General features: G+C 69.6%; 57 protein-coding genes, 1 other RNA gene and 1 pseudogene (1 of these 59 cut by a window edge). 26 read left to right on the top strand and 33 right to left on the bottom strand.

Going from position 1 to position 54,381, the window contains the following annotated elements; genetic code table 11:
* Window positions 1-145 carry the 5' end (the start) of a fatty acid desaturase gene (locus A2790_RS19100; RefSeq protein ID WP_293395028.1) on the bottom strand. The gene continues 893 nt to the left of window position 1, outside the view, so 145 of the gene's 1,038 nt are visible here — the first part of the coding sequence; the start codon lies at window positions 143-145; its stop codon lies beyond the left edge, outside the window.
* Between the two features lie 59 nt (window positions 146-204).
* Complete coding sequence (locus A2790_RS19095) at window positions 205-1,341, bottom strand: serine hydrolase domain-containing protein (RefSeq protein ID WP_293395026.1); 1,137 nt, start codon at window positions 1,339-1,341, stop codon at window positions 205-207.
* 69 nt (window positions 1,342-1,410) lie between these two features.
* Between A2790_RS19095 and ssrS the strand changes: the two genes are divergently transcribed.
* From ssrS to A2790_RS19080, 3 genes are all read left to right on the top strand, one after another.
* Window positions 1,411-1,572, top strand: a non-coding RNA gene (ssrS, locus tag A2790_RS19090) — 6S RNA.
* A 24-nt stretch (window positions 1,573-1,596) separates the two neighbouring features.
* A complete protein-coding gene (locus A2790_RS19085; protein ID WP_293395024.1) occupies window positions 1,597-2,172 on the top strand; it encodes a 5-formyltetrahydrofolate cyclo-ligase in 576 nt (191 codons plus the stop codon).
* Window positions 2,169-3,005, top strand: coding sequence for a TIGR00282 family metallophosphoesterase (locus tag A2790_RS19080; RefSeq protein WP_293395022.1), 837 nt, complete (start codon window positions 2,169-2,171; stop codon window positions 3,003-3,005). The genes A2790_RS19085 and A2790_RS19080 overlap by 4 nt, the downstream gene beginning before the upstream one ends.
* A gap of 122 nt (window positions 3,006-3,127) precedes the next feature.
* Here A2790_RS19080 and A2790_RS19075 read toward each other — a convergent pair whose 3' ends face one another.
* Entirely contained in the window at window positions 3,128-4,873 is a 1,746-nt protein-coding gene (locus tag A2790_RS19075; protein ID WP_293395020.1) for an ATP-binding protein, read from the bottom strand.
* A gap of 184 nt (window positions 4,874-5,057) precedes the next feature.
* On the opposite strand from A2790_RS19075, the gene A2790_RS19070 reads away from it, so the two are divergent.
* On the top strand, window positions 5,058-5,408 hold the full coding sequence (locus A2790_RS19070; protein ID WP_293395096.1) for a phage holin family protein: 351 nt from the start codon (window positions 5,058-5,060) through the stop codon (window positions 5,406-5,408).
* 67 nt (window positions 5,409-5,475) lie between these two features.
* Here A2790_RS19070 and groL read toward each other — a convergent pair whose 3' ends face one another.
* Entirely contained in the window at window positions 5,476-7,125 is a 1,650-nt protein-coding gene (gene groL / locus A2790_RS19065; RefSeq protein WP_293395018.1) for a chaperonin GroEL, read from the bottom strand.
* Between the two features lie 49 nt (window positions 7,126-7,174).
* Entirely contained in the window at window positions 7,175-7,462 is a 288-nt protein-coding gene (gene groES / locus A2790_RS19060; RefSeq protein WP_293361936.1) for a co-chaperone GroES, read from the bottom strand.
* 221 nt (window positions 7,463-7,683) lie between these two features.
* On the opposite strand from groES, the gene A2790_RS19055 reads away from it, so the two are divergent.
* From A2790_RS19055 to A2790_RS19030, 6 genes are all read left to right on the top strand, one after another.
* A complete protein-coding gene (locus tag A2790_RS19055) occupies window positions 7,684-8,898 on the top strand; it encodes a cyclopropane-fatty-acyl-phospholipid synthase family protein (RefSeq protein ID WP_293395016.1) in 1,215 nt (404 codons plus the stop codon).
* 76 nt (window positions 8,899-8,974) lie between these two features.
* On the top strand, window positions 8,975-9,385 hold the full coding sequence (locus A2790_RS19050; protein WP_293395014.1) for a hypothetical protein: 411 nt from the start codon (window positions 8,975-8,977) through the stop codon (window positions 9,383-9,385).
* 84 nt (window positions 9,386-9,469) lie between these two features.
* Window positions 9,470-9,871: a hypothetical protein gene (locus A2790_RS19045; RefSeq protein ID WP_293395012.1), complete on the top strand. Its 402-nt coding sequence runs from the start codon at window positions 9,470-9,472 to the stop codon at window positions 9,869-9,871.
* 136 nt (window positions 9,872-10,007) lie between these two features.
* Window positions 10,008-11,330, top strand: a complete 1,323-nt coding sequence (locus A2790_RS19040; protein ID WP_293395010.1) for an acyl-CoA dehydrogenase family protein — start codon at window positions 10,008-10,010, stop codon at window positions 11,328-11,330.
* Window positions 11,331-11,764: 434 nt separating this feature from the next.
* Complete coding sequence (locus tag A2790_RS19035) at window positions 11,765-12,517, top strand: sulfite exporter TauE/SafE family protein (protein ID WP_293395008.1); 753 nt, start codon at window positions 11,765-11,767, stop codon at window positions 12,515-12,517.
* A 247-nt stretch (window positions 12,518-12,764) separates the two neighbouring features.
* A complete protein-coding gene (locus tag A2790_RS19030; protein ID WP_293395006.1) occupies window positions 12,765-13,349 on the top strand; it encodes a GNAT family protein in 585 nt (194 codons plus the stop codon).
* 13 nt (window positions 13,350-13,362) lie between these two features.
* On the opposite strand, the gene A2790_RS19025 is transcribed toward A2790_RS19030, so the two are convergent.
* From A2790_RS19025 to tadA, 3 genes are all read right to left on the bottom strand, one after another.
* Entirely contained in the window at window positions 13,363-14,238 is an 876-nt protein-coding gene (locus A2790_RS19025; protein ID WP_293395004.1) for an SDR family NAD(P)-dependent oxidoreductase, read from the bottom strand.
* Window positions 14,239-14,575: 337 nt separating this feature from the next.
* On the bottom strand, window positions 14,576-15,034 hold the full coding sequence (locus A2790_RS19020) for a DUF6265 family protein (protein ID WP_293395001.1): 459 nt from the start codon (window positions 15,032-15,034) through the stop codon (window positions 14,576-14,578).
* A gap of 40 nt (window positions 15,035-15,074) precedes the next feature.
* A complete protein-coding gene (gene tadA, locus A2790_RS19015; RefSeq protein WP_293394998.1) occupies window positions 15,075-15,515 on the bottom strand; it encodes a tRNA adenosine(34) deaminase TadA in 441 nt (146 codons plus the stop codon).
* Window positions 15,516-15,527: 12 nt separating this feature from the next.
* On the opposite strand from tadA, the gene A2790_RS19010 reads away from it, so the two are divergent.
* A complete protein-coding gene (locus A2790_RS19010; RefSeq protein WP_293394995.1) occupies window positions 15,528-16,760 on the top strand; it encodes a pseudouridine synthase in 1,233 nt (410 codons plus the stop codon).
* Here the strand turns inward: A2790_RS19010 and A2790_RS19005 are convergent.
* Window positions 16,717-17,343: pseudogene (locus tag A2790_RS19005) on the bottom strand (enoyl-CoA hydratase/isomerase family protein); the annotation flags it as partial. The gene A2790_RS19010 and the pseudogene A2790_RS19005 sit on opposite strands and share 44 nt — an antisense overlap.
* A gap of 146 nt (window positions 17,344-17,489) precedes the next feature.
* On the opposite strand from A2790_RS19005, the gene rsmD reads away from it, so the two are divergent.
* Both rsmD and A2790_RS18995 read left to right on the top strand, forming a co-directional pair.
* Window positions 17,490-18,053 carry a 16S rRNA (guanine(966)-N(2))-methyltransferase RsmD gene (rsmD, locus tag A2790_RS19000; RefSeq protein WP_293395094.1) on the top strand — a complete coding sequence of 188 codons (564 nt, stop codon included), beginning with the start codon at window positions 17,490-17,492 and terminating at the stop codon, window positions 18,051-18,053.
* Between the two features lie 115 nt (window positions 18,054-18,168).
* On the top strand, window positions 18,169-19,749 hold the full coding sequence (locus tag A2790_RS18995; protein ID WP_293394992.1) for an ATP-binding protein: 1,581 nt from the start codon (window positions 18,169-18,171) through the stop codon (window positions 19,747-19,749).
* 4 nt (window positions 19,750-19,753) lie between these two features.
* Here A2790_RS18995 and A2790_RS18990 read toward each other — a convergent pair whose 3' ends face one another.
* Window positions 19,754-21,574, bottom strand: coding sequence for a PAS domain-containing protein (locus A2790_RS18990; RefSeq protein ID WP_293394990.1), 1,821 nt, complete (start codon window positions 21,572-21,574; stop codon window positions 19,754-19,756).
* A gap of 174 nt (window positions 21,575-21,748) precedes the next feature.
* On the opposite strand from A2790_RS18990, the gene A2790_RS18985 reads away from it, so the two are divergent.
* On the top strand, window positions 21,749-22,534 hold the full coding sequence (locus A2790_RS18985; protein ID WP_293395092.1) for a MerR family transcriptional regulator: 786 nt from the start codon (window positions 21,749-21,751) through the stop codon (window positions 22,532-22,534).
* On the opposite strand, the gene mutL is transcribed toward A2790_RS18985, so the two are convergent.
* On the bottom strand, window positions 22,531-24,381 hold the full coding sequence (gene mutL, locus A2790_RS18980) for a DNA mismatch repair endonuclease MutL (RefSeq protein ID WP_293394987.1): 1,851 nt from the start codon (window positions 24,379-24,381) through the stop codon (window positions 22,531-22,533). The two genes, A2790_RS18985 and mutL, sit on opposite strands and share 4 nt — an antisense overlap.
* Window positions 24,382-24,429: 48 nt before the next feature.
* On the opposite strand from mutL, the gene A2790_RS18975 reads away from it, so the two are divergent.
* Window positions 24,430-25,389 carry a TraB/GumN family protein gene (locus A2790_RS18975; RefSeq protein ID WP_293394984.1) on the top strand — a complete coding sequence of 320 codons (960 nt, stop codon included), beginning with the start codon at window positions 24,430-24,432 and terminating at the stop codon, window positions 25,387-25,389.
* A gap of 132 nt (window positions 25,390-25,521) precedes the next feature.
* Here the strand turns inward: A2790_RS18975 and A2790_RS18970 are convergent, their stop codons facing one another.
* The 3 genes from A2790_RS18970 to ileS form a co-directional block, all read right to left on the bottom strand.
* Window positions 25,522-26,079, bottom strand: a complete 558-nt coding sequence (locus A2790_RS18970) for a DUF3035 domain-containing protein (protein ID WP_293394981.1) — start codon at window positions 26,077-26,079, stop codon at window positions 25,522-25,524.
* A gap of 163 nt (window positions 26,080-26,242) precedes the next feature.
* Window positions 26,243-26,728 carry a signal peptidase II gene (gene lspA / locus A2790_RS18965; RefSeq protein ID WP_293394978.1) on the bottom strand — a complete coding sequence of 162 codons (486 nt, stop codon included), beginning with the start codon at window positions 26,726-26,728 and terminating at the stop codon, window positions 26,243-26,245.
* Window positions 26,725-29,649: an isoleucine--tRNA ligase gene (gene ileS / locus A2790_RS18960; protein WP_293394975.1), complete on the bottom strand. Its 2,925-nt coding sequence runs from the start codon at window positions 29,647-29,649 to the stop codon at window positions 26,725-26,727. Before ileS ends, lspA begins: the two co-directional genes overlap by 4 nt.
* 436 nt (window positions 29,650-30,085) lie before the next feature.
* On the opposite strand from ileS, the gene A2790_RS18955 reads away from it, so the two are divergent.
* Genes A2790_RS18955 through A2790_RS18935 form a run of 5 tightly spaced genes read left to right on the top strand, consistent with a single transcriptional unit; the run spans window position 30,086 to window position 31,368 of the window.
* Complete coding sequence (locus A2790_RS18955; RefSeq protein WP_068878482.1) at window positions 30,086-30,295, top strand: cold-shock protein; 210 nt, start codon at window positions 30,086-30,088, stop codon at window positions 30,293-30,295.
* A 58-nt stretch (window positions 30,296-30,353) separates the two neighbouring features.
* Window positions 30,354-30,554: a hypothetical protein gene (locus tag A2790_RS18950; RefSeq protein ID WP_068878483.1), complete on the top strand. Its 201-nt coding sequence runs from the start codon at window positions 30,354-30,356 to the stop codon at window positions 30,552-30,554.
* An 8-nt stretch (window positions 30,555-30,562) separates the two neighbouring features.
* Window positions 30,563-30,919 (top strand): DUF6481 family protein, encoded by a 357-nt coding sequence (locus A2790_RS18945; protein WP_293394970.1) that lies wholly within the window; start codon window positions 30,563-30,565, stop codon window positions 30,917-30,919.
* Between the two features lie 24 nt (window positions 30,920-30,943).
* Entirely contained in the window at window positions 30,944-31,102 is a 159-nt protein-coding gene (locus A2790_RS18940; RefSeq protein ID WP_293394967.1) for a hypothetical protein, read from the top strand.
* Between the two features lie 8 nt (window positions 31,103-31,110).
* Window positions 31,111-31,368: a hypothetical protein gene (locus A2790_RS18935; protein ID WP_068878485.1), complete on the top strand. Its 258-nt coding sequence runs from the start codon at window positions 31,111-31,113 to the stop codon at window positions 31,366-31,368.
* A 6-nt stretch (window positions 31,369-31,374) separates the two neighbouring features.
* On the opposite strand, the gene A2790_RS18930 is transcribed toward A2790_RS18935, so the two are convergent.
* The 10 genes from A2790_RS18930 to A2790_RS18885 form a co-directional block, all read right to left on the bottom strand.
* Window positions 31,375-32,316: a bifunctional riboflavin kinase/FAD synthetase gene (locus A2790_RS18930; RefSeq protein WP_293394962.1), complete on the bottom strand. Its 942-nt coding sequence runs from the start codon at window positions 32,314-32,316 to the stop codon at window positions 31,375-31,377.
* Window positions 32,317-32,329: 13 nt separating this feature from the next.
* Window positions 32,330-32,752 carry a MaoC family dehydratase gene (locus tag A2790_RS18925; RefSeq protein WP_293394959.1) on the bottom strand — a complete coding sequence of 141 codons (423 nt, stop codon included), beginning with the start codon at window positions 32,750-32,752 and terminating at the stop codon, window positions 32,330-32,332.
* 77 nt (window positions 32,753-32,829) lie between these two features.
* Complete coding sequence (locus tag A2790_RS18920; RefSeq protein ID WP_293394957.1) at window positions 32,830-33,693, bottom strand: TIGR01459 family HAD-type hydrolase; 864 nt, start codon at window positions 33,691-33,693, stop codon at window positions 32,830-32,832.
* A gap of 60 nt (window positions 33,694-33,753) precedes the next feature.
* On the bottom strand, window positions 33,754-35,001 hold the full coding sequence (locus tag A2790_RS18915) for an EAL domain-containing protein (protein ID WP_293394955.1): 1,248 nt from the start codon (window positions 34,999-35,001) through the stop codon (window positions 33,754-33,756).
* Window positions 35,002-35,158: 157 nt separating this feature from the next.
* A complete protein-coding gene (locus A2790_RS18910; protein ID WP_293394953.1) occupies window positions 35,159-35,581 on the bottom strand; it encodes a VOC family protein in 423 nt (140 codons plus the stop codon).
* Window positions 35,582-35,649: 68 nt separating this feature from the next.
* Entirely contained in the window at window positions 35,650-36,927 is a 1,278-nt protein-coding gene (locus tag A2790_RS18905; RefSeq protein ID WP_293394950.1) for an RNA polymerase sigma factor, read from the bottom strand.
* Entirely contained in the window at window positions 36,924-37,316 is a 393-nt protein-coding gene (locus A2790_RS18900; RefSeq protein WP_293394947.1) for a YciI family protein, read from the bottom strand. Before A2790_RS18900 ends, A2790_RS18905 begins: the two co-directional genes overlap by 4 nt.
* 70 nt (window positions 37,317-37,386) lie before the next feature.
* A complete protein-coding gene (locus A2790_RS18895) occupies window positions 37,387-38,265 on the bottom strand; it encodes a 3-hydroxybutyryl-CoA dehydrogenase (protein WP_293394944.1) in 879 nt (292 codons plus the stop codon).
* A gap of 343 nt (window positions 38,266-38,608) precedes the next feature.
* On the bottom strand, window positions 38,609-39,553 hold the full coding sequence (locus tag A2790_RS18890) for an electron transfer flavoprotein subunit alpha/FixB family protein (RefSeq protein ID WP_293394942.1): 945 nt from the start codon (window positions 39,551-39,553) through the stop codon (window positions 38,609-38,611).
* Window positions 39,553-40,299 (bottom strand): electron transfer flavoprotein subunit beta/FixA family protein, encoded by a 747-nt coding sequence (locus tag A2790_RS18885; RefSeq protein WP_293394939.1) that lies wholly within the window; start codon window positions 40,297-40,299, stop codon window positions 39,553-39,555. Before A2790_RS18885 ends, A2790_RS18890 begins: the two co-directional genes overlap by 1 nt.
* Window positions 40,300-40,447: 148 nt before the next feature.
* Here A2790_RS18885 and A2790_RS18880 point away from each other — a divergent pair, with 148 nt between their 5' ends.
* The gene (locus A2790_RS18880; protein ID WP_293394936.1) at window positions 40,448-40,750 is read left to right on the top strand and encodes a hypothetical protein; all 303 of its coding nucleotides are present in this window, start codon (window positions 40,448-40,450) and stop codon (window positions 40,748-40,750) included.
* On the opposite strand, the gene A2790_RS18875 is transcribed toward A2790_RS18880, so the two are convergent.
* Window positions 40,747-41,322: a cob(I)yrinic acid a,c-diamide adenosyltransferase gene (locus A2790_RS18875; protein ID WP_293394933.1), complete on the bottom strand. Its 576-nt coding sequence runs from the start codon at window positions 41,320-41,322 to the stop codon at window positions 40,747-40,749. The two genes, A2790_RS18880 and A2790_RS18875, sit on opposite strands and share 4 nt — an antisense overlap.
* Before the next feature lies 1 nt (window position 41,323).
* Complete coding sequence (locus A2790_RS18870; RefSeq protein WP_293394930.1) at window positions 41,324-41,524, bottom strand: twin transmembrane helix small protein; 201 nt, start codon at window positions 41,522-41,524, stop codon at window positions 41,324-41,326.
* Between the two features lie 330 nt (window positions 41,525-41,854).
* Here A2790_RS18870 and A2790_RS18865 point away from each other — a divergent pair, with 330 nt between their 5' ends.
* Together A2790_RS18865 and A2790_RS18860 are read left to right on the top strand one after the other, a co-directional pair.
* Window positions 41,855-42,505 (top strand): TetR/AcrR family transcriptional regulator, encoded by a 651-nt coding sequence (locus tag A2790_RS18865; RefSeq protein ID WP_293394927.1) that lies wholly within the window; start codon window positions 41,855-41,857, stop codon window positions 42,503-42,505.
* Between the two features lie 13 nt (window positions 42,506-42,518).
* A complete protein-coding gene (locus A2790_RS18860) occupies window positions 42,519-43,157 on the top strand; it encodes a TetR/AcrR family transcriptional regulator (RefSeq protein WP_293394924.1) in 639 nt (212 codons plus the stop codon).
* Window positions 43,158-43,175: 18 nt separating this feature from the next.
* On the opposite strand, the gene A2790_RS18855 is transcribed toward A2790_RS18860, so the two are convergent.
* Window positions 43,176-44,822, bottom strand: a complete 1,647-nt coding sequence (locus A2790_RS18855; RefSeq protein ID WP_293394921.1) for an acyl-CoA dehydrogenase family protein — start codon at window positions 44,820-44,822, stop codon at window positions 43,176-43,178.
* A 79-nt stretch (window positions 44,823-44,901) separates the two neighbouring features.
* On the opposite strand from A2790_RS18855, the gene A2790_RS18850 reads away from it, so the two are divergent.
* Window positions 44,902-45,528 carry a glutathione S-transferase gene (locus A2790_RS18850; protein ID WP_293394918.1) on the top strand — a complete coding sequence of 209 codons (627 nt, stop codon included), beginning with the start codon at window positions 44,902-44,904 and terminating at the stop codon, window positions 45,526-45,528.
* On the opposite strand, the gene A2790_RS18845 is transcribed toward A2790_RS18850, so the two are convergent.
* Window positions 45,529-46,323, bottom strand: coding sequence for an alpha/beta hydrolase (locus A2790_RS18845; RefSeq protein ID WP_293394916.1), 795 nt, complete (start codon window positions 46,321-46,323; stop codon window positions 45,529-45,531).
* A gap of 16 nt (window positions 46,324-46,339) precedes the next feature.
* On the bottom strand, window positions 46,340-47,263 hold the full coding sequence (locus A2790_RS18840) for a M15 family metallopeptidase (RefSeq protein ID WP_293394913.1): 924 nt from the start codon (window positions 47,261-47,263) through the stop codon (window positions 46,340-46,342).
* Window positions 47,264-47,307: 44 nt separating this feature from the next.
* Here A2790_RS18840 and A2790_RS18835 point away from each other — a divergent pair, with 44 nt between their 5' ends.
* The gene (locus tag A2790_RS18835) at window positions 47,308-48,396 is read left to right on the top strand and encodes a L,D-transpeptidase (RefSeq protein ID WP_293394910.1); all 1,089 of its coding nucleotides are present in this window, start codon (window positions 47,308-47,310) and stop codon (window positions 48,394-48,396) included.
* Between the two features lie 117 nt (window positions 48,397-48,513).
* The gene (locus A2790_RS18830; RefSeq protein WP_293394907.1) at window positions 48,514-49,491 is read left to right on the top strand and encodes a hypothetical protein; all 978 of its coding nucleotides are present in this window, start codon (window positions 48,514-48,516) and stop codon (window positions 49,489-49,491) included.
* Here A2790_RS18830 and A2790_RS18825 read toward each other — a convergent pair.
* From A2790_RS18825 to A2790_RS18810, 4 genes are all read right to left on the bottom strand, one after another.
* Entirely contained in the window at window positions 49,488-50,579 is a 1,092-nt protein-coding gene (locus A2790_RS18825; protein WP_293394904.1) for an aromatic ring-hydroxylating dioxygenase subunit alpha, read from the bottom strand. The two genes, A2790_RS18830 and A2790_RS18825, sit on opposite strands and share 4 nt — an antisense overlap.
* A 17-nt stretch (window positions 50,580-50,596) precedes the next feature.
* Window positions 50,597-52,219, bottom strand: coding sequence for an alpha-amylase family glycosyl hydrolase (locus A2790_RS18820; RefSeq protein ID WP_293394901.1), 1,623 nt, complete (start codon window positions 52,217-52,219; stop codon window positions 50,597-50,599).
* A 152-nt stretch (window positions 52,220-52,371) separates the two neighbouring features.
* Window positions 52,372-52,992, bottom strand: a complete 621-nt coding sequence (locus A2790_RS18815) for an ATP-dependent Clp protease proteolytic subunit (protein ID WP_293394898.1) — start codon at window positions 52,990-52,992, stop codon at window positions 52,372-52,374.
* A gap of 105 nt (window positions 52,993-53,097) precedes the next feature.
* Window positions 53,098-54,381: M20 family peptidase (locus A2790_RS18810; protein ID WP_293394895.1), on the bottom strand; the 1,284-nt coding region annotated here is incomplete at its 5' end.

The following is a 54,381-nucleotide window of genomic DNA, read 5'->3' as shown; positions in this document are numbered from 1 at the left end:
CGATCAGAAGGCTGAGCCAGGTGACGGCCGCGGTGACGGCGAGGTCCAGCCAATAGACCCGCGGGTTCGCGCGCGTCAGGTCGCGGGCGATATCGTTGGCCTGGCGCGCCAAGCTGGGTCCGGAGATGTCGGCGTGCGCGTTCAAGGGCCCCGATGTAAGGCCGCGCGGCCTTCCGCCCAAGTGCGAATGCGCGGGCTGTGCGGCTAGGACGCGTAGACGGCGCGCTCGAAGGCGTCGAACACCTCCAGGACGCGCGGATCGGCGAAGGGCAGCGACTGGGCGAACAAGGCGCCCGCCACGCCGCTGACGGGGTCGGCCCAGTAGTAGCAGTTTGGCAGGCCCGCCCAGCTGAGGCTTCCGGCCGCCCGGCCGCCGGGCAAGGCGTCGTGGTTCTGCAGGAAGCCGAAGGTGAACCCTTTTCGCACGCCGGGCATGGGCCGGTAGTCGGACGACACGTGCGGCATCACGCTCTGGATCTCGCCGACGCCCGCCGCGCCGGTCTGGCTGGTGGACAGGCCCGCCAAGGCGCCAGGCGATAGGACGCCGCCGCCGCCGTGGACCACGGCGCGCAGGAACTTCGCGTAGTCCTTAGGTGTGGAGCACAGGCCGCCGCCGCCCCGCAGATCGGCCGGCAGCGGCGGAATCGGGTCGATCGGCAGGAGCTGGCCGTCCGGCAGCCGCGCGTGCAGCCCGGCCCGCCGGGCGTTGTGCTCGGGCGTCGGGTCGAAGGTCGTGTCGTCCATGCCCAGGGGGCGGAAGACGATCTCGGACAGCGCCTCGCCCAGGGACCGGCCAGTCGCGGCCTCGATCAGCAGGCCGGCGACGTCGATCCCCACGCCATAGCACCAGCGCTCCCCCGGCTCGAAGACGAGGGGCAGGCCAAGGCCCCCGGCAGAGCCCAGGCTCTGTCCGCGATGCTCCAGGAAGCGGAGGGTCTCGGCGCTGTTGAAATCGTAGGCGAGGCCCGAGGTATGGCTCAGCAGCGTGCGCAGGGTCACCGGCTTGCGGGCGGCGCGCAGGACCGGCGCGCCCTCGGCGTCGAAGCCCTCGAGCAAAGACGGCTCGGCCAGCGCAGCGAGGCGCCGGCCCACCGGCTCGTCCAGGTCGAGCGCGCCGCGCGCCACCAGCTCCAGCGCCGCAGCGGTGGTGATCGCCTTGGTGCAGGAGGCGACCCAGAAGACCGTCTCCGGATCCATTGGCGCGGGATCGGCCGCGCCGCGCGCGCCGGCGGTGAACGTGTGGATCTGTCCGTCCGGGCGCACCACGGCCGCCGAGAGACCGGGCGCGACGCCCCGGGTCACGGCGTCGGCCAGCAGGGCCTGAATGGGCTGTTGCGTCATCGTTTCCCCCTCGTCGCCGCGGCGCCGCTTGAGACCGGGCCTGCGAAAGCCTACCTTAGCTCTCGGCGGGTCCTGCTGCGGCTCTCGTCGAAGGCGACATATTCCAGCGACCTTAATTCACTCATAGGGAGCTGTCCCTGCCCGCGACCGTGGTTTCGGGCACACGGCGCCCACCTGGTCTATCCAGGTCGAGGGAATGAAACAGTCCTTCACGGCTCTCGCGGCGCCGCCACTCGTCTTGCGCTATGGAGGCGCGTGACCGCCATTCCCGACAAACCGGCCCTGCGGGCGCAATTGCGCAGCCTTCGCCGCCGCCTGGCGGACGAGACGCCCGACGCCGCCGAGCGGGCCGCGGCGCTGTGGCCGGGGCACGGGCGGGCCGGAGTGAGGCTGTTCGCGCTCTACCACCCGGCCGGCTCGGAGCTGGATCCCACCCCGCTGCGGACCCGGCTTCCGGCGGACGGCGTGGCCTTGCCGGCGGCGCAGGCGCGCGACGGCGCCCTGGTGTTCCGCCGCTACCGGCCCGGCCAGACCCTGGTTCCGGACGCCCTGGGCATCCCCGCGCCGAGCGCCGAGGCCGAGGCGGTGCTGCCAGACGTGGTCTTCGCGCCGCTGCTCGCCTTCGACCGTCGGGGCGGCCGGCTGGGACAGGGCGGCGGCCACTACGACCGCACGCTGGAGGCCCTTCGGCGGGTGAAGCCGGTGTTCGTCATCGGCCTCGCCTATTCGGGGCAGGAGTTGCCGGAAATCCCCATGGAGCCGCATGACCAGCGGCTCGACGCGATCCTGACGGAGACGGGCTACCTGGAATTCGCTAAGGACCGCGGATGAGATTTGCCTTTTTCGGAGACGTGGTCGGCCGGTCGGGCCGCGAGGGCCTGGCCGAGCACCTGCCGCGCCTGCGCCGGGCCCTCGGCCTGGAGTTCGTCATCATCAACGCCGAGAACGCCGCCGCCGGCTTCGGCATCACCGAGGCCACGGCCAACGAGCTGTTCGAGGCGGGCGCGGACTGCCTGACCCTGGGCAACCACTCCTGGGACCAGAAGGAGGCGTTGACCTACATCGTCCGCGAGCCGCGGCTGATCCGGCCGCTGAACTATCCGCCCATGGCCGCCGCCCCGGGCCGAGGGTCGCAGCTCTTCGACACGCCGGACGGCAAGCGGATCCTGGTGGTGAACCTGCTGGGCCGGGTGTTCATGGACGCCCTCGACGACCCGTTCGCCGCCGTGGACAAGGAGCTGGAAGCCTGCCCCCTGGGCGCCGTGGCCGACGCCATCGTGGTCGACATCCACGCCGAGGCCACCTCGGAGAAGATGGCCATGGGCCATTTCTGCGACGGCCGCTCGACCCTGGTGGTCGGCACCCATAGCCACGTGCCCACCGCCGACGCCCAAGTCCTGCCCGGCGGCACCGCCTACCAGACCGACGCCGGGGCCTGCGCCGACTACGACAGCGTGATCGGCAACCAGAAGGACGAGCCCCTGCGCCGCTTCACCACCCGCATCTCCGGCGGCCGCTACCGTCCCGCCGAGGGACCGGCCACGGTGTGCGGCGTGTTCGTGGAGACGGACCCCGCGACCGGCCTTGCCCGCCGCATCGAGCCGATCCGCATCGGCGGGCGCCTGAGCCAGACCGTTCCGAGCCTGGAGACGGTTGCAGGCTAGCGCGGCCGCGCCGGATAGATTCAAACCGCAGAGAACGCAGAAGAACGCAGATGGCCGAGCGGCCGGGGCGCTCTGCGTCCTTATGCGTCTTCTGCAGCCTGAAACCGCGCCTGTGGCGCGCCTCAGGCGGCCGCTTCTGAGTTCGGTTTCGCCGCCGGTGCCGACGGCCGGGCGTTCAGCACGTCCGCGATAGCGCCGATCAGGGCCGCGGGTTGCACGGGCTTGTGCTGCAGGGCGTCGAAGCCCAGGGCCTTGAGCCGCGCCTCCTCGCCCGGCATGGCGTCCGCGGTGAGGGCGACCACGGGCGTGTCGGGCCGGCCCGCCTGGCCGTCGCGCAGCCGGCCCACCGCCTCGATGCCATCCATGATCGGCATGTGGACGTCCATCAGCACCACGTCGAAGGCTTCGACCCGCAGGCGCTCCAGGGCCTGGGCGCCGTCGGAGGCGCACTCCACGTCGGCGCCGGCCGCCTCCAGCACCGCCCGGGCCACCGCCTGGTTGATCGGATTGTCGTCGGCCACGAGAATCCGCAGCGTCGGCAGCGTTTCCGGCTCGGCCGTCTCCGCGGCCTGTGGTTCGGCCTCCGGCAGCGGCAGCCAGACCCGGAAGGACGAGCCGTCGCCCGGCTGGCTCTCCACCCCGATCTCGCCGCCCATCATCGAGCAGAGCTTGCGGCAGATAGCCAGGCCCAGGCCGGTGCCGCCGAACTTGCGCGCCGTCGAGGCGTCGGCCTGGGCGTAGGGGCGGAACAGGGCCTGCAGCTGGTCGGGGCTCATGCCGATGCCGGTGTCGGAAACCACGAGTTCGACCCCGCCGTCGCCGTCGGCGGCCGGCGCGGCCCGCATCCGCAGGGTCACGCCGCCGGTCTCGGTGAACTTCAGCGCATTGGAGATCAGGTTCAGCACGATCTGGCGCACCCGCGTCTCGTCGCCCAGCACCAGGGCTGGCAGGTCGGGGGCCGCGTCGCAGATCAGGTCCAGGCCCTTGGAGCGGGCGATCTCGGACCAAAGCTCGACCGCCTGGTCGCCGAGCACCTTCAGGTCGAAGGCGCCGACCTCAAGGTCCATCCGGCCGGCCTCGATCTTCGAGATGTCCAGCACGTCGTTGAGGATGGCCATCAGGCCGTCGCCCGAGCGCAGGATGGTGTCCACATAGCCCTGCTGGCGTGGGTCCAGCGGCGTCCGCTGCAACGCCCGGGCCATGCCCAGGACGCCGTTCATCGGCGTGCGCAGCTCATGGCTCATCATGGCGAGGAAGGCCGACTTGGCCTCGTTGGCCTCCTCGGCGGTGCGCTGCGCGTCGGCCAGGGCGGAGGCGGTGCGCATGTTGGCCCGGGCGCTGGCGGCCACGTAGCAGAGCAGCATGGCCAGGCCGAGGGTCAGGGTGACCAGCGGCGAGCCGCTGAAGCCGCCGAAGCCCACCGGCAGCACGAACCACATGATCGCCGGCGTCGATCCCAGCGCCGCGAGGGCCGCGGGCGATCGGAACGAGAACCCCTGGGCGTGGACCATCATGCCGGCCAGGATCGCCATGGCGGCAAGGCGGAACGGCTCCTGCCCCTCGAACCAGTAGAGGGCGGCCAGGCTCGCCCAAATGACGCTCGAGCCGAACATCGAGACCATGTAGGCCGCGCGCTGGCGGCGGCTCATGGCCTCGCCGCGCCCTACCGGCCAGGTCATGAACCGGGTCCAGGCCTCGGCCGCCGCGAAGGCCGCGAACCAGCCGCCGCCCCAAGCCGGGCCATAGACATAGGCGGTCAGCAGCGCCGCGCCGCAGCCCACGGCCATGCGGACGCCGAACACCTGGCGCGCCGTGGCGGCCACGGCGTCCAGACGATCATCCAGCAGGCTCCACGCCCTCGCGATCACGACGGAACATCCCCTATCCGAACAGGTCCGCCGCGCTCCCCAGTGCGGCAGGCTGTCGCAGCACTCTGCCCCGCAAACATGAACGGACCCTTGTTTCGGCGAAGCTTGTTACGTGAGACGCACGTTTTCGCACGGCCTCCCGCAAGCTAGGCTTTGGAATACGGACCGCGGAGGAGATCAGATGCTGGCCAAGTTCCTTGTGAGGGCCGTGTTCGCCGCCCTCGGCCTCTGGGCGGCCTCGGCCATTGTGCCCGGAGTCAATGTCTCGAACACCGGGACCCTGATCCTGGCGGCGATCCTGCTGGGGGTGGTCAACGCCCTGGTGCGGCCGGTGCTGGTGATCCTGACCCTACCGCTGACGATCCTGACGCTCGGCCTGTTCTTGCTGGTGGTGAACGCGGCGACCATCGGCCTCGTCGCCTGGCTGCTGCGCGGGTTCACGGTCGACGGCCTGATCCCCGGCGTGCTGGCGGCCATCGTCACGGGCGTCGCGAGCTGGATCGGCGGCATGGCGATCCGCGACGACCGCCGCTGAGCCGGGCAACGAAAAAGGGCGGGATCTTTCGATCCCGCCCTGGTCTTCGAAGCGTTGTGCGCCGGACTTAGAAGTCCATGTCGCCCATGCCGCCCATGCCGCCGCCCGGCATGCCGCCGGCGCCGCCGCCGCCCTTCTTGGGGGCTTCGACGATGGCCGCTTCCGTGGTGATCAGCAGGCCGGCCACCGAGGCGGCGTCCTGCAGGGCCGTGCGGACGACCTTCGCGGGGTCGATCACGCCGGCTTGCACCAGGTCGACGTACTGTTCGGTCTGGGCGTTGAAGCCGAAGGTGGCCGCGCTGTTCTCCAGCACCTTGCCGACCACGATCGAGCCTTCCACGCCGGCGTTCTCGGCGATCTGACGGATCGGGGCCTGCAGGGCGCGGCGGACGATGGCGACGCCGGCTTCCTGGTCGTCGTTGTCACCCTTGAAGCCGTCCAGCACGCGGCTGGCCTTCAGCAGGGCGACGCCGCCGCCGGGGACGATGCCTTCTTCCACCGCAGCGCGGGTGGCGTTCAGGGCGTCGTCGACGCGGTCCTTCTTTTCCTTCACTTCGACTTCGGTCGCCCCGCCGACGCGGATCACCGCGACGCCGCCGGCCAGCTTGGCCAGACGCTCTTGCAGCTTTTCCTTGTCGTAGTCCGAGGTGGTGTCCTCGACCTGCTTCTTGATCTGGGAGATGCGGCCTTCGATGTCGCCCTTGTCACCCGAGCCGTCCACGATCGTGGTGTCGTCCTTGGTGATGGTGACCTTCTTGGCCTTGCCCAGCATGTCGAGGGTGACGCTCTCGAGCTTGATGCCCAGGTCTTCGGAGATCAGCTGGCCGCCGGTCAGGATGGCGATGTCTTCCAGCATGGCCTTGCGGCGGTCGCCGAAGCCCGGAGCCTTGACGGCCGCGACGCGCAGGCCGCCGCGCAGCTTGTTGACCACCAGGGTGGCCAGCGCTTCGCCCTCGACGTCTTCCGCGATGATCAACAGCGGGCGGCCCGACTGGACCACCGCTTCCAGCACCGGCAGCAGGGGCTGCAGCGAGGAGAGCTTCTTTTCGAAGAGCAGGATGAGCGGCTCTTCGAGGTCGGCCTCCATCTTCTCCGCGTTGGTGATGAAGTAGGGCGACAGGTAGCCGCGGTCGAACTGCATGCCTTCGACGACGTCGAGCTCGGTCTCGGCGGTCTTGGCCTCTTCAACCGTGATGACGCCTTCGTTGCCGACCTTTTCCATCGCGCGGGCGATCATCTCGCCCACTTCGGTGTCGCCGTTGGCCGAAATGGTGCCGACCTGGGCGATCTCGGCGTTGGTAGTGACCTTCTTGGAGGAGTTCTTGATCTCTTCCACGACCTTGGCGACCGCCTTGTCGACGCCGCGCTTGAGATCCATCGGGTTCATGCCAGCGGCGACCGACTTCAGGCCCTCGACGACGATGGCCTGGGCCAGGACCGTGGCGGTCGTGGTGCCGTCACCGGCCTTGTCGTTGGTTTTGGAGGCGACTTCGCGGATCAGCTGGGCGCCCAGGTTCTCGAACTTGTCGGCCAGTTCGATTTCCTTGGCGACCGAGACGCCGTCCTTGGTGGAGCGCGGGGCGCCGAAGGACTTCTCGATGACCACGTTGCGGCCCTTGGGGCCCAGGGTGACCTTCACCGCGTTGGCGAGGGTGTTGACGCCGCGCAGCATGCGGTCGCGCGCGTCGGAGGCGAAATAGACGTCTTTGGCAGCCATGGCTGACTCTCTTTCCTAGAATTTCAGGGTGTGGGCGCGCGGGTCTCGGTTACGAGACGACGCCCAGGATGTCGCTTTCCTTCATGATCAGCAGGTCCTGGCCGTCGAGCTTGACCTCGGTGCCGGACCACTTGCCGAACAGGATGCGGTCGCCGGCCTTGACGTCCAGAGGCTGAACCTTGCCGGAATCGTCACGCGCGCCGGGGCCGGTGGCGATCACTTCGCCTTCCTGCGGCTTTTCCTTCGCGGTGTCGGGGATGATGATCCCGCCCTTGGTCTTTTCTTCTTCCTCGACGCGCTTGACGAGGACGCGATCTCCCAGGGGACGAAACGCCATGTGTTCTCTCTCTAATTTCCGTTCGAAACGGTGCAAATTGCGGCGACGGCGGCTGGGGCGACGCGGCTGTTAGCAGTCTCGGCCCCTGAGTGCCAACGTCGGTGCGGGAGTTAGGAACAGCGCCGCCGGGAGTCAAGCCGCACCTGCAAAATCCGAGGGCGCGCCTTGGCTTTCCCGCCGTCGCACCTAGTCTCTGATCTCGTTCAGTTGGGAGTTCGCCGATGGGTCTGCAAGCGATGCTGGAGCGCATCGTCCGGTCCGGGAACCTGACGCTGAAGCTGCCGGGCGGCCGGGAGCTGCGGCTAGGCGACGGGACCGGCCCGGAACTTGTGGCGCGGATCACCTCGGCGGCCTGGGCGGCGCGGATCGCCGCCAGGCCTGGGCTTGGAGTCGGCGAGGCCTACATGGACGGCGGCCTGGTGCTGGAGCAGGGGCAGATCGCCGAGTTCATCGACCTGATCGGCGCCAACGCCAAGAACAAGCCGCGAAACAAGCGCAACCGCCTGCAGCTGTGGTTGCGCGAGCGCAAGGTCGAGGCCAATGCCCGGCGGCAGGCGAGGGCCAACGTGGCCCACCACTACGACCTGTCGAACGACCTCTACCGGCGCTTCCTCGATGCGGACATGCAGTACAGCTGCGCCTACTTCGCACGGCCCGACATGACGCTGGAGGAGGCGCAGCTCGCCAAGAAGCGACACATCGCGGCCAAGCTGGCGATCGAGCCAGGCATGAAGGTTCTGGATATCGGCTGCGGCTGGGGCGGCATGGCTATCACCCTGGCCGAGGAGACCGGGGCCGAAGTGGATGGCGTGACGCTGTCGACGGAGCAGCTTTCCGTGGCCAAGGCGAGGGCCGAGGCCCGGGGGCTTTCGAGTCGCGCCAGGTTCTCGCTCACGGACTACCGGGACGTGACGGACACCTACGACCGCATCGTCTCCGTCGGTATGTTCGAGCATGTCGGGCGGCCGAACTATCAGGCGTATTTCGATGGCGTCGCGCGCCTCCTGAAGGACGACGGGGTGGCGCTGATCCACGCGATCGGGCGGCCCGAAACCGGGGTCACCAACGCCTGGGTGGCCAAGTACATCTTCCCCGGCGGCTACAGCCCGGCGCTCAGCGAGATCATGCCGGCGATCGAGCGGGCGGGGCTGATGGTCACCGACCTGGAGATCCTCCGGCTCCACTATGCCGAGACGCTGAAGCACTGGCGCGCCCGCTTCGCGGCCGTGCGGCCCGAGATCGCCGAGCTGTACGACGAGCGGTTCTGCCGGATGTGGGAGTTCTACCTGGGCATCGCCGAACAGAGCTTCCGCGCCCGGCGGCAGTTCGTCTGGCAGGTCCAGCTGGCCAAACGGGTCGACGCCGTGCCGATCACCCGCGACTACATCCACGAGACGGAGACGGCGCTTGCCCGCGGGGTGAAGCGGGTGGCGTGACCCCGGTGAAATCGCTGGAGGCCGTTCAAAACGGCGGCTAGGGTCGGCGACGAACACCTGTTTGGAGAGACTGCCCATGCGCCGCGCCATCGCGCTCGCCACCGCCCTGACGCTGGTCGCCGGGGGCGCCTGCGCCGAGACCTGGACCAAGTACGTAGACGGCGCCAACGGCACGGCCTGGTCCTACGACGGCGACTATTCCTATAAGGACAAGGCGACCGGCCGCCTGGTGGTCATGCAGGCCATCTCCAAGCCCTCGGCCAATCTGGGCCCGTCCGCGCCGGGCAAGCCTGACGGCGTGGGCAGCGTCGTCGCCATCGACTGCGCCAAGAAGAACCTGATCCAGCTGGGCGCGTACAAGCCGTCCGCCCCCCTCGCGATCAACGAGGACTGGCGCAAGGTGACGCCGAAGAAGGCCGAGGGCGCCGACAACGAGGCCTTGATGGCCGCGGTCTGCCCGCACATCGACCACGTGCCGGTGAAGTAGGGCTCCAGCCCTACCTCCCAGGTAATCGACCGGCCGCGGCGGACGCGGGAGCTTGCGGGCCTCAACACGCCCAAGGAGGCTCCCATGACCGAAATCCGCTCAAACTTCCTGCGCACCGTCATCGCCCTGGACGCCGCCGCGTGCGGGGTCATGGGCGCGGCCTTCGCCTTCGACGCCGGCTGGCTGGCCGAGCCCTTGGGCCTGTCGCCGGCGCTGATGCAGCCGGTGGGGCTGTTCCTGATGCCCTATGCCGCCGTCCTGGCCTGGCTGGCGAGCCGCCCGGCCCTGCCGCGGCCGGTGGTCTGGACCCTGGTGGGCTTCAACATCGTCTGGGCGGCCGAGAGCATCGGCCTCGTCGCCCTGGGCTGGGCCCAGCCGACGACCTTGGGCCTCGCTGTCGTAGTCGGCCAGGCCGTGGCGGCCCTGGTGGTCGCGGAGCTGCAGTACCTGGCCCTGAGGCGCGCGCGGCAGGCCGCGGTGGCCTGATGATGGCGCCGGTTCCCCTCGTCGCGCGGCGAGGGGAACGGCGTCCGCTGCATTGGCGATGATTGAAACGGTTGTTTGATTTTTCGTCAAAGTGGGCCAAAGGTGGTGTGAGACAATCGCCCAAGGGAGCGCCCACATGAACATCGCCGCCGATCGGCCCCAATCCAGCTTCGGCCTGAATCCGCAGGACGACCTGAACGACCTGCGCATGTCCGAAAAGGCGATGCCGCTGTTCAACAAGGTGAAGGACTTCATCCGCGACGTCGTCGAGCCGATGAGCGAGGAATTTCACCGCCTGGGCGAGGGCCGGCCGGACATCTGGCAATACGCGCCCGGCCAGCTGGAAGTGCTGGAAGCGGCCAAGGACAAGGCCAAGGCCGCGGGCCTCTGGAACTTCTTCCTGCCGAACGCCGAGACCGGCGAGGGCCTGTCGAACCTCGACTACGCCTACATCGCGGTGGAGCTGGGCAAGAACCGGCTGGCGTCCGAGACCATGAACTGCGCCGCGCCCGACACGGGCAACATGGAGGTGCTGGAGCGCGTCGGCACGCCGGAGCAGAAGAAGCAGTGGCTGGAGCCCCTGCTCGAAGGGAAGATCCGCTCGGCCTACTGCATGACCGAGCTGAACACCGCCAGCTCCGACGCCAAGAACATCGACACCCGCGCCGTCCGTGTCGGCGACGAATACGTGATCACCGGCGAGAAGCACTACATCTCGGGCGCCGGCGACCCGCGCTGCAAGGTCATGATCACCATGGTCAAGACCGGCGAGGAGAACGCCCCGCCGCACCTGCAGCAGTCGCAGATCCTGGTGCCGCTCGACACCCCCGGGGTGAAGGTCATCCAGGGCCAGCAGGTGTTCGGCGACCCCGACGCTCCGCACGGCCACATGCACATCATCTTCGACAACGCCCGCGTGCCGGCGTCGAACATGCTGCTGGGCGAGGGCCGCGGCTTCGAGATCAGCCAGCTGCGGCTCGGTCCCGGCCGTATCCACCACTGCATGCGCGCCATCGGCTCGGCCGAGAAGGCGCTGGACCTGATGGTGACCCGCGGCATGACCCGCGTGGCCTTTGGCAAGCCGATCATCCAGCTGGGCGGCAACATCGAGATCGTCAGCCGCGCGCGGATCGAGATCGAAGCCATGCGCCTGATGGTTCTGAAGGCCGCCAAGGCCATGGACGTGCTGGGCAACCGCGAAGCCCGCATCTGGATCCACATGGTCAAGGCCATGGTGCCCGAGCGGGTCTGCAAGATCATCGACCAGGCGATCCAGATGTACGGCGCCCTGGGCGTGTCGCAGCACACCCCGCTGGCCCGCATGTACGCCAACACCCGGACCCTGCGCATCGCGGACGGCCCGGACGAGGTGCACCACATGGTGGTCGGCCGCAACGAGCTGCAGCAGTACCGCGAGGCTCCGGCCGACCCGTCGATGGCGGCGGTCTTCCGGAACTAACTTCGGCTGTCATTCCGGTTTCGCCGTCAGGCGAATACCCGGACCCACAGACGCAAGCGGCGCCGTCCTTGGCTGGGCGGCGCCGTCTTCGTTTCGGCGCGTCGGCCGCCAGAATTCACCGCCAAGTCGCCAAGGACGCCAAGAGGTCCGGGCGGCTGAGCTCCTTGGCGAACTTGGGGTCTTGGCGGTTCACAACAGCGCCTGCGGCGCCAGGGCATCGCTTTGCGATCCCCAGAGCTTGGGTGTAAGCGAACGGTGATCCGTCATGGATACGCCATTCGAGATACCCCGCCCGGCCGAGGCCGTGGCCATCGGAGCGCTCGCCCCCGGGCTTGCAGCGCCCGCTCCGTCCCGCGCGCGACGCGCAGCTGACCTGCGACCGGAGGCGGCCTGTGTCCGCCTGCCGGGGTGGGTCGCAACTCCGGAGGACTTCCATGACCTATCTCGCAGCCGCCTTCGTGGTCTGCATGGCCTTCGTGACGGCCACGCTCTCGGGCGTCTTCGGCATGGCGGGCGGCCTGGTGCTGATGGGGGCGCTGGCCCTCGTGCTGCCGGTGCAGGCCGCCTTCGTCACCCACGGCCTGTTGCAGCTCGTCGCCAACGGCTGGCGGAGCATCCTGCACCGTAGGCACGTCCGCTGGGACATCGTCGGCTGGTACGCCCTGGCCTCGCTGCTCGCTGGCGTCACGGTGGCCCTGCTCAGCTTCACGCCGTCGAGGCCGCTGCTGTTCCTCCTGCTGGGGCTGGTGCCGGGCCTGACCTGGCTGCCGCAGCGGTTGATCAACCTCGACGCCTCCCGGCCGGCGCAGGCGTTTCTGTCCGGCCTGTCGGTGACGGGCCTGAACCTCACGGCGGGGGTGGCCGGCCCCCTGCTCGACATTTTCTTCGTCCGCACCGAACTCACGCGCCACGCCATCGTCGCCACCAAGGCCGCGACCCAGGTGTTCGCCCACCTGGCCAAGATCCTGGTCTACGGGGCGCCGCTGGTCGCCGGGGCTGGGGCGGGCATGCCGCCGCTCTGGGTGTTCGCCCTGGCCGTCCCGCTCTCCATGGCCGGCACGGCGGTGGGCGGCCTGATCCTGAACCGGATGAGCGACGTGAACTTCAAGCGCTGGACCCGCTGGATCGTGACGGCGGTCGGCGTCGCCTACCTGGTCCAGGCCGCGCAACTGTTCGCGGCCGGCTGAGGGCAAAAAAAAAGACCGGGCCCGAGGGCCCGGCTGGGAAGTCTTTAGGGAGGAAACGCCCAGGAATGGGCCTGACTGAGGTATGTCGCGCTCCCGTCCGTGCAAGGGGAGGGGCTGAATTTTTTTGACGGCCCAGCCTGAAACCTCGCCATGGCGGCGTAATGGTCTGGCTTGCCGGCGAGAATTGGCCGTTTTCGGCAGACCGATCTGGTCCTATGGCCGAGCCCTGCGTCGAGGAGGCCCGCGGATGAAGCTCGAACCGAAGGTGCTGGAGAACCGCTTCGTGCGCCTGGAGCCGTTGGTCGAACGACACAAGGATGCTCTGCGTATCGCGTGCGCGGCGGACCCGGCCCTGTGGCGGGATCTCTACATCATCTCGATGCTGGGCGAGGACTTCGACCGGCATTGGGCGCGGATGCAGGGTGAGGCGGCGGCGGGCCGGACGTTCCCCCACGCGGTTGTGGTGGACGGCGTCTGCCGCGGAATGAGCAACTACCTGGACGTCGACCAGCATCACAACACCGTCGAGATCGGATCGACCTACTACGACCCCACGATGCGGGGCCCCGAGGTGAACCCGTCGGCCAAGCGGCTGCTGCTGGCCCATGCGTTCGAGGCCGGCGCCCAGCGGGTGCAGTTCCGGGTCGACGCCATCAACGCCCGCAGCCGCGCCGCGGTGCTGAAGCTCGGGGCCGTGCAGGAGGGCATCCTGCGCCACGACAAGGTCACCTGGACGGGACGCATCCGCGACACCGTCCACTTCTCGATCCTGGCCGAGGAGTGGCCGGCGGTGCGCCACCGGCTGGACGCCCGGATCGCGGCGTTCGGATGACGGCCTTGGCCGCCTAAGCCAGCGTCACCGCCCGGCCTTCGCGTTCGGGAAAGAAGACGCTGGCCGCGTTCTCGGCCACTTCCTGGGCGGTGTAGGGCCGGCCCGGAGCGAAGCCGTCGGTCTCCAGCATCTTGATCTCGCGGACGCCGCGGGCCGAGACGCCGAGGATCTTGCCCGAATGGTCAGCGGCCAGGTCCGAGACCATGTAGAGCACGCCGGGCGCGACGTTCTCCGGCAGGCTCAGCGGGTCCGGCTCGCGGCCCTGGCGACCAGGCAGGTCGGAGGTCATGCGGGTGTAGGCGCCGGGCGCCAGGCCCATGACCCGGATGTTGTACTTCCGCCCCTCGATCGCCATCACCCGGACCATGCCGTAGATGCCGGCCTTGGCCGCCCCATAGTTGGTCTGGCCGAAGTTGCCGTAGAGGCCGGAGGTGGAGGAGGTCAGCACCATCGCGCCGCCGCCGTGGTCCTTCATATGCTTCCAGACCGGCAGCGCGCAGCAATAGGTCCCCTTGAGGTGGACCTTGATGACCTTGTCCCAATCCTCCTCGGTGGTGTTGGCGAAGGTCCGGTCGCGTAGGATGCCGGCGTTGCAGACCAGGATGTCCACCTGGCCGAAGGCGTCGAGCGCGGTCTGCAGGATGTTCTCGCCGCCCTGGATCGTGGAGACGTCGTCGCCGTTGGCCACCGCGCGGCCGCCCGCGGCGACGATCTCGTCGACGACCTTCTGGGCGGCAGAGACGGACCCGGCGCCGGACCCGTCGCGCGGGCCGCCCAGGTCGTTGACGACGACGGCCGCGCCCTCCCGGGCGAAAAGCTTTGCGTAGGCTTCGCCCAGGCCGTTGCCGGCGCCGGTGATGATGGCGACCTTGCCGTCGAGCAGTCCCATGGCCTTCCTCCCATACCGTTGTTTGGAAGGATCATCCGACCTTGGCGCGCGGGCGCCAAGGCCTCTGTCAGGTCCGGCCGTGCTTTGCGGCGCGCGTCTGTTCGGACCGGGAGAGGCGACGGAGCTGCATCCGCCACTGGCGCGCGGCGTCAGCCCAGTCCTTGCGGGCTTCGCCTTGCGCGACGCGTGCGAGCTTCTCGCACTCCCGCGCCTCTTCTCGGCAATAGGCTTCCCATGTCATGTGCGGAGATACGCAGGCGTTCCGCGCGCGGTTTCACATGTGGCGAAAATTGTTTGGAATTAACCACTTCGCCCTCGGCGCGGTTAACGAAAAAGATCAACGCAGCCGCTGGTAGCGCCAGGATTCCGAGGCCGGACGGCCTCGCAGGGTCCCCTCGACGCGGGCGCAGAGGTCCTCGCCACAACGGCGGTAAATCACGCGCTGGGGGAAGTCATGGGCCGGGTTCTCGAACACTGCCTCGCCATTGGCTCCGCCAGAGCGCAGCACGAACGGGGTGGGCGGCTGGCCAGGGACGAACGCCGTGAAGGTGGCGCCCGCCGGCTCGGCGGTGATCTTCATGTGCTCGATGCGCGCCGGCCGCCCGGCGGCGTTCGTCTGGCCGGCGCCGGCCATGGCCCCGCCCACCGGCGGCAGCCACGTCTCCCGGGTGATGACGCCGTCCTTCTCGACGATCCAGCTACCGGCCATCCAGGTCAGGGCCGCCACATCATCGGCCGGCGCGGCTTGTGCGGACGTGGCTAACGTCAGGGCGATCAGGGTGAAGGCGAGGCGCATGGCGTGGCTCTCCGGGGGCTCCGAGCTTAACCGTAGCGTCTCAGGTCTTGCGACGCGCGCGGAAGAAGCTTCGGAGCAGATCGCCGGCCTCCTGCGCCAGCACCCCGCCCTCGACCTGCGGACGCCAGTGGCAGGTGGGTTGCTCGAAGAACCGGGGCCCGTTGACCACGGCCCCGCCCTTGGGATCCTCGGCGCCGAACACCACTCGGCCGATGCGTGCATGGCTGATCGCCCCTGCGCACATGGCGCAGGGCTCGAGCGTCACATAGAGGGTGAGGCCGGTGAGGCGGTAATTGCCCAGCTTCGCCGCCGCCGCGCGGATCGCGACGATCTCGGCGTGGGCGGTGGGGTCGTGGCTGCCGATGGGCTGGTTCGCGCCGATCGCGATCGCTTCGCCGGAGGCCGGATCGACGATCACGGCGCCCACGGGCGTCTCGCCAGCCGCAGCGGCGGCTTGCGCGGCTTCGAGCGCGATGCGCATTGTCCGGCGATCATGGTCCACGATCCACTACGACCCCAGCCCGACGACCCAGGTCAAGCCCACGACGCCGACGCGGAAGCCCCCGACGCCGAGGGGGGAGAACGCGTCGCCAAGCTGCTGGCCCGCGCGGGCGTCGGCTCGCGCCGGGACGTCGAGCGGCTGATCGCGGAGAACCGCGTCGCCATCAACGGCCGCACGCTGGACACCCCGGCGGTGAAGGTGGAGCCCGGCGACATCGTCACCGTCGACGGCGAGGTGGTCGGCGAGCCCGAGCCGGCGCGCCTGTTCCGCTACCACAAGCCCGTGGGCCTGGTGACCACGCACAAGGACCCGAACGGGCGCCCGACGGTGTTCCAGGCCCTGCCGCCCGGCCTGCCGCGGCTGATCTCGGTAGGCCGCCTCGACATCAATTCCGAGGGCCTGCTGCTGCTGACCAACGACGGCGAGCTGGCCCGCGCGCTGGAGATGCCCTCGACCCAGATCGTCCGCCGCTATCGCGCCCGCGCCCATGGCCGGACGACCCAGGAGAAGCTGGACACGCTGCAGAAGGGCGTGACTGTCGACGGCGTGCGCTATGGGCCCATCGAGGCCAAGCTGGACAAGGCCAAGGAGGGACCCCAGGGTGCCAACCTCTGGCTCACCGTAACCTTGCACGAGGGCAAGAACCGGGAGGTCCGCAAGGTCCTGGAATCGATCGGCCTGAAGGTGAACCGCCTGATCCGCCTGGCGTACGGGCCCCTGGCGCTGGGAACACTGGGCGTCGGCGAGCTTGAAGAGGTGGGGCCGCGCGTGGTGCGCGAGCAGTTCGCCGAGCACATCGACCCGGCCAACCTGCCCACCGGCGAGCGACCGCAGTATCGTTCGCCGCGGAAGAGCGCCTCGCGCCGCGCCCAGGAGGCCGCCAAGGTCGAGGCCGATCTGGCCACGCCCGCCGCGGCCAAGGGGCCGAAGGAGAAGCCGGTCTACAAGGCCGGCTGGGCGAAGCCGAAGCCGAAGATCAATCCGCATCCCAAGCCCAAGGCGGGCGCCAAACCGCGGCCGGTCGCCAAGGCCAAGCCCGGCAAGCCCATCAAGGCGCCCACGCGGCCCGGCATCATCGACAAGGCTACAGCGACTGGATTGAAGCGGGCGGGCGGCCCCGGCGCAGGCCCTCGCGGGCCGAAGGGGTCCGCATCACCTCCGAGAAGCTCCGGCGCTCGTCGGCCAGGCCCTCCCAGATCGGGCGGTCGAGGGCCGCGCGGGTAAGCCGCTTGGCGTGGGCGATCCCGTCCGCGCCGCGGCCCTCCCATTCGGCGGCGATCTCCAGCGCGCGCGCCAGCGGATCGTCCGCCAGCTCGTGGACGAGGCCGATCCGGTGGGCCTCGGCGCCGTCGAAGGTCAGGCCGCGCAGGATGATCTCCAGGGCTTTCGCCTCCCCCACCACCCGGGGGAGGCGCTGGGTCCCGCCGCCCCCGGGGAAGATGCCGATGCGGGTTTCCGGCAGGCCGATGGCCGCCGCCTGGGGCGTGGCGATCCGCAGATCGCAGGCCAGCGACAGCTCGAACCCACCCCCCATGCAGAGGCCGTTGATGGCGGCGACCACGGGCTTGGGCGCCTCGAAGATCTCGTCCACCAGGGCGAGGAAGCCCTGGCGCGGGCGGACCCCCGGCTCGGCCGGCGGCAGGGGCCGATCCTGGCTGGCGTCGCTGGCCGCCGAGAGTTCGCCGACGTCGTAGTGGCGGACGAAGATGCCGGGCAGGCCGCCGGTGAGGATGACAGACCTTACGGCCGGATCGGCGGCCAGGGGCCGGAACGCTTCCAGCATCTCCTGCGACCCCGCGGCGGTCATCGTGCCGAACGGCGGGTTCGCATAGGTCATGACGGCGGCCGCGCCGCGCCGCTCTACCTGCACCAGGCCCATGAGGTTCTCTCCCTTGCTTTGTTGCGGCAAACCTTGGATCGGGAGCGCTGGATTAGGAAGTGGAGCGCCAGGTCTTGCGCATCGTCTCAGGGGAATTCCGTGGCAAAACGTTGATCGCGCCCAAGGGCGAGGCCACGCGCCCCACCTCGGACCGGGCCCGGCAGGCGATCTTCAACATCCTGGAGCACGCGCCCTGGTCCGAGGGACTGCGCGAGCGCCGGGTGATCGACCTGTTCGCCGGCTCGGGCGCCCTGGGGTTCGAGGCGCTGTCGCGGGGCGCGGCCTTCTGCCTGTTCGTGGAGACCGACGAGGCGGCGCGGGGCGCCATCCGCGAGAATGTGGATGCCCTCGGCCTGTTCGGCCGCACGCGCGTCCACCGCCGCAGCGCCATCGATCTGGGCGTCAGACCGGGCGCGGACGGGCCGGCCTTCGACCTGGCGTTCCTGGATCCGCCCTACGCCAAGAGCCTGGGCGAGCAGGCGCTGGAGCGGCTGGCGGCGGGCGGCTGGCTCGCCCCCGGAGCCCTGGTCGTGTTCGAGCGCGGTGTCGCGGAATCAACGCCCGATGCGCCGGGATATACATTACTCGACTCTCGGGACTACGGTGCAGCGCGCGTCCATTTCCTGAAACATCAATAACGGCGGTCTCTGTCACAATTTCTTCGCAAAAACTTGTTGAGCGAAGACTGCATTTCTAACCTCCCGTTAGGGCTGATCGACGATCTGTGGCGCCGGTTGTTTTCCGGAGCCCGGCATGACCCTGCTGCTCGATATCGCGCCGCACATTCCGCCTGCGTCTCCCAACACCCCCGGCGCGGAGCTCTACCAGCGCTTCCAGGACGAGCCCGACACCCTGGCCATCGCCGTGGTCGAGGATGACGGCCGGCCCGTCGGCCTGATCGAGCGCAACGCCTTCCTGGTGTTGATGGCCGCCCAGCACGGCTACGCCCTGTGGTCCAAGCGGCCCGCCTCGCACATGATGAAGCGCGACCCGGTCGTGGCCGACGGCGACGTCACGCTGGAGGAGTTCTTCGGCAGCGTCCTGGCCGAGCGGCCGTCGGAACTGCTGCATGGCTTCATCGTCACCTGCGGCGGCCGCTACGCTGGCGTAGGCGCCGCCCTGGCGTTGCTGCAGGCCTCCGCGGCGGCGGCGAGCAGCCACGCCGAGACCATGAGCCGCCTGGCCTGGGAGGCGCGGGAAGCCCTCGCCACCAAGGGCCGGTTCCTTGCGGTGATGAGCCACGAGATCCGCACGCCGCTGAACGGGGTGCTGGCGGTGGCCGAGATCCTGAAGCGCAAGTCCGAGCAGCCGGACCTGGCGCCGTTCATCGAGACGATCCTGGAGTCCGGCGGCGCCCTGCTGCGCCTGCTGAACGACGCCCTCGACCTCTCCCGCGCGGAGGCGGCCGAGCTCGGGCTAGACGAGGCCCCGCTGCAAGCCTCGCGGATCCTGGACGATGTGACCGGGCTGTGGAGCGCCCAGGCCGAGCTCAAGGGCCTGGACGTCCGCTGGGCCTACGACGGCCCGGCCGACCTGTGGGTGCTGGCGGACGCGGTCCGGCTCCGCCAGGTGCTGAACAACCTGGTCGGCAATGCGCTGAAGTTCACCCAGGCCGGCCATGTGGACGTCCGGCTCCGGGCCGCGGTCGAGGGCGACTACGTGCGCCTTTCAGGTGTGGTGAGCGACACCGGCCCCGGCATCCCCGCCGAACGGCTGGAGGCGGTGTTCGCGCCCTTCCAGCAAACGGAGGAGGGCGTGCGCCAGGGAGGTGCGGGGCTGGGCCTGGCCGTCTGCCGCCAGATCGTCGAACGGATGAACGGGACCATTGCCGCGCGGCCGCGGGACGGCGGCGCGGAACTGGCCTTCGAGATCCCGCTGCACCGGCTGCCGGCGCCCGAGGTCGCGGCGCAACCCGCGGAGACCGTCGAGGCGGGCGCCGCAGTCCACGTCCTGATCGTCGACGACAACGCCACCAACCGCATGGTCGCCCAGACCCTGTGCGAGATGTTCGGCTGCTCCAGCGAGGCCGTCGACAACGGCGAGGACGCCGTGCGCGCGGTCACCACGGGCCGGTTCGACCTGGTGCTCATGGACATCAAGATGCCCGGCATCGACGGGGTGGAGGCCACGCGGCGCATCCGCTCCGGCGGCGGCCCTGCATCGCAGGCCCCGATCCTAGCCCTGACCGCCAACGCAGACCCCTCGGACGCGGCCTTCTACCGGCTTTGCGGCATGAACGGCGTGGTGGAAAAGCCCATCAAGCCCGACCGCCTGCTGGCGGCGATGAATGCTGTGCTGTCCGTCGAGGCCGCCGACGAGGCCTGCGCGGCCTGAGGCCTCAGTCCTCGACGCGGACCACGCGAAGGCGGGGGCTCTGTGGCACACGGATGGTGCAGACGAGGCCGCTGCGAGCGAAGTCGAGGGTCACGCGGCCGCCCAGCTCGCGCGCGACGCCGCGCTCGAGGAGGCGGGAGCCGAAGCCCCGGCGGGTGGGCGGCAACACCGCGCCGCCGCCGGTCTCGCGCCAGGTGACGACGACCTCCCCGGACGCGGCCTCCGCAACCTCCACGTCGACGCGGCCGGCCCCGCGCCAGGCGCCATGCTTCAGGGCATTGGTGGCAAGCTCGTGCAGCGCCATGCCGAGGCTGACCACGAAGTTCGGGTCGAGCTGCAGGTCCGGGCCCGCCAGCGCATAGGGCCGCCCGTAGGGGCGCAGGGTGGCCTCGGCGAGCTCGGAAAGGGCGGCGCTGTCCCACGCGCGCCGGACGAGCAGGTTGTGCGTGGAGGACAGGGCCAGCAGCCGTTCGATGAACAGGTCCCGCGCCTGGGCCATGTCGCCCTCGTCGCGGAGCGTCTGCACGGCCACCGACTGCACCGCCGCCAGGGTGTTCTTCACCCGGTGGTTCAGCTCGTCCAGCAGCAGCTTCTGGCGCGTCTCATGCTCCTGCATGCTGGCCATGGCTTCCAAGGTCTGGAGCTCGCTGCGCTTGCGGGCGGTGATGTCCTTCAGGGCGCCGATCAGGCGCAGGGGCTCGCCTGCGTCGTCCAGGCTGGTCTCGGCGACGGCGAAGACCCAGATCTCGCGCCCATCCAGGCGGTTCACGCGAAACTCCGACCGGAAGGGGACGGCCGCGGCAAGAGCCGCATCCCACTCCGCGCTGACCCGCTCCCGGTCGCGGGGATCAACGATGTGCTCGAGCCCCGGCGACAGGTCTTCGAATTCGAGTTCGGTGTCGAAGAGCGGGTCGTCCGAGCCGTGATGGGTGAGGAGCCGCCGCGCGAAGTCCAGCTCGTACACGTGCATGCCGGCCATGTGCAGCGCCATGACCAGCCGCTGCTCGGCCCGCTTGATGGTCTCCTCGGCGGCCTTCTCGTCCGAGATGTCCATGGCCGCGCCCCGCAGGCCGGTCCGCACGCCGTCCTCGTAGACCGCCTCGCCGAACACCCGCAGCCACCCGCGCGAGCCGTCGCGCCGCGTGAAGGGCGCCTCGTAGTCGATGCGCTCCCCTGGCGGGCGGGCGCGCGACATCGCCGCGGCGATCCGCGGACGGTCCTCGGGGTCGTAGATCTCCAGCGCCTCCATCATCGTCTGGACCCGCGGCCCGCCGCCCATGATGCGGGCCGCCTCCTCGGAGAGTGTCAGCAGGCTGGTCTGGAAGTCGCCGTGCCAGCCGCCCAGGCGGGCCACCTGGTTGGCGGAACGCAGCACCGCCGCATTGAGCTCGGCCTCCCGCTCGCGCGCCTCGGCGGCGCGGCGGGCGGCTTCCAGCTCCGTGACGTCGCGCGAGGTGACCAGCAGGGCCACGGGCGCGCCGTCGTCGTCGCAGAGCGGGGCGATGACGTTGTCGAAGTAGCGCAGCTGGCCGCGGAAGGTGTGCGCCGGCCCGGTGATCCGCTGCGTCTCGCCGGCCGCGCCTCCGCGCAGGGCCGTGGCGACCATCGGCCGCTCCGGCTCGTCCCAGAGCTTCAGCCATTCCCGACCCAGCAGGCCGGCGCTGTCGTCCGCCTCCATGATGGCCACACCGTTGCGGTTGACGAACTGGATCCGGCCGTCGAGGTCCAGAATCTTGACGCAGTCCGGGCTGCTTTCCAGCGCGGTGCGGAAGAAGCCGTCGCTGGCGAACCGGCTCGATCCGAAATTGCTGCGGAGGGCGTTCATGGTCAGCCCGGAGATCCCTGTTGCGCGCGCGACAGTAAAGGTGGCCTGCGGGCCGGCAACGGTCGTTAACGTCGCATCCCGCGCGCAGGATCTCGCCAGCGGGAGCCGCCTCGCCAAAGGCGGTGTTGACCCTCACGCGACGTGAGGCCCGACCGATCGGCATCGGCAGAGGGAATCGACGAACGGTGCGAGGGCTATACGGTCAGCGAGGTGGCGAAGCTGTCGGGCGTGAGCGTCCGGGCGCTGCACCACTACGACCAGATCGGACTGCTCAAGCCGGTCGACGTCGGCGCCAACGGCTATCGCTACTACGGTCGGGACGAACTTCTGCGCCTGCAGCAGATCCTGTTCCACCGGGAACTCGGCTTCCCGCTGGACGAGATCGGCAAGGTGCTGGACGCCCCGGACTTCGACCGGATGGCGGCCCTGAAGGCGCACCGAGCGAAGCTGGAGGCCCAGGCGCGGCGTACGCGGCGGCTGGTCCGGACCATCGACGAGACCCTCGCCGCTTTGCAAGGAGCGACGACGATGGACGACAAGGCGATGTACCGGGGCTTCGACCCTGAAAAGCAGGCCGGGTACGAGGCCTGGCTGGTGGAGCGTTATGGCGGCGACATGCAGGCGCGCATCGACGCCTCCAAGGTCGCGATCAAGGACGCCACCCATGCCGACTTCGACCGAATGATGGCGCAGGCCGACGAGATCGAGGCGGCCCTGGCCAAGGCGATGGTCGACGGCTTGCCGGCGGCGTCCGAGGCCGTGCAGGCCATCGTCGCCCGCCATTGCGCGTGGGTCGGCGGAAGCTGGAGCGGGACGCCGACCAAGGAGGCGTACACCGGGCTGGCGGAGCTCTACCGGGAGCACCCCGACTTCCGCGCGCGCTACGACGGGCGGGCCGCGGGACTCACCGAATACCTGACCGAGGCGATGCGGATCTACGCCGCGCAGGCGCTCGCCTAGCGTCGTCCGAACAGCCGCTCTATGTCGGCGAGCTTGAGCTCGACGTAGGTTGGGCGGCCGTGATTGCACTGGCCGGAGTGGGGCGTGGCCTCCATCTGGCGGAGCAGGGCGTTCATCTCCGGCGCCGTCAGGCGGCGGCCGGCGCGGACCGAGCCGTGGCAGGCCATGGTGGAGCAGACGTCCTCGAGCCGCTCCTTCAGCGCCAGGGCCTGGCCGTTCTCGGCCAGGTCGTCGGCGATGTCGCGGATCAGGCCGGCGGCATCGGTCTCGCCGAGCAGCGCCGGGACCTCGCGGACCAGGATGGCGCCGGGGCCGAAGCTCTCGACGACCAGGCCCAGGGCGGCCAGTTCCTCGGCGCGCGCTGCGACCCGTTCGGCCTCGGCGGGGTCAAGCTCGACCACCTCGGGCAGCAGCAGGGCCTGGCGGGCGACGCCGCCTTCGCTGAGTTCGCCCTTCATGCGCTCGTAGACGAGGCGTTCGTGGGCGGCGTGCTGGTCGACGATGACCATGCCGTCGCGGGTCTGGGCGACGATGTAGGTCTCGTGCACCTGGGCGCGGGCGGCGCCCAGGGGGTAGTCGACAGGGTCGAACACCGGGGCCGCGGCGCCGGCTTCGGCGACGCCGTAGCCCTCGGGCGGCGCCTCGGCGCGCGCCGAGACCTCGGACAGGCCGGGGATCGACTGCACGGCCGCGGCCGCCGCCTGCCAGCCGCCGGCGCTCCAGGCGGAGAATCCGGCGCCCGAGGGCCGCGGCGGCGGGTAGCCGGGCGGAAGGCTCTGCGGGCGGAAGCCGCCCAACGCCGCGGCGGCCACGGTGGTGGAGGCGCGGTGCCCCGCGGCGGCCAGGGAATGGCGCAGGCCGCTGACGATCAGGCCCCGCACCAGCGCCGGGTCGCGGAACCTGACCTCGGCCTTGGCGGGATGGACGTTCACGTCCACGAGGCCGGGGTCCAGCTCGATATAGAGGGCGCAGGCCGGGTGGCGGTCGCGGGCGAGGAAGTCGGCGTAGGCGCCGCGCAGGGCGCCCTGCAACAGCCGGTCACGGACGGGGCGGCCGTTCACGAACAGGTACTGGTGGGCCGCATTGCCGCGGTTGTAGGTGGGCAGGCCGGCGTAGCCCGACAGGCGCACGCCCTCGCGCTCGTGGTCGATCAGCAGGGCGTTCTCGGAGAACTCGCGGCCCATCACCGCGCCCAGGCGGGCAAGTCGGCCGACATCGCCCGGCGCCTCGGCCGGCAGGCGCAGGGTGCGGCGGCCGTCGATGTCCAGCGCGAAGCCCACCGCCTCGTGGGCCATGGCCTGGCGCTTGAGCTCCTCGGTGATGGCCTGGGCTTCCGAGCGCTCGGATTTCATGAACTTCAGCCGGGCCGGCGTGGCATAGAACAGGTCGCGCACCTCGACCCGGGCGCCGTGCGGACCGGGGAAGCCGGCCGGGGCGACCGCCCCGACGGCGCCGCCCTCCACCAGGATCGCGTGAGCGTCCGCCAGCCCCTTGGCCCGGCTGGTGATCGACAGCCGCGCCACCGAGCCGATCGAGGGCAGGGCCTCGCCGCGGAAGCCCATGGTGGCGATGCGCAGCAGGTCGTACTCGCCGTCCTCGCCGGGGTTCAGCTTCGACGTCGCGTGGCGCTCCACCGCCAGGGGCAGCTGGTCGGCAGCCAGACCATTGCCATCGTCGGCCACCAGGATGCGGGAAAGGCCCCCGCCGTCGGCCTGGACCTGGATCTCGGCGGCTCCGGCGTCCAGGGCGTTCTCCACCAGTTCCTTGACCGCGCTGGCAGGGCGCTCCACCACCTCGCCGGCGGCGATGCGATTGATCAGTTCGGGGGGAAGGCGGCGGATCGGCATGGGAGCTAGACCTTCCTACATAGTACGATTCCAAGGAGTCTCCCGCCCGTGCTGAATCGCCTCGCCTCCCTCGCCGCCGTCCTGGTGCTGGCCGCCCTCCCGGCCTCGGCCCAGGTCCCGCTGACCCCGGCGCCCGTGGACGATCCGGATGCGACTCTGGTGGAGGAGCTTGTGGTGCGCGGCCGGCTGCCGGGTCCCGCCTGGTGGAGAGTGTCGGACGCCGACACCACCGTCTACGTGCTTGGCGTCCCGTCGCTCGCGCCCAAGCGGATGGAGTGGGACCGGGCCATCTTCGAGCGGCGGCTGGAAGGCGCCAACGTGGTCATCCTGCCGTTCGTGAACGTGCGGGCCAAGGTGAGCGGGTCGGTCGGGACGGCGTTCAACCTGATGCGCCTCCGGTCCGGCGGGCCGTTCGAAGAGCGGTTGGACCCTGGGACGCGCGCGCGCTTCGTGGCTGTCCGCACGCGTCTGGGCCAAGACGCGGGGCGCTACAACACCCGCAACCCGCTGGCGGCCGGCGTGCAGCTGGCGATCGACTACCGCGACCACGCCCAGCTCACCAACATGGACCCGGCCAAGCTGGTCCGGCTGCTGGCGCAGCGGAAGGGCGTGAAGGTCGTCGAGAAGAGCTATGACCTGGGCCCCCAGCTGGGCGGGATCATCCGCACGCCGGCGTCAACCGGCCGGCTCTGCTTCGACGAGGTGCTGGCTCAGGCCGAAGCCGGTCCCGGCGTGACCCTGGCGGCGGCGCGGGCCTGGGCCGTGGGGGACGTGGAAGGCGCCCTGCAGAACGAGCGGACCTACGAGCGCTGCCTGGCGGGGGTCAGCGGCGGGCGCACCTACGACGAACGCACCAAGGCCGACGAGGCGGCCGCGATCGCCAATGCGCTCAAGACGCCCGGACACGCCATCGCCCTGGTCCCGCTCCGGCCCCTGCTGGCCCAGAACGGCGTGCTGGAACGCCTGCGGGCCCAGGGCTTCACGGTGAAGACGCCGGGCGAGGAGTAAGCAGCTGGAAATTGCTCCCCCGTTGGGGGAGCTGTCGGCGAACGCCGACTAAGGAGGCTTCTCAACGGTCTGAGCGGAAACCCCCTCCGTCGCCTGCGGCGACACCTCCCCCAACGGGGGAGGAACTGTCGCCTACAGCCCCGGCAGCTTGATCTTGGACTTGCCTTCGCGCTGGATGGTGATCGGCTTGTCGCCGGTCAGCTTGGCCACGCGTTCCTTCTCGGCCGCGGGGTCGAGGGGGGCGTTCGAGCCGTCCAGGGCCGCGGTCTGCTGCGGGGCGGCCGCCTCGTCCTTCTTCCAGAACATCACCCGGTCGGCGAAGCTCTTTTCCTTGTGGGCCAGGTCGCCGAACTCGTCGTCGACCACGTAGCGAACCAGCGGGTCGGCCTTCTCGGCGCCGGCCTTGGCCACCAGCAGCTTCTCGCCGTCGGTGCGTTGTTCGGCCTCGCGCTGGCCCAGGAGGGCGTTGCGAGCGGCGCTCTCGGGCTGCAACTCCTGCGGGCGCGGCTCGCCGGGCGCCGGCGGGCGCAGGGCGTAGTCCGGCGGAACCACCAGCGGCGCCTTGGTGACGATGCGGAACTCGTCGGGGGTCACCTTGGACATGCCCAGGGCCTTCTGGGTCGACTGGCAGCCGGCGAGGCCCGCGGCCGCGACCAGGGCGGTCGCCACGATCACTCGATTGAAGCTCATGTACCTAGAAGACTCCTCCAGCGCTCCCAGGCGATGCGCCAGCATCGGCGATCAGGAAGCGCGCTTCTAACTTATCTTGCCGTTTTCCCGTGGCGGGAAAACGGCGGACGGCCCCCACGCCGGAAGGGCTAGGAAATACCCTAATCGCGTCCGCCAGCCAACGCTATGCGGCAGGGCGCTGCGGGCGAAGGCTGTCGAGCAGCAGCAGGATCACGCCGACGGTGATGCCGCTGTCGGCGATGTTGAAGATCCAGGGAAAGAACCCCAGCCGCTGGACGTCGATGAAATCGACCACCGCACCGAAGCGGGCCCGGTCGATGGCGTTGCCCACGGCCCCGCCGATCACCAGGCCAAGGCCCAGGGCCGGCAGCAGGCGCGGCTGGCTGCGCGCCCAGGCGGACAGCAGCGCCGCCACGCCCAGCGAGAACACCACTAGGCCCCAGCGGACCACGTCGTGCTGCGCCTGCAGGAGGCCGAAACTGACGCCCTCGTTCCAGATGCGGGTGAACTGCAGCGGCCAGAAGACCTCGTGGGAGGCCTGCTCCGGCAGCCGCAGGACGGCCAGGATCCAGTACTTCGAGAGCTGGTCGAGCGCGATCACGGCCAGCGCGACGGCATAGGCCGTCCAGCCGTTCCTGGTCACCCTCATGCGTGGGCCGCGTCCCAGGCCGCCACCGCCTCGGCGTCGCGCAGCGACAGGTCGGGGTAGCGGGGGTCGGTTCCCACCTCGGGCAGGATCCGCCACGAGCGGGCGCACTTGCGGCCCTCGGCCTTCAGCGGCTCGACCGAAACGCCCGGAACCTCCGGAAGCCGGAAGCCGGAGCCTTCGCCGGTAACCAGGCGCGCCTGGCTGGTGCGGAACACTTCGGCGGGGTCCAGGCCCTCGAAGGCCGCCAGCAGCTCAGGGTCGGCCACGTGGACGACCGGGGCCGCCTCGAGCGCTGCGCCCATCCGCTTCTCGCGCCGCTCGACCTCCAGGGCGCCGGTGACGACGGAGGTCACCTGCTGGACCTTGGCCCAGCGGGCGGCCTCGGCGTCGTTGCGCCACTCCGCCGGGGTCTGCGGGATCACCCGCATGCAGTTGGAGTGGGCGTCCGGATAGCGGGTCAGCCAAGCCTCTTCCATGGTGAAGGGGATCAGGGGCGATAGCCACGCCGTCAGCCGCTCGAACACCGCATCCATCACCGTGCGGGCGGCCCGGCGGGTGAGCGAGGACGGCTGGTCGCAGTAGAGACTGTCGCGGCGCACGTCGAAGAACAGCGACGACAGCTCGTTCTGGCAGAAGTCCAGAACCGGGCGGATCACGTCCTGGAACAGGTAGCCGTCGTAGGCCGTGCGCACCTCGGCGTCGAGCTCGTAGAGCCGGTGCAGGATGAACCGCTCCAGCGGCGGCATCTGGTCCAGCTCCACCGCCTCGTCGGGGGTGTAGTCGGCCAGGGCGCCCAGCATGTAGCGGACGGTGTTGCGCAGCTTGCGGTAGGCGTCCGACGTGGTCTGCAGGATCGTCTTCCCGATCCGGCTGTCGTCGGCGTAGTCGATCATCGCGGCCCACAGCCGGATGATCTCAGCCCCGCTTTCGCGGATCACCACCTCGGGATCGACGGTGTTGCCCTTGGACTTGGACATCTTCTCGCCGTTCTCATCCATGGTGAAGCCGTGGGTGAGGATGGCGTCGTAGGGCGCGCGGCCCCGGGTGCCCGAGCTTTCCAGCAGGGACGACTGGAACCAGCCGCGGTGCTGGTCCGAGCCTTCGAGATAGAGGTCGGCCGGCCACTTGGTGTGGGCGCGGTTCTCCAGCGTGAAGGCGTGGGTCGAGCCGCTGTCGAACCAGACGTCGAGGATGTCCTCGATCTTCTCGTAGCGGTCCGGGTCGTGGCTGCCCAGGAAGTCGGTGACCGGCCGGTTGAACCAGGCGTCGGCGCCCTCGGCGCGGATGGCATCGACGATGCGCTTGTCGACCTCGGGGTCGTGCAGCGGCTGGTTCGTTTCCTTGTCGACGAACATAGCCAGCGGCGCGCCCCAGGCCCGTTGCCGGCTGATCAGCCAGTCCGGGCGGCTTTCGACCATCGAGCGGATGCGGTTCTTGCCGGCCGCCGGATAGAAGGTGGTGGCCTCGATGGACTCCAGCGCCACCTCGCGCAGCGAGCGCCCGCCCAGCTCCGGGGTGTCCACCGGCTCGTCCATGCGGATGAACCACTGGGGCGTGTTGCGGAAGATCACCGGGGCCTTGGAGCGCCAGGAGTGCGGATAGCTGTGCTCCATCCGCCCGCGCGCCAGCAGGCGGCCGGCCTCGATCAGCTTGTCCATGACCGCGCTGTTGGCCGGGCCGAATTTGCCCGCCTTCTTGCCCTCGGTCTCCAGCACCTTGAGGCCGGCGAACAGGGGCACGTGCGGATAGTAGGCGCCGTCCGGATCGACCGTGTCGGGGATCTCGCGATGGCCGTGGGCCAGCCAGACCATGTAGTCGTCCGCGCCATGGCCCGGCGCGGTGTGGACGAAGCCCGTGCCGGCGTCGTCCGTGACGTGGTCGCCGCTGAGCAGCGGCACCTGGAAGGCGTAGTGGGTGTCCAGGGCCGCCAGCGGATGCTCGCAGACCATGCCTTGGCAATCGACCTTCTCGACCCGGCGGGCCTTGGCGATCTTGCCGGCCTTGAAGACGTCGTCGGCGAGTTTCTCGGCCACGATCAGCCGGTCGCCGGCCTTGGCCCAAGGCTCGAACTCCAGGCCCGCTTCCATGGCCTCGACCTGGTAGACCGCATAGTCGACGGCTTCGTTGTAGCTGATCGCCCGGTTGGCCGGGATGGTCCAGGGCGTGGTGGTCCAGATTACGACCGAGGCGCCGCGCGCCGCGTCGCTGCCCTCGACCACCGGGAACTTCACCCAGATCGTGGGGCTGACGTGGTCGTGGTACTCGACCTCGGCGTCGGCCAGGGCGGTGCGTTCCACCGGGCTCCACATCACCGGCTTGGAGCCGCGGTAGAGCTGTCCGGACGCTACGAACTTGTGGAACTCGGCCACGATGGCGGCTTCCGAGCCGTAGTCCATGGTGGCGTAGCGGTTCTCCCAGTCGCCCAGGACGCCCAGGCGCTTGAAGCCGTCGCGCTGAACGTCGATCCACTTGGAGGCGTATTCGCGGCAGCGGGTGCGGAACTCGGCCTTGGAGACCTCGTCCTTGCGGCGGCCTTGGGCGCGCAGCTCCTCCTCGATCTTCCACTCGATCGGCAGGCCGTGGCAGTCCCAGCCGGGGACGTAGTCGACGTCGTAGCCTAGCAGGAACTTCGAGCGGACGACGAAGTCCTTCAGGGTCTTCTGCAGCGCATGGCCGATGTGGATGGCGCCGTTCGCGTAGGGCGGCCCGTCGTGAAGCACGAACAGCGGCGCGCCCGCGCGCTGCCGCTCGGCGCGCATGGCGTTGTAGAGGTCGAACTCGCCCCACTTGGCCAGGGTCTGCGGCTCCTTCTGCGGCAGGCCTGCGCGCATGGGGAACGGGGTCTCGGGAAGGAAGACGGTCTCGCGGTAGTCGCGACCCTCTTTGATCTCAACGGGGGGCTTTTCGGCGTCGTCGGCCATGACTCTATCCAGGTGGTCCGGAATTCTGATGCGGGTGGAACCCGGCGCGCGCTGGATCGAACGTCCGGCGGCGTCACGCCGGGCGGGTAATTCGCAGGCTCGTCCGAACCGAAAACATCGCGGTGGCTCTAACAGACGGCGAGGGGGGCGTCATCCCCGTGAAGGGGCGATCCGGGCCCCGGCGCGCCCATCCCAACGGCTGGAATCAGCGAGGCGCGTCGCCCTGTCACGTCGCGATTGCGGGTGTCCGTCGCGATTACACTGGCCAAACGCCGAAAGTTCGCCTATATGGGAGCCATCGAATATCGATTTGGTTCGGTTGCTCTCCACGCTTCTTCTTCGGATCGAGCCCGGACTTCCAAACATCCATTCCGATAATTTGATGCGGAGCGCCGCTTGGCGCACGCCAACATTATACTCTGAAAGTGATCAAGACATGACGACTGGCACCGTGAAGTGGTTCAACCCGACCAAGGGCTTCGGCTTCATCCAACCCGACGACGGCGGCAACGACGTCTTCGTGCACATCTCGGCCGTCGAGCGCTCGGGCCTCGGCTCGCTGAACGAAGGCCAGAAGGTCTCGTTCGAGCTGGAGCGCGACCAGCGCAGCGGCAAGATGTCGGCCGGCCAGCTGCAAGCTGCCTAAGGACGATCAGTCGGGAGGCGAGGCGGGTTTCCGCCTCGCCGTCCGGCGCGACTGCACCATGACCACATCCACCATCGAACGCGCCTATCAGCTCGCCCGCGCCGGCCACGTCCCGAACGTCGCCACGCTGAAGCAGCGGCTTAAGGCGGACGGCTGCCGCGCCGTGGACGCCTTGCTCGCGCCGCGCAGCATTCGCGGCCATCTCGAGGCGATCTGCGCAGCGACCTATCAGGGTTCGGGCGCCGAGCCCCAAACCTGAAGGATTTCATGAGCGAATTTCAACGCACGGGCTTTTCGGAACGGCTGAAGACCGCCGCTGACGCCAAGAAGGCGCTGCTGGCCAACTTCCGGCCCAAGCCGACCATCACCGCCTCGGACTTCCAGCCCCGCGCCGTCGCGCGCGAGGCCGAGCTGGCGCAGGTGCGCGAAGCCCGGGCCGAGGCCAAGGCCGCCCGCATCCAGGCGGCTGCCGATGCGGCCGAAGCCGCCCGCCTCTCGGACGAGAGCCTCGCCGCCGCGGCGCTCGAAGCCAAGCGTGGCGAGCGCAAGGAGCGCAAGGCGCTGACGAAGGCCGAACAGAAGGCCAAGCGCGACGCCCGCTACGCCGCCCGCAAGGCGCGCTGACACCTTATCTAAGGAGCGCGACCCATGCCCAGGAAGCCCAACTACCAGTTCGAGCGCCTGGAACGGGAACGCCAGAAGGCCGCCAAGACGGCCGAAAAGGCCGCCGCCAAGCGCGAACAGCGCGACCGCGAGCGCGCCGAGACCGACGCCGCGACCCCCAGCGACACGACCGACGAGACCTGAGAAGACCGATGACCAGTGGCGTCAACTACAACCATGAGACCGTCGTGCTGGACGGCGAGACCTTCACGGACTGCGAGTTCCGCGACTGCCGCCTGGTCTATTCGGGCGGCCCGCCGCCGGTCTTCGAGCGCTGCCGCTTCCACGGCTGCGACTGGAAGCAGGACGAGGCGGCCGTCCGCACCCTGGCCTATCTGAAGGCCCTCTGGAACGTCGGCGAGAAGGCCACGGTGCAGGCCCTGATCAAGGACATCACCGTCGCCCGCTGAGGCGCCTCAGGCCTCCAGGATCTGCCGCGCCCGGGCCGCGTCCCGCATGACCTGCTCGGTCATGATCTCCAGCGTCTCGAATTTTTCCTCGGGACGGAGGAAGGCGATCAGGTCTGTCTCGATGACCCGGTCGTAGATGTCCTCGTCGAAGTCGAACAGCCACACCTCCAGCAGCGGCCGGGTCACACCCTGGACCGTCGGGTTGACGCCGATATTGGCCACACCCGAGAACTCGCGGCCGTCCGACAGGCGCGTGCGGGTGGCGTAGACGCCGAACCGCGGCGTCACATAGTCGGCGAGATCGACGTTGGCGGTCGGGAAGCCCAGCTTGCGGCCGAGCTGGCGGCCCCGCTGCACCGGCCCCTCGATGGCGAACGGCCGTCCGAGGATTTCCGCGGCGTCCTGCGGGCGCCCGTCGCGAAGCGCGGCGCGAACCGCCGTGGATGAGAACTTGTCGCCGTCCACGTCCCCCACCGGCTCGGCGACGCTGACCCCGAAACCCAGCTCCTGGCCATAGGCCCGCATGGTCTGCGGCGTCCCGGTGCGGCCCTTGCCAAAGGAATTGTCGAAGCCCACGGCCACGTGCCGCGCGCCCAGGCCCTGGTGCAGGACCCGTGTGGCGAACTCGCGGTCGGTCATGCCCGCCAGCTCGGCCTCGAGCGGCAGGACGTACAGCATGTCGACGTTCAGCTTTTCCAGCGCGCGGGCCTGCTGGTCGGTCTTCATCAGGCGGAAGGCCGGCTCGTCGGGTCGGAAATAGACCCTGGGATGCGGATCGAAGGTGATGACGCCCAGCGGCGCGCCCAGATCATGCGCCGCCCGCGCGGCCAGCTCGATCACCTGCTGGTGGCCTAGGTGAACCCCATCGAAACTGCCCATGGCGACCGCCGCCCCGCGATCGCTCTGCGGCAGATCCTTCCAACCCCGAATGACCCGGATGCGCTTCATGCGCCCGTTTAAGTCATGCGGGACGGCGCGGCGCAATCACTAGAGCTTCGCCTTCGACCACGGTCTTGCCGCTGACCTCGCAGGTGGTGTCGAGGGTCACATGCGCGCGGCTGGCGTTCAGCGTCTTCACCGTGACCCGCGCGACGACCACGTCGCCGATCTTCACCGGCCGCCGGAACCGCAGCGACTGCGAGAGGTAGATCACCCCCGGCCCCGGCAGCCGGGTGCCCAGCAGCGCCGAGATGTAGGCCGCCGACAGCATGCCGTGGGCGATCCGCTCTCCGAAGGTGGTGGTCTTGGCGTAGGCCTCGTCCAGGTGGACGGGGTTGAGGTCGCCCGAGACCTCGGCGAACGCCTCGATATCGGCCGCGCCGACGACGCGACTCATCTCCGCCGTCTGACCGACGGATAGATCGTCGAAATAGAAACCTTGCACGGCAGCTCCCCTGAAGCCGTTCATCTGCGTCTTCCGCCGCGCTGACCCGTGCTCGCCAGCGCCGCGATTCCCGCCCCTTACCAACCCATATCGGCTATGGCCCAGGTCGCCTGTAGGCCTTCTTGTCGCAGGAGGTCATTTATCACGGCCAGGTTGAGTCCGTCCTTACCTACGGTTTCGGCGCCGTGGATTCCGTTGGCCACGAAGAGGATGTCGAGCGCCCGGGCGTTGGCGCCGCGCACGTCCGTCGGCAGGCCGTCGCCCACGCAAAGCACCCGGCGGGGGTCGGCAGGGCGCCCCAATTCCGCCTCGGCCTGGGCCAGCGCCATCTCGTAGATCGGCGCGTAGGGCTTGCCGGCCATCACCGCCCGGCCGCCCAGGCTCTCGTAGAGCTGGGCCAGGGCGCCGCCGCAGTAGATCAGCTTGTCGCCGCGCTGGACCACGATGTCGGGGTTGGCGCAGATCAGGTCCAGGCCCCGGGCGGCGCAGGCGATGAAGCGGTCGCGGTAGTCGCCCGGCTCGTCGTTCTCGTCGTCGTAGGGTCCGGTCACCGAGATGAAGGCCGCATCGTCCGGGCCGCTGTCGGCCAGGTCCAGACCTTCGTAGAGCGGCGCGTCGCGGTCGGGGCCGATCTTCCAGACCGGGCCAGGCGCGCGCTCGGCCAGCAGGACGCGGGTGGCGTCGCCCGAGGTGACGATGCGGGTCCAGGCCGCCCGGGGCACGCCCAGGGCGTCGAGCTGATCGACGATGGGGCCGTGAGGCCGCGGGGCGTTGGAGATCAGGATCACCGGCCCCACCTCCGCCCGGAATCGCGCCAGCGCCGCGCACGCCTCGGAGAAGCTTTCCCGGCCATTGTGGATCACGCCCCAGACGTCGCAAAGCAGGACGTCATAGCGGCCGGCGAGCTCGGAGAGCCCCTGGATCGGTGTGGGGGAGGTCATGGCCGCGCGGGTAGCACAGTCCGACCCCGCCGCGCGAGCGGCGAGGGTCCTTTCGCGCGATCAGGCGGCGGCCCGGCCGCGCAGTCGCTCCACGTTCGAAGGCGGCGGGGCGCCGGCCTCGGCGAGGACGTCGTTCTTGATCGCGCGGGGCTCGCCGAACAGGTGACCCTGGCCCAGCTGGATGTCGAGGTCCAGGATATCCACCACCTGCCGCTCGCTCTCCACCTTCTCGGCGACGAGATCGACGCCGTAGCGGCGCAGCAGCAGGGCGAAGTCCTCGGCCGCCAGGTCGGGCATTGAGCGCAGGACCAGCCGGTCGTCGACCTCGGTCAGCTCGTCCAGCAGGGTCTGGGCGGCCACCTTCACGAACTTCACGTCCGAGCGCGTCAGGTCCTGCAGGTCGAGGTCGAGATTGGTCACCTTGTCGATCGAGAACCGGAAGCCGAGGTCGGCAAGCCGGGCCATGTTGCGCGCCTGGACCGCGTTGCGGCCTTCGAACGCCGCCTGCCCCACCTCGAACACCAGGGCCGGGGCCAGGTCGCGGTTGGCGCGCAGCAGGTCGAGGAACTGCGGGAAGAAATCGTCGTCGCCCAGGCTGGACATCGAGATGTTGCAGAAGATGCCGACGCGGCGGTCCTGGCGCGCCAGGCGCCGGACGATCTGCACGCAGCGGAACAGCAGCAGGTTGTCGATGGCGGTGACCAGTCCGGCGGGCTCGGCCACGGCCAGGTACTCGCCCGGCATGATCACCTGGCCCGAGGCGTCGCGCAGGCGGGAGAAGCTTTCGTAGAACACCGTCTTGCGCTGGGGCAGGCCCACCACCGGCTGGAGGTAGAGGTCGACCCGGTTCTCGGAGAGCGCCTCGCGGACGATCTCCATCATGCCGCGGGGCGGACGCAGGTCCTGGCCGCCGCGGGCGGCGAGATAGGGGGCCTGGGGCTCGTCGAACCGCCGGCTCATCTTCTGGACCAGCTTCTCCAGCAGGTGGACCTCGCCGGACAGTTCGGTCGAGCGGGACTTGTCGGCCTCGACCACCGAGGCGACCTCGGTCAGCCGGCCATCAATGCGGACCACCTGGTCCAGCAGGATGCGGTGAGCGTCGCGCACGGCCTCGACCTCGCCGCGGATCTCACGCATCTCCAGGAAGCGCATGATCATGCCGTGCGAGGCCAGGCACAGGCCAAAGCAACCCATCATGGACGAAAGGGCCACGCCCCAGCCCATGCCGTTGCGCCACAGGCTGAGCGCAACGATCAGGGAGAGGCAGAGGTAGGTCGCACAGAGTAGCGCGAGAGTGAGCCGCCGCATGGATCCTGTTCCGAATCACCCGGAGTATCCGCTGTGGTTACCGGGCTCGTCGAATTCATTAACCATGCCCCGGGTTCGGGATTGGTTAACGCCGAATCGGAACGGCGCCCGCGGCCGGAGGGGGAGGGCGGCCGCGGGCGCGCCTGCCGTCGCGTTCCTACGCGGCCGGCTGATCGAAGGCCCAGACGAAACCGAACGGGTCGCGGACCTGACCCCAGATGTCGCCCCAGAACATCGCCTGCGGGGGAACCAGGGCCTCACAGCCGGCGGCGACGGCGCGGTCAAACCACGCCTGGCAGTCGCTCACGATCAGCTGCATCGTGAAGGCGGCGGGCGCTTCCTTCGCGTGGCCATGCTCGGGGTAGAAATCGCCCAGCATCACCGACGAGCCATTGATGTAGAGGTGGATGTGCATGGTCCGCCCCTTCTCGTCGGCCGGGTGAGCGAAGGCGGTCTCGGCCGCGAAGGCCTTCGTGTAGAAGTCCGCCGCCTTGAGGGCGCCGTCGACGGCCAGGTAGGCGACGACACCGCCCTTGGTCTGCACCTGGGGCATTGCGGGCGCTTCGGCTGCTTCAGACATCTCGAACTCCTCCGGCTTGCTTACCCAGAGGACGATCGACGGGCCCCAGATCCGACAACGGGCCCGAACTATTTCGCCCGCGTGGCCGCCCGTTCGTCCGGCGGAGGGTGGTCGGCCATCAGGCGGTCCAGGTGCTGGCGGATGTGCGACGCCTCGGCGGCGGTGTTGGCCAGGGCGATGGCGCGGTCGAAGGCCGTGCGCGCCTCGGCGTGGCGCCCGAGTTCCAGGTTCAGCGCCCCTGCCAAGCCGTGGAAGTGGAAATATCCCGAGAGCTTGTCGGCCAGCGGGGCGATCATCTCCAGCGCCGCCTCTGGCCCGGCCACCTTGCTCACCGCCACCGCACGATTGAGCGTGACCACCGGCGACGGCGTCAGCCGCTCCAGGCTGGCGTACAGGCGGTCGATCTGGGCCCAGTCGGTGTCGGCCGGCGTCGGGGCGCGGGCGTGCAGGGCGGCGATGGCGGCCTGGACCTGGTAGGCGCCTGGCCGGCGATGCCGCATCGCCTTGTCGATCAGGGCCAGGCCCTCGTTGATCATCGGCCGGTTCCAGAGTGTGCGATCCTGGTCTTCCAGCAGCACGATCTGGCCTTCGGCGTCGAAGCGGGCGGGCGTGCGCGCATGCTGGATCAGCATCAGCGCCAGGAGGCCCATGATCTCGGGCTCGGTCTGGTAGAGTCGCAACAGCAGGCGGGCCAGCCGGATCGCCTCGCCGCACAGCTGGGCGCGGGCCGGATTGTCGCCAGCCGAATAGCCCTCGTTGAAGACCAGGTAGAGCATGGCCGCCACCGCCGCGAGCCGCTCGGCCCGCTCGACCGGACCCGGGGTAGCGAACTCGGCGTCTCCGGCCGCCACGCGGGCCTTCGCGCGGGTGATCCGCTGTTCCATGGCCGCCTCCGACGCCAGGAAGGCGCGGGCGATCTGCTTCACCGACAGGCCAGAGACGATCCGCAGGGCCAGCGCCACCTGCTGCGTGGCGGGCAGGTCCGGATGGCAGCAGATGAACATCAGGCGCAGGACGTCATCGCGGTAGTCGGAGGCGTCGATCTGCTCGGCGACGCGCGTCTCGGCGTCGTCCAGGTCCGACAGGGTGTCCTCGGGCGGCAGCTCGGTCTGGCGCGAGCGCTTGCGCACGCCGTCCAGGGCGGCGTTGCGGCCGACCATGATCAGCCAGGCGGCGGGATCGCGCGGCGGCCCGTTCCGGGGCCAGTTATTCAGCGCCCGCAGGCAGGCGTCCTGGAAGGCTTCCTCGGCGGTGTCCAGGTCGCGGAAATAGCGCAGGAGCGCGCCGACGGCCTGGGGCCGCGCGGCCGAGATCGCCGCGTTGATCCAGGCCAGGTCGTGGCTCATGCGGTGGCCACGCCCTTGGCCACGGCCTCCGGCGAGCCGGTGTTGTAGACCGCCAGGGGACGGATCTCGTAGGCGCCGCCGGGATTGGCCTCGCCCAGATCCCGGGCGACCTGCAGCGCCTCGTCCAGGTCGGCCACGTCGATGATGTAGATGCCCAGCAATTGCTCCTTGGTCTCGGCGAACGGGCCGTCGATCACCAGGGGCGGGTCACTCTTGCGGAAGGTCGTGGCGGCCGTGGTCGGCAGCAGCCGCAGCGAGGGGCCCAGCTTGCCGGCGGCCTCCAGGCGGTCGCGGACGACGCCCAGGCGCTGCATCACCTCGCCGTCCTGCTTCTTGTCCCAGGCCCAGACGACGTCCTCATCGTTGTAGCACAGCAGGGCGTACAGCATTTTCAGGGTCTCCGCGTTCGTCTCTAGGACGGCGGAGAATGCCCCAGCCCGACAGGCCGGCGCAAAAAGATCAGCGCGTCGGGACGGGCTTGTCGCCGCGATAATCGTAGAAGCCGCGACCCGACTTGCGGCCGAGCCAGCCGGCCTCGACGTATTTCACCAGCAGCGGGCAGGGTCGGTACTTGGAGTCCGCCAGGCCCTCGTACAGCACGTTCATGATCGACAGCACCGTGTCGAGACCGATGAAGTCGCCCAATTCCAGCGGGCCCATCGGGTGGTTGGCGCCGAGCCGCAGCGCCGTGTCGATGGCGTCGACCGTGCCGACCCCTTCGTACAGGGTGTAGATCGCCTCGTTGATCATCGGCACCAGCACGCGGTTGACGATGAAGGCGGGGAAGTCCTCGGCGTTCGAGGTGGTCTTGCCCAGCGACTGGGCGAAGCTGACGGCCAGTTCGTAGGTGTCGGCGTCGGTGGCGATGCCGCGGATGATCTCCACCAGTTTCATGACCGGGGCGGGGTTCATGAAGTGCAGGCCGATGAACTTGCCGGGGCGGTCCGTGGTCGAGGCCAGCCGGGTGATCGAGATCGAGGAGGTGTTCGACGCCAGCAGGGTGTGCGGGGTCAGATGCGGCTGCAGCGCCTTGAAGATCGTCTTCTTGGTCTCCTCGTTTTCTGTCGCCGCCTCGATAGCCAGGTCGGTCTTGCCGATGCTCTGCAGTTCCGCCGCCGGCTTGATACGGGCGATGGCGGCTTCCATCGCCGTGTGCTCGATGATCCCGCGCGACACCTGGCGGGCCATGTTCTTCTCGATCTGGGCGATGCCCTGGTCGATCCGCTCGGGGCTCACATCGTGAAGCAGCACATCGTAGCCGCCGAGGGCGCAGACGTGGGCGATGCCGGAACCCATTTGACCGGCGCCGATGACGCCCACCGTCTTGATGTCAACCACAGGCCTGGATCCTTCAGAGCGCTTGCCGCTTTTTGTGGCAGCTTTCTAACAGTCGCAGCTTTCTAACATCTGTATGGCGCACTGCGGCAAGGGGAATTGCTGCGACGCAGCAGATCAGGTGGGCTGCGGGGACTCCCGGACACGCGAGGCGACGGTTGCGGGCAACAACCATGCGCGGAGGGCGGCGATGGGTCGCAACTTGTAGCTGTCGTGACCGCGCACGATCTGGACGCCTCATTCGAAGGCGAGGCGCCTGCCGAACGGGCGACTCGCCAGCCACAAAACGAAAAAGGGGCGGCCCTTTCGGACCGCCCCTTCGCGTCATTCGACGATGGCCGCGCGACTATTTGCCGGCGGCGGCCAGGGCGCTCATCAGTTCGGGCACCGCGGCCTTGTAGTCCGCCACGAGGCCATAGTCGGCCACCTGGAAGATCGGCGCGTCGGGGTCCTTGTTGATCGCCACGATCACCTTGGAGTCCTTCATGCCGGCGAGGTGCTGGATCGCGCCGGAGATGCCGATGGCGACATAGAGCTCCGGGGCGACGACCTTGCCGGTCTGGCCCACCTGGTAGTCGTTCGGCGCGTAGCCGGCGTCCACCGCGGCGCGGCTGGCCCCCACCGCGGCGCCCAGCTTGTCGGCCAGCGGCTCGATCACGGCCTGGAACTCCTCGGCCGAGCCCATGGCGCGACCGCCCGAGACCACGATCTTGGCGGCGCCCAGGTCGGGGCGGGCCGACTTGACGATCTGCTGGTCGACGAAGCGGCTCTTGGCCGGGGCGGCAGGCGCCGAGACGCTCTCCACCGAGGCCGAGCCGCCTTCCGCCGCCGCCTTGAAGGCGGTCGGGCGAACCGTCAGCACCTTCTTGGCGTCGGACGACTGGACGGTCTCCAGCGCGTTGCCGGCGTAGATCGGGCGCACGAAGGTGTTGGCGTCCACCACCTCGATCACGTCCGAGATCTGGGCCACGTCCAGCTTGGCCGCGACGCGGGGGCTGAAGTTCTTGCCCTGGGTCGTGGCGGGCGTCAGCACCGCGTCGTACCCGCCCATCAGGCCCGCGACCACGTCCTGGAACGCCTCGGCCAGGCCCTGGCCCAGCTCGGCGCTTTCGGCGGTCAGCACCTTGCGCACGCCGGCGATCTTGGCGGCCTCGCCGGCGAGGGCGGCGGTGTTGGTCCCGGCGACCAGGACATCCACGTCACCCGAGATCGCCAGGGCGGCGGTCACGACCTTGTGGGTGTTGTCCTTGAGGGCGGAGTTGTCGTGATCGGCGACGACGAGAACGGCCATTAGAGGACCCCCGCGGTCTTGAGGTTGGAGACGAGGTCGGCAGCGGTCTCGACCTTGACGCCGGCGGAACGCTTCGGCGGCTCGGTGACCTTCAGGACCTTCAGCTTGGCGGCCGTGTCGACGCCGAGCGAGGAGAGCTCCTTCACGTCGAGCGGCTTCTTCTTGGCCTTCATGATGTTGGGCAGCGAGGCGTAGCGCGGCTCGTTGAGGCGCAGGTCGGCGGTCACGACCGCCGGCAGGTCCACGTCGAGAGTCTGCAGGCCGCCGTCGACCTCGCGGGTCACCTTGGCCTTGCCGCCTTCCACCACGACTTCCGAGGCGAACGCCGCCTGCGGCCAGTCGAGCAGAGCCGCCAGCATCTGGCCGGTGGCGTTATTGTCGCCGTCGATGGCCTGCTTGCCCATGAGCACCAGCTCGGGGCTCTCCTCGGCGACCACGGCTTTCAGCACCTTGGCCACGGCCAGCGGCTCGAGGTCCTGGTCGGTCTGGATGAGGATGGCGCGGTCGGCGCCCATGGCCAGGGCGGTCCGCAGGGTTTCCTGCGCCTGGGCCGGGCCGACGGACACGGCGACGATCTCGGTCGCCACGCCCTTTTCCTTAAGGCGGACAGCCTCTTCGACCGCGATTTCGCAGAAGGGATTCATCGACATCTTGACGTTCGCGAGGTCGACGCCCGTCTGATCGGCCTTAACACGGGCCTTGACGTTGTAGTCGATCACCCGCTTCACCGGGACCAACACCTTCATGGGTTGCTAGCGCCTCAAATTGTTTGCGGAAAAAAATGAGCCGGGTGGGCAATAGCGGTTCCGCCACGCATTGCAAGCGCGCGCACGCGACTTTCGCCGCAGCGCACAAGGCTAGTCAGAGGCGGGTCTCCTTACGTAAAAGGGCCGCATGAACGCCAATATCGAGCGCATGAAGCTCATCTTCCTCGGCTTCCTGGCCATGTTCGTCGCCGGCGCGATCGGCGTGGGCGTCTGGCAGGTCGGCTGGGTGATGCCGCGCGACAAGTGCGAGAAGGAACAGCGGAAGTGGTGGGACCCCGACCAGCGGGTCTGCGCCCAGCCGGTCCTGGTCTCGGACATCACCGGTCGCGTCATCACCGACGACAAGGCCCTTGCCGAGGCGAAGAAGGCCATCGGACGACCGGCGGCTCCGGCCGCCAAGGGCGAAGCGGCGCCCGCGGCGAAACCCTAGCGCGTCGCGCCGGATTTCCAGAACACCTCGGCCCGGCCCTGGTCGTTGGCCCAGCGGGCGGCGACGAACAGGAAGTCGGACAGCCGGTTCAGGTAGCGCAGCGACGGGCCGGTCACCGGCTCGCCCGCCTCGATCAGGCGCACGGCGTCCCGCTCGGCGCGGCGGCAGACGGTGCGGGCCAGATGCAGAGCGGCCGAGGCGGCGGTCCCGCCCGGCAGGACGAACGACTTCAGGCCCGGAAGGCGGTCGTTGAGGGTGTCGATCTCGCCCTCGATGCGCGCGATCTGGCTGTCCAGCACGCGGAGCACGGAGCCTTCGGCCTCGTCGGGCTTCGGCGGCGTGGCGAGGTCAGCCCCCAGGTCGAACAGCTCGTTCTGGATCCGCGCCAGCATGGCGTCGAGCTCGGGATCGGCGGCCAGGTGCACGCGGGCCAGGCCGACGCAGGCGTTGGTCTCGTCGACGGCGCCATAGGTCTCGACCCGCAGGTCGGTCTTGCTGACCGTGGCGCCGGTGGCCAGGCGGGTCGTCCCGGCGTCGCCGGTGCGGGTGTAGATGCGGTTGAGGGTGACCATCTCAGCCCTGGCTGCCGCGCCACCAGACCGCCAGCATCAGCACCGCGACGGCTACCGCCTGGGTCAGCACGCGCAGGCGCATGAGCTTGTTGGACCAGGAGCGCCCGAAGTCGCCGCCGCGGAAAAGGGCGTAGATGCCGAGGGCAAGGACAGTACCCACCGCGGCCAGGGCGGCAAAGATGGCGTAGTCGAATAGGTCCATGCCGCTAGCTTAGGCTGGTGAACGGCGCTACGCCATGGGCAAGGCCTGAGTCCATTTTAAACTTGACTTGGTAGCGCTTGATCATGTTCAACGAGCGCTGGTTCCGGCAGAACGGCGAGATTTGTCGTGCGGCGGGAAGCCTTGAGGCATAAGGGTTTGGGCTTCGCTGAGAGCGCTCCCATATGGCGTTCGCGGCGGGTTGTCGCATGGCTCGCATCGATAGCGTGGCCCGTGTTTGTTGAACATGTTCACCGCCGGTGATACCCACCGGTAATCCTCCCCACCTACAAATCGCCAGTCTCCCCCTAGCTGGCGAAATTCAAGAGAAGAATGAAGCACATCTCCCCCACGCAGGTCGCCGTCGACACCCCGACGCGCGCCCCCACCCGCCGGGCTCTCGCCAAGCAGCAGACCCGCCTGAAGGTCCTCGCCGCCGCCCGCCGCCTGTTCAGCGAGCAGGGCTACGAAGGCGCCACCATCCGCGACATCGCCGCCGCCGCCGGCATGTCGACGGGCGCGGTGTTCGCGAATTTCACTGATAAATCAGATCTCTTCCGAGAGATCATGGTCGACGACATGGAGGCCCTGAGCGCCGCCATGCGCGACGCGGCGACCCGCGGGCGCAATGTGGAAGACGCCGTCCTGAAGATCTTCATGGCCGGCTACACCTTCTACAAGAGCCGCCTGCAGCTGGCCCGCGCCGCCTTCTCGGTGTCCTGGGACAAGGATGGCGGCCCGACCCTCCGCGGCATTTCGTCCTCCACCGCTTTCCAGGACCTGTTCGCCGAGCAGCTGACCGCGGCGGTCGAGCGCGGCGAGTTGTCGCAGGAAGCCGAGGTCAAGCTGCGGAGCCAGATGCTGTTCGACGCCTATCTCTCGAACTTCCCGCAGGCGATCTTCGAAGGCTGGAGCCTGGACGCCCTCCAGGCCCGGGCCCGCGACCAGATCCGGATCCTGCTGGCCGGGGCGCGCCGGGGCTGATCGCCGCGCCATAATGAAAGCCGAGGTCGGACCTCTCCCGGGCGTCGCGCCCCCGCGGCGGTCGCAAAAGGAAGCGACGCGTCAGCGGGTGATCGCAGCCGCCCGGGACCTGTTCGACACCCACGGGTACCAGGGCACGACGATCCGTGAGATCGCGCGCCACGCCGGCGTGTCCGTGGGCAGCGTGTTCACGACGTTCGCCTCCAAGGGGGAAATCCTCTCGGAGGTCATGCAGGCCCGGCTCGAGCCGCTGTACGCCGAGCTCGACCGGGTCATGCCCCACGTGCGCGGGTCGACCGCCGACCGTCTGCGCACAATGTTCGCCGTCCACTTCGAGTTCGAAGCCCAGCACGTGCGCCTGTTCCTGTCGCACATCGCGGCGGCCTACGACTGGACGCTGCCCTCCGCGGCCCGCCCCTATGGCCGCACGCCGAGGCTCCAGGAGGTCATCCTGGAGACCCTGCAGCAGGGGCAGGAACGCGGCGAGGTGCGGCGGGACGTCGACCTTCAGGAAGTCGTCGACCTCCTGATGAGCGCCTACGGCTGGACCTACCGCCTGGTGATCACGAACAACGCGGATGCCAAGGGCCTGATCGCCGCGATGGATCGCCAGATCGGCCTGATCGCCGAGGGGTTCACGCCAAGATCCTAGCCAGGGCTCGTCCCCCGGCTAGTTCGCGCCTTCCAGCAGCCGCCGGGCGATCACCTGCGCCTGGATCTCGCCGGCGCCTTCGAAGATGTTGAGGATGCGGGCGTCGGCCAGGATCCGGCTGACCGGCTGCTCCACCGCAAACCCCGTGCCGCCGTGGATCTGCACGGCGTTGTCCGCCGCCGCCCAGGCGATGCGGGCGGCGGTGAGCTTGGCCATACCGGCCTCAAGGTCGCAGCGGCGGCCCTCGTCCTTGGCCCGCGCCGCAAACCAGGCCAGGCGGCGCGCGCCCAGGATCTCGGCGGCCATCATCGCCAGCTTGTTGGCCACCCGGGGAAAGTCGGCGATCGGCCCGCCGAACTGCCGGCGTTGAAGCGCGTAGTCGAGGGCGAGGTCGAGGGCGTTCTGCGCCACGCCGATCGCGCGGGCGGCCGTCTGGATCCGCGCGCTCTCAAAGGTGGCCATCAACTGGACGAAGCCCTGGCCCTCCTGGCCGCCCAGGAGGTGGGCATGGGGAACCTCGAAGCCGTCGAAAGCGATCTCGTATTCCTTCATGCCGCGATAGCCGATGACCCCGATCTCGCCGCCGCTCATCCCCTTGGCGGGGAAGGGGGCGCCGTCCACCCCGCGCGGCTTCTCGGCCAGGAACATCGACAGGCCGCGGTGATCCTTGCTGTTCGGATCCGTGCGGACCAGCAGGGTCATGAGATCGGCGCGCGCGGCGTGGGTGATCCAGGTCTTGGCCCCCGAGATGCGCCAGACATCGCCGTCACGGACGGCGCGAGTGCGCAGGGAGCCCAGGTCCGACCCCGCGTCCGGCTCGGTGAAGACCGCGGTCGGGATGATGGTCCCGGCGGCGATCGGCGGCAGGAACCTGGCCTTCTGTTCCGGCGTGCCGTGGGCCAGGATCAGCTCGGCGGCGATCTCCGAGCGGGTGCCCAGCGATCCGGTCCCGATCCACCCGCGGGACAAGGCCTCGGACACGATGCACATCGCCACCTTGCCCAGGCCCGAGCCGCCCCATTCCTCGGGCGCGGTCAGGCCGAAAACGCCGAGGTCGCCCAGCTCCTGCAACAGCGACAGCGGGATCAGCTCGTCGCGCAGATGCCAGCCGTGCGCGAAGGGCGCAATCTTCTCTGCGGTGAAGGCGTGGAACTGGTCGCGCACCGCCTCCAGCGTCTCGTCCAGGCCGCTGGCCTCCAGCGAGGGGCGCCCGCGGGCCTGGTCCAGCAGTTCGACGATCCGAAGCTTGACCGCCTGCGATGCGCCGGCCCGCAGGCGGCCGATCACCGGCTCCAGCCGTTCGGCGCTGGCAAGGACATCGACGGGCCGGAAGATCTCCCCCTGGTTCATCGGGATCCCGCCGGCCATCTGGCTCAGGTACTCGTGCGCCAGCAGCTGCGCGGGCAGGGCCTCGGCCTCGGTCAGGCGCCCTTCCGCCTCCAGCGCCCTGGCCCAGGCGGCCGCCTGGCGCAGAGTCTCGGCATAGGCCGCGGCCCAGGCCAGGCCGTGTGCGGCGTGCTGCTGCGCGTCCAGCGCGGCGCGATCCAGCCGTCCGTCCGCCGTCACGCGCGGAGCGACCGCGCCGGCGATGGCGGCGGCCAGCGCTGCGGCTTCATCCGCCGCGGCGTCGAGAAGGTCGGTGAGGTTGGGCAGGACGAGAGTCATGGGCGTCTTATGGCAGGCTTGCGTTGCGTCAGGTCAGGCCGCTTTGTGGTAGCCGACCCACAAGAAACAGGAAGCGCCCATGCTCGTCGTCCACCACCTCAATGACAGCCGCTCGCAACGCATCCTCTGGCTGCTGGAGGAACTGGGCGTCCCGTACGAGATCAAGTTCTACCAGCGCGACGCGACTACGCGCTTGGCGCCCCCCGAGCTCATCGCCGTCCATCCGTTGGGCAAGTCGCCGGTGGTGACCGACGAGGGACGGACGGTCCACGAGTCCGGCGCCATCGTCGACTACATCATCCGCCGGCACGGGGGCGGCCGCCTGGCTCCGGCCATCGGCAGCGAGGCCTACGAGACCTACAACCAGTGGCTCCACTATGCCGAGGGCTCGGCCATGCTGCCGCTGATGCTGCAGCTCTACACCGGCCGACTGGGCGAGGCCGCCGCCCCGCTGAAGCCGCGGATCGAGAGCGAGATCGCCAACCACCTGGGCTACATCGATGGCGCCCTGAAGGGACGGACCTGGCTGGTCGAAGATCAGCTCAGCGGCGCCGACATCAACCTGAGCTTCGTGGGCGAGATCGCCCTGGTGTTCGGGCGGGGCGAGCAGTTCCCCAACATCAAGGCCTGGGTCGAGCGCTTCCAGGCGCGCCCGGCTTACAAGGCGGCCCTGGAAAAGGGCGGCGCCTACAGCTACGCGCGCTGACTACTCGAACGGCGGGAAGTCGTCGTCCAGCACGCCGTCGATGAAGTCGAACACCGTGGCCTTCAGCGACGCATGGGGAATAGCCGAGAAGTGGTCGACGCCCGGCAGGCTCTTGCCGGTCCCGTAGGGGAAGACCCGCGCCAGGTCCTCTGGATCGCCCGCCAGGTCGTCGCGCGCCCCGGCGACCACCAGGACCGGCATCGGCAGGCGGCCCAGGTCCTCGCGGGTCAGGGGCGGGCTCTGGGCGGCGGTGAAGGCGGCCAGCGCCTGGCGGTCCTCGCCCTGCTCGTCGGCGAATTGGCGGAAGCTGCGCAGCAGGTCGCTGGGGATCGTCGCCGGGTCCTCGGCGGCCATGGCCTGGGCCATCGCTTCGACGCCGCCCGCGCGCGGCGGGTCGAACAGCTTGCCGCCGACCCCGCCCAGCAGGAGGTTCGAGATCCGGTCCGGCGCGTCGAGCGCCATCTGCATGGCCGTCCGCGTGCCCATGGAGTAGCCCAGCACGTCCACGCGTCCGACGCCCAGATGGTCCAGCAGGGCCAGGGCGTCCGCCGCCATGATGCTGCGGCCATAGTCAGCCGGGTCGTGCGAACGCAGGCTCTCGCCGTGGCCGCGCTGATCCAGGGCGATGGTCCGGAAGCCCCGCCGCTCCAGGGCCGCATACCAGCCGGTCCGCCGCCAGCCCTCGGCGCGGTTGGAGGCGAAGCCGTGAAGCAACAGGATCGTCCGCTGGACGGGTCCGGGCGGGGCGATGTCGTCGTAGGCGAGCTCGGCGCCGTTCAGGGTGATCTTAGGCATGCGCCCGAGCGTAGGGTCAGGGCGGCTCGCCCGTCCACTCCCAGTGCCAGGGCTCGAAGGGATAGTTCACGAAGCCGAACCGGTGCGCGTTGGCCAGAAGCCAGCGGTAGGTCGCGGTGCGGGTCATGAAGAGGCGGTTGGGGTCGGCGGTGGAGTCGGGGCCGTATCCCGGCGCCTGGCCGACATAGATGTCGGCGGCGAGGCCGGTGCGGTGGGCCGAGCATCGGGCGCGCACGATCCCGTCGCAGTTGCCCTCGGCCTGGCACCGGGCGGCGTCGGCCGCCGGGCTGCGGTAGCCCGAGAAGATCGTCAGATTCCGCGGGTCGGCGGCGATCTCGGGGACCTCGGCGCGGGCGGCGGCGGCCATCCGCCGATAGGCGTCCAGCGCCTTGGGCCGCATCCACACCTGCTTGCCGCCATAGCCCTCGTCCGTCCGCGCGGCGATGATCAGGTCGGGGGTGTCGGGGCAGGTCCCGAGCGAGGTGAAGCGGACGAATTCGCGGCGGGTCTGGACCGCGTTCTTGAGGGCGACGAACACCGGCTCGGTCAGCACGCCGGTCTCGTCCAGGTCGCGCGAGGCCTGCCATGCGGCCAGCGCGGCCGCGAAGCCCTCGCTGTCGCCCGGGCAGGCGGTGCGGATCTCGCTCTGGATCAGGGGCACATAAATCTCCCAACCGGTCTCCTGTCGGCCGAAGGGGGCCCAGGCCAGGGTCTGAAGCGAGGTAGCATTTGCTTCCGCGGCGCCGGCCCAGCCTTCGGAGCGGCAGTCGGCGCTGGCCGGTGTCGACGCTTGCCCGGCGGCCTCGCCCGGCGCGCCCAGGGGCTTCCCGGCCGGTGGATGCGCCGGCGAACAGCTCGTCACGCGCAGCACGAGGAGGAGCAGCAGCACGATGGCCGCCGCCGAGGCTCCCAGGAACCGCATGACATCTCGGAGCTTCATCCACATCACCGCCAGCAATGGGCGGCTGAACGCGGAGGTCCAGCATGAAGTTCTCGCCAATTCTACTTTGTGGTGTCGCGGCGGCCGCACTCGCCGCCTGCGAGATCCGGCCGCGCGAGACGGCGAGCACCTCCCAGAACTCGGCCCCGCCCGCCGCCTCCCTGCCCGCGGCGACCGCCGCCGCGCCGGCCACACCCTCCACGTCCCCCGTGGCGCAGGCGGTCGACCGGGCTGTGTTCAGCGCCGAGGCGACGACGCCTGCCGCCCGCCGCGACATCCTGATCCGCGCCCAGGTGCTGCTGGACCGGGCCCACTTCTCGCCGGGGGTCATCGACGGCCAGGACGGCGAGAACGTGAAGAATGCCATCGCCGCCTACGAGCGCGCCAACGGCCTGCCGGAGGATGGGGTGCTGGATGCGGAGGTGTGGGCGAAGCTCACTGCGGACACCGGACCGGTCCTGGTGGACTATACGATCACCGCGGCCGATGCGGCGGGGCCCTACACGCCGGAGATCCCCGAGGCCTACGAGGACATGGCGCGCCTGGACCGGCTGGCCTTCACCGGTCCGCTGGAAGCCCTGGCCGAGCGCTTCCACATGGATACCGCCCTGTTGCAGGCCCTGAACCCCGGCGCCGACTTCGCCGTGGCCGGGACGAAGATCCTGGTCGCCTACCCCGCCCGCGCCGAGCTGCCGGCCAAGGTCGCCCTGATCGAAGTGGACAAGGCGCGCAAGCAGGTCCGGGCCTATGACAGCGCGCGCAAGCTACTCGCCGCCTATCCGGCCACGGTGGGCTCATCAGAGCTGCCGACCCCATCGGGCGAGTGGGCGGTCCGCACCATCGCGCCGTCCCCCACCTGGACCTACGACCCCAGTCGGCTGAACTTCGGGGACAAGTCGGCGGGCAAGCTCACCATCAAGGCCGGTCCGAACAATCCCGTCGGCGCGGTCTGGATCGACCTCACCAAGGACACCTACGGCATCCACGGCGCCCCGGAGCCGCGGCTGGTGGGCAAGACCGCCAGCCACGGATGCGTCCGTCTGACCAACTGGGACGCCGTTCAGTTGTCCAAGGCGGTGGAGAAGGGCTCCAGGGTTGTATTCGTGGGTGAGCTGGCCAGCGTCGCAACCTAGGATCGGCGCAATTTCCCGAAATTTCTCAGGCAATTCCCATTGTAAAGGTTTCGGTTACCGAACGCCGGTTACCCATTTTGAGTAGCGGCAAAACGCCGCGAATAGGGATGAAGCACCATGACCTCTCAGGGTCCGGCGCAGATCATCGCGGCGATGAGTCGGATCGACCGGGTCGCGGGCCGAGGCATCAGGGAGCGCGACCGCCGCCTCCGGATGGCCGAGCGTCGTCGCCCGAGCCGCCGCGAGATCGAAACCTACGACGCCCTGATCCAGCGGCTCTCCAAGGTCCATCAGGTCGAGTTCGAACGTATCGACTGGGATCGGCTGGAGGGCGAGGGGCCCGTGGTCCCGACAGTCGCCCGCGACGCCGTCTCGGCGGTGGCGCGCCAGAGGCTGGCCAACTACCGGCCGTCGCTGATCGACGCGATGCTGGGCCTCGAGCGCGAGAAGCGCCGGGCGCTGATGGAGAAGGTGGTCGAGGCCGCCAAGGCCGACGCCGAGCTCTACGCCCTCGCCAAGTCGCAGGCCGACGCGCACAACCGCATGCTGGCCCTCGCGCCCGACGTGCGCGACCTCAAGATCGAGGCCATCGCGGGGGCGCTGAAGGCCAATGGCGCCGCCGCGGTCCTGAAGGATGTGATCGAGGGCTTCCGCCTCTACTCCGAAGGCAAGAGCCGACTGATCGGCCAGATCGATCTCTGGGAGTATGACGCCCTGCCCGACGAGGCGTGCACGAACGCCGGGTACGCCCCGGTGTCGGACGCCGATCGCTGCGAGCTCCACCTCGCCAACGCCTGCGCCGCGGCGCTGCGGGCCGCCACCGAGATCCTGCAGGCGGCGCACGTGCCGTCCGTGGAGATCCTGGCCCGCGTCTGCCGGCCTGGCGGCCTGGCGGAGACCGACATGCAGCCGGTGCTGCATGTGAAGGTTCCGGTCGAGGCCCTGCGCAAGCTCCAGCTGACCAAGGTCGACGCCCCGCAGGCGGTGGCCGCGCTCGGGGCCCAGGTCGATTGGAATTCCGCCCGGGGCTTCGTGCCGATCCGGGTGGACGATCCGGCGCTGGCGCGCCTGACCGCACCCCGCGCGGCCGCCTAGGACCGCCAGCGCAGCGTCGCGGGCTCGACCGGGTTCTCGAAGGGCCGGCCTTCGCGCCGGCTGGCGATCCATTCTCGCTTCAGCGCCTGGTACCACTTGGCCTGGCGGTCGGCGTCGTCGACCCAGAGCAGTGTCGGATCGTGCTTCAGGCCCTGGTTCTGCAGCTTAACCATGTCGCCGTCCTGGCGCAGGAACGTCCGCGCCATCCGCGCGATCACGGGCCCGAGCAGGCTGAAGGCTGGGTGGTCCGACCAGACGATCTGGGTGACCTGGGTGCGACCCTCGTCCAGCGGCGTCAGGCAGGTGAGCGAGAGCACCTGGCGCTTGCCCACCGTCACATGCTCCCAGCGCAGCCCGGGCAGGCGGAAGGTGATCTCCGTCTCGGGTCGCCCGCCCAGGATGGCGTAGGCGCGGCTGTTGCTGGACGGCGCGTGTCGGACCATGGCGAAGCCGGCCTCGCGCGGCTCGAACCGCTTTTCCTTGTCGTGCTCGCTGCCCGCCGTGCGCCACCACCACTGGCGATGGACGTAAGGGCCGTGCGCCGGGTCCATGAGGCCGACCACCGCCTGGTCGATGTGGGCGTCGAACACCATGCGGTCGACGAGTTTCGGGCCGCCGTCCACCACGCCCGGAAACACCGGCGGCGGCTGGTCCGGCTCGCCTAGGGGCGTGGCGCCCACCCAGACGAAGACCATGCCCTGGCTCTCGGCGACGGCGTACCGCCGCACCTGGATGCGCGAGACGTCCAGGGCCTGGTCCGAGGTCAGCGAGGGGATCGCCGCGCACGCGCCGTCCGCGCGGAAGCGCCAGCCGTGGTAGGGGCAGGCGACGGTCTCGACGCCCAGCTCGTCCTTGTGGAAACGCCCGGCCGACAGCGGCGCCGCGCGGTGCGGGCAGACGTCGCGCAGGGCGAAGAGCTGGCCGCCCCTGGAGCGCCCCAGCGCCACCGGCTCGCCCAGCAGCTCCACGCGGCTGAGCCGGCCCGGCTTCAGATCGGCCGACATCGCCGCGAAGTACCAGGCGTCGGTGAGGAAGCCGCGGCCAAAGCGGGCGTCCGCCCGGGCCGTTCGGGGGGCTCCATCAGGCATCTGCTTGTTTTAGCCGGCTATATCAGCCGCAGGAAGCACGCCGCATAGGGCGACAGGCCCACCGAGCCGCCGCGCAGGTCCGCCTCGCCGGCGCGCAGCGGCAGCAGTTCGGCCCGTTCCAGCGAGGGATGGGCGAAGACCTGGGGATCGCGCCCGAAGTTGAAGACGCAGACGACCTCGTCCCCCGCGTGGCGGCGGACGAAGGCCACGACGGGGTCGGCGGTGGCGACGAACGTGATTGCGCCGAGCCGGAGCGCAGGCGTGGCTCGACGCAGGGCGATCATCTCCCGGGAGAAGCTGAGCGCGGAGTCCGGGTCCTCGCCCTGTTCCTCCACCGACAGGCCGCGGTGTTCGGCGGCCAGGGGCAGCCACGGCTCGCCCTCGGTGAAGCCCATCTGGGGGCCGGCGGTCCAGGGCATGGGCGTTCGGCATCCGTCGCGCCCGCCGTCGTAGGGCCAGTAGAGGTCGCCCACCGGATCGCGCAGCTGGTCGCGGGTGAGGGCGGCCTGCGGCAGGCCCAGCTCCTCGCCCTGGTAGATCAGGGTTGTGCCCTTCAGGCTGACCAGCAGGGCGAACAGCATCTTGGCCAGCTCGGGCGAGGCGTCCTTGCCGCCGAACCGGCTGACCGTGCGCGGCACGTCGTGGTTGGAGAAGCTGATCGTCGGCCAGTGGTCGGGATAGGCGGCCAGGGTCTCGAAGTGCTTCGTCACGAAGCCGGCGTCCAGCTTGCGCGCCAGCAGCATCACAAAGGTGTAGCCGGAATGTAGGCCCTGCGCGGACGACAGGTAGGCGCCGCAGCGCGCCTCTTCCTCGGAGAACTCGCCGAAGACGAAACGCTCGCCCCCGCCCCTGCCGTCATGCGCCTCGACCCGGCGGCGGATGACGTCGAGCGTCTCGACGTTTTCCTCCAGATTGGAGTCGTACCAGTGGAGCTGCAGGTTGCCCGCGTGGGACCAGTGGTAGCCGCGTCGCTCCGCCATCGGGACGGGCGGATTGGGGGTCAGGGCCGCGTCGTGAAGAAACGTGCCGGCGACGTCCAGCCGGAAGCCGTCGACGCCCTTACCGAGCCAGAAGTCGAGCACCGACAGGGCCGCCTCGCGCGCGCCCGCGTCGCGCCAATTGAGCTTGGGCTGCTGGCGCAGGAACTTGTGATGGTAGTGCTGCCGCCGCGCCGGCTGGTAGGCCCAGGCGGGGCCGCCGAAGACGCTGAGCCAGTTGTTGGGCGCCGTGCCGTCTTCCTGTGGATCGGCCCACACGTACCAGTCGGCCTTGGGGCCGTCCCGGCCGCCGGTCAGGCTCTCCACGAACCAGGGGTGGACGTCGGAGGTGTGGCTGAGCACCTCGTCGAGCACGACCTTGAGGCCGCGGCCGTGCGCGGCGTCCAGGAGGCGCTGGAAGTCCTCCGGCGTGCCGTAGTCGGCCTGGATCCCCTCGAAGTCCGCGATGTCGTAACCCCAGTCGCGGTTCGGCGAGGGATGGATCGGAGAAAGCCACAGGCCGTCGACGCCCAGGCTCTGGATGTAGTCCAGCTTGGCCATGACCCCCGGAAGGTCGCCGTGGCCGTCACCGTTGGAGTCGAAGAAGCTGCGGACATACACGTGGTAGAGGATCGCGCCTTTCCACCAGGGTTCGCCGGTCATCGTTGCTGCCCCTCAGGGGGAGCTCCGGCGAAGCCGGTGAGGGGGCTTCCGCTCAAAACGTCCCACCTGCGCTCAAGAAAAAGGGGCCGCCGACCATCTGAGCGGAAGCCCCCTCCGTCGCCTGCGGCGACACCTGCCCCGAGGGGGAGGAACTAGACTTCCGACGCGTCGGTGACGATCTTGGAGACGAGGCCGTAAGCGACGGCCTCCTCGGCGCTCATCCAGAAGTTCCGCTGCGTGTCCTTCACGACCTTCTCGTAGGTCTGGCCGGTCTCGCGGGCGATGAGGCGGTTCAGCCGCTCCTGCATCTTGATGATCTCTTCCGCCTCGATCTCGATGTCCGAGGCCTGGCCGCGCACGCCGCCGGCGGGCTGGTGCAGCAGGAAGCGGGTGTTCGGCAGGCAGAGCCGGTTTTCCTTCGTCGCGCCCAGGAAGATGTGTGCGCCGGCGCTGGCCACCCAGCCGGTGCCGATCACCTTCACCTGGTTGCCGCAGAAGCGGATCATGTCGTGGATCGTGTCGCCGCTTTCCACGTGGCCGCCGGGCGAGTTGATGATCACGCGGATCGGCTTCTCGCTCTCGCTGGCGAGGGCGGTGATCTGGGCGGTGACCCGCTCGGCCAGGCGCATATCGATCTCGCCGAAGATCAGCACGGTCCGGGACTTGAAGAGCGCGTTCTGCACCGGCCCGGAGGTCATCGGCATGTCGGGCAGGCGGCCCTTGTCCTCGTCGTCGCCGTCTTCGTCGTCGAGGTAGGAGATCCACTTCAGCATCTTGGGCAGCCCTGTCTTGTCGCCGCGACCCGCGGCGGGAGTTATGTCCCCCAACAGCTATTGGTCCGGACGCGTGTCGGCAAGCGGCGGATGACGATTCCGCGCCTACCGCGCCGCGGTCAGCACCAGCCGGGCATAGAACTGGACCATCTTCTCCAGGTTGCCGAGCGTGATGTGCTCGTTGACTCCGTGGATCATCTGGACATCCGCCAGGTCGAACTCCACCGGCTGGAAGCGGTAGACGTCCTTGGCCACGGGCGTGAGGAACCGGCTGTCGGTGCCGGCGGTCACCAAGCTGGGGGCGACCGGCGCCTGGGCCACGGCGCCCGCGGTCGCCGCGACCACCTTCCAGCCCCACGAGCTGGAGGACGACACCGGCGACGGCTCGTTTGGCGGGGTGTTCCAGGCCAGCGTCACCGGCAGGTCGCCGACCGCCGCCTTGGCCCGGGCCATCACGGTCGCCGAAGTGTCGCCGGGCGCGATGCGGTAGTTGATCCACGCGGTGGCGTCCTGGGGCAGCACGTTCTCCTTCGGGCTGCCCTTCAGCATGGTGGGGGCGATGGTCGTGTGCAGCAGCGCGGCGCCAGGCGGGGTCGCGCCGACCTGCTTGGCCAGCAGGCCGCGGAACAGCCACTCGTTGGCCACCGCCATCCGCACCATGAACGGCGCATCGGGGGCCAGCGCCTTGACCATCTCGGCGCCGGGGCCCTGGAAGGTCATCGGGAACGGGTCGTCAGCGATCGCCACCACTGCCCGCGACAGGTTCACCACGCCGCCCGCATCCGGGGGCGGCGAGGACGAGTGGCCGCCGGCGGCCTTTGCCGTGACGCGCAGGGTTCCATAGCCCTTCTCCGCCGTGCCGATCACGGCCACCTTGCCGCCGCTGATGGGGTTGTCGTTGATGACCGCCAGGCCCTCGTCCAGCACGAACTCGGCCGTGATCCCGCGGGACTTCAGCAGCGCGGCGGCCGCGCTGGCGCCCTGGCCGGCCACCTCCTCGTCGCCGCCGGAGACGATCATCACGGTGCGGCGCGGCTTGAAGCCCTGCTTGGCCAGGGTCTCGAGCGCTTCGAAGATGCCCACCAGCGAGCCCTTGTCGTCGATAGCGCCGCGGCCCCAGACCGCGTTCTCGGCCACGACCCCGCCGAAGGGCGGATATTTCCAGTCCTTCTCGGTCTCGGGCGTCACCGGCACCACGTCCTGGTGCGCCATCAGGACGATGGGGGCCAGCGCCTTGTCGGTTCCGGTCCAGGTGTAGACGAGCGTCCGGCTGGCCACTTCCTCGCGGGTCATGGCCGCGTGGGCGACGGGATAGTTCGTGGCCAGCAGGGCGTGGAGCTTCGTCCACTCGGCGTCGACATCCTCGGCGCGGTCCTGGTGGCGGACGGT

It is taken from the genome of Phenylobacterium sp. RIFCSPHIGHO2_01_FULL_69_31 (genome assembly GCF_001824475.1).
GTDB lineage: Bacteria > Pseudomonadota > Alphaproteobacteria > Caulobacterales > Caulobacteraceae > Phenylobacterium.
The sequence above is the reverse complement of the archived record's forward strand: the minus strand, read 5'-3'. Positions and strand labels throughout refer to the sequence as shown.

Coding starts and splice junctions, on each gene's coding strand:
- A2790_RS19035 (WP_293395008.1), top strand. CDS start 11,765: ATGACCTATCTCGCAGCCGCCTTCGTGGTCTGCATGGCCTTCGTGACG.
- A2790_RS18950 (WP_068878483.1), top strand. CDS start 30,354: ATGACCACATCCACCATCGAACGCGCCTATCAGCTCGCCCGCGCCGGC.
- A2790_RS18870 (WP_293394930.1), bottom strand. CDS start 41,524: ATGGACCTATTCGACTACGCCATCTTTGCCGCCCTGGCCGCGGTGGGT.
- A2790_RS19040 (WP_293395010.1), top strand. CDS start 10,008: ATGAACATCGCCGCCGATCGGCCCCAATCCAGCTTCGGCCTGAATCCG.
- A2790_RS18920 (WP_293394957.1), bottom strand. CDS start 33,693: ATGACCTCCCCCACACCGATCCAGGGGCTCTCCGAGCTCGCCGGCCGC.
- A2790_RS18860 (WP_293394924.1), top strand. CDS start 42,519: ATGAAAGCCGAGGTCGGACCTCTCCCGGGCGTCGCGCCCCCGCGGCGG.
- A2790_RS19010 (WP_293394995.1), top strand. CDS start 15,528: ATGGTCCACGATCCACTACGACCCCAGCCCGACGACCCAGGTCAAGCC.
- mutL (WP_293394987.1), bottom strand. CDS start 24,381: ATGCCGATCCGCCGCCTTCCCCCCGAACTGATCAATCGCATCGCCGCC.
- A2790_RS19095 (WP_293395026.1), bottom strand. CDS start 1,341: ATGACGCAACAGCCCATTCAGGCCCTGCTGGCCGACGCCGTGACCCGG.
- A2790_RS19030 (WP_293395006.1), top strand. CDS start 12,765: ATGAAGCTCGAACCGAAGGTGCTGGAGAACCGCTTCGTGCGCCTGGAG.
- groL (WP_293395018.1), bottom strand. CDS start 7,125: ATGGCTGCCAAAGACGTCTATTTCGCCTCCGACGCGCGCGACCGCATG.
- A2790_RS18935 (WP_068878485.1), top strand. CDS start 31,111: ATGACCAGTGGCGTCAACTACAACCATGAGACCGTCGTGCTGGACGGC.
- tadA (WP_293394998.1), bottom strand. CDS start 15,515: ATGCGCATCGCGCTCGAAGCCGCGCAAGCCGCCGCTGCGGCTGGCGAG.
- A2790_RS18990 (WP_293394990.1), bottom strand. CDS start 21,574: ATGAACGCCCTCCGCAGCAATTTCGGATCGAGCCGGTTCGCCAGCGAC.
- A2790_RS19050 (WP_293395014.1), top strand. CDS start 8,975: ATGCGCCGCGCCATCGCGCTCGCCACCGCCCTGACGCTGGTCGCCGGG.
- A2790_RS18915 (WP_293394955.1), bottom strand. CDS start 35,001: ATGCGGCGGCTCACTCTCGCGCTACTCTGTGCGACCTACCTCTGCCTC.
- A2790_RS18910 (WP_293394953.1), bottom strand. CDS start 35,581: ATGTCTGAAGCAGCCGAAGCGCCCGCAATGCCCCAGGTGCAGACCAAG.
- A2790_RS18825 (WP_293394904.1), bottom strand. CDS start 50,579: ATGCCTGATGGAGCCCCCCGAACGGCCCGGGCGGACGCCCGCTTTGGC.
- A2790_RS19045 (WP_293395012.1), top strand. CDS start 9,470: ATGACCGAAATCCGCTCAAACTTCCTGCGCACCGTCATCGCCCTGGAC.
- A2790_RS18900 (WP_293394947.1), bottom strand. CDS start 37,316: ATGCTGTACGCCCTGCTGTGCTACAACGATGAGGACGTCGTCTGGGCC.
- A2790_RS19080 (WP_293395022.1), top strand. CDS start 2,169: ATGAGATTTGCCTTTTTCGGAGACGTGGTCGGCCGGTCGGGCCGCGAG.
- lspA (WP_293394978.1), bottom strand. CDS start 26,728: ATGAGGGTGACCAGGAACGGCTGGACGGCCTATGCCGTCGCGCTGGCC.
- A2790_RS19055 (WP_293395016.1), top strand. CDS start 7,684: ATGGGTCTGCAAGCGATGCTGGAGCGCATCGTCCGGTCCGGGAACCTG.
- A2790_RS18865 (WP_293394927.1), top strand. CDS start 41,855: ATGAAGCACATCTCCCCCACGCAGGTCGCCGTCGACACCCCGACGCGC.
- A2790_RS18970 (WP_293394981.1), bottom strand. CDS start 26,079: ATGAGCTTCAATCGAGTGATCGTGGCGACCGCCCTGGTCGCGGCCGCG.
- A2790_RS18945 (WP_293394970.1), top strand. CDS start 30,563: ATGAGCGAATTTCAACGCACGGGCTTTTCGGAACGGCTGAAGACCGCC.
- A2790_RS18890 (WP_293394942.1), bottom strand. CDS start 39,553: ATGGCCGTTCTCGTCGTCGCCGATCACGACAACTCCGCCCTCAAGGAC.
- A2790_RS18875 (WP_293394933.1), bottom strand. CDS start 41,322: ATGGTCACCCTCAACCGCATCTACACCCGCACCGGCGACGCCGGGACG.
- A2790_RS18880 (WP_293394936.1), top strand. CDS start 40,448: ATGAACGCCAATATCGAGCGCATGAAGCTCATCTTCCTCGGCTTCCTG.
- A2790_RS18830 (WP_293394907.1), top strand. CDS start 48,514: ATGACCTCTCAGGGTCCGGCGCAGATCATCGCGGCGATGAGTCGGATC.
- A2790_RS19020 (WP_293395001.1), bottom strand. CDS start 15,034: ATGCGCCTCGCCTTCACCCTGATCGCCCTGACGTTAGCCACGTCCGCA.
- groES (WP_293361936.1), bottom strand. CDS start 7,462: ATGGCGTTTCGTCCCCTGGGAGATCGCGTCCTCGTCAAGCGCGTCGAG.
- A2790_RS18855 (WP_293394921.1), bottom strand. CDS start 44,822: ATGACTCTCGTCCTGCCCAACCTCACCGACCTTCTCGACGCCGCGGCG.
- A2790_RS18835 (WP_293394910.1), top strand. CDS start 47,308: ATGAAGTTCTCGCCAATTCTACTTTGTGGTGTCGCGGCGGCCGCACTC.
- A2790_RS18885 (WP_293394939.1), bottom strand. CDS start 40,299: ATGAAGGTGTTGGTCCCGGTGAAGCGGGTGATCGACTACAACGTCAAG.
- A2790_RS18840 (WP_293394913.1), bottom strand. CDS start 47,263: ATGAAGCTCCGAGATGTCATGCGGTTCCTGGGAGCCTCGGCGGCGGCC.
- A2790_RS18905 (WP_293394950.1), bottom strand. CDS start 36,927: ATGAGCCACGACCTGGCCTGGATCAACGCGGCGATCTCGGCCGCGCGG.
- A2790_RS18995 (WP_293394992.1), top strand. CDS start 18,169: ATGACCCTGCTGCTCGATATCGCGCCGCACATTCCGCCTGCGTCTCCC.
- A2790_RS18850 (WP_293394918.1), top strand. CDS start 44,902: ATGCTCGTCGTCCACCACCTCAATGACAGCCGCTCGCAACGCATCCTC.
- A2790_RS18940 (WP_293394967.1), top strand. CDS start 30,944: ATGCCCAGGAAGCCCAACTACCAGTTCGAGCGCCTGGAACGGGAACGC.
- A2790_RS18815 (WP_293394898.1), bottom strand. CDS start 52,992: ATGCTGAAGTGGATCTCCTACCTCGACGACGAAGACGGCGACGACGAG.
- A2790_RS18930 (WP_293394962.1), bottom strand. CDS start 32,316: ATGAAGCGCATCCGGGTCATTCGGGGTTGGAAGGATCTGCCGCAGAGC.
- A2790_RS18845 (WP_293394916.1), bottom strand. CDS start 46,323: ATGCCTAAGATCACCCTGAACGGCGCCGAGCTCGCCTACGACGACATC.
- A2790_RS18820 (WP_293394901.1), bottom strand. CDS start 52,219: ATGACCGGCGAACCCTGGTGGAAAGGCGCGATCCTCTACCACGTGTAT.
- A2790_RS18955 (WP_068878482.1), top strand. CDS start 30,086: ATGACGACTGGCACCGTGAAGTGGTTCAACCCGACCAAGGGCTTCGGC.
- A2790_RS19025 (WP_293395004.1), bottom strand. CDS start 14,238: ATGGGACTGCTCGACGGCAAGGTCGCCATCATCACCGGCGCCGGCAAC.
- ileS (WP_293394975.1), bottom strand. CDS start 29,649: ATGGCCGACGACGCCGAAAAGCCCCCCGTTGAGATCAAAGAGGGTCGC.